The 57671-nt window shown below is 36.3% G+C and carries 59 protein-coding genes (2 of these 59 running past the window's edge); 29 read left to right on the plus strand and 30 right to left on the minus strand.

Annotated features, from left to right (window positions below):
- From OO013_RS11555 to pgi, 6 genes are all read right to left on the minus strand, one after another.
- A protein-coding gene (locus OO013_RS11555; RefSeq protein ID WP_439651843.1) for an ABC transporter ATP-binding protein crosses the window boundary here: on the minus strand, window positions 1-332 show its start. Its footprint begins 1501 nt before the window's first position; only the first 332 of its 1833 coding nucleotides appear in the window; the start codon lies at window positions 330-332; its stop codon lies beyond the left edge, outside the window.
- 93 nt (window positions 333-425) lie between these two features.
- Complete coding sequence (locus OO013_RS11560; protein WP_266056964.1) at window positions 426-1145, minus strand: ribonuclease H-like domain-containing protein; 720 nt, start codon at window positions 1143-1145, stop codon at window positions 426-428.
- The gene (locus OO013_RS11565; protein ID WP_266056965.1) at window positions 1146-1541 is read right to left on the minus strand and encodes a hypothetical protein; all 396 of its coding nucleotides are present in this window, start codon (window positions 1539-1541) and stop codon (window positions 1146-1148) included.
- On the minus strand, window positions 1538-2272 hold the full coding sequence (gene lipB / locus OO013_RS11570) for a lipoyl(octanoyl) transferase LipB (RefSeq protein ID WP_266056966.1): 735 nt from the start codon (window positions 2270-2272) through the stop codon (window positions 1538-1540). Before lipB ends, OO013_RS11565 begins: the two co-directional genes overlap by 4 nt.
- Window positions 2273-2277: 5 nt before the next feature.
- The gene (locus OO013_RS11575) at window positions 2278-3261 is read right to left on the minus strand and encodes a type I phosphomannose isomerase catalytic subunit (protein WP_266056967.1); all 984 of its coding nucleotides are present in this window, start codon (window positions 3259-3261) and stop codon (window positions 2278-2280) included.
- A gap of 12 nt (window positions 3262-3273) precedes the next feature.
- Window positions 3274-4926, minus strand: coding sequence for a glucose-6-phosphate isomerase (pgi, locus tag OO013_RS11580; protein WP_266056968.1), 1653 nt, complete (start codon window positions 4924-4926; stop codon window positions 3274-3276).
- A gap of 73 nt (window positions 4927-4999) precedes the next feature.
- On the opposite strand from pgi, the gene OO013_RS11585 reads away from it, so the two are divergent.
- Window positions 5000-5359: a YraN family protein gene (locus OO013_RS11585; protein WP_266056969.1), complete on the plus strand. Its 360-nt coding sequence runs from the start codon at window positions 5000-5002 to the stop codon at window positions 5357-5359.
- Here the strand turns inward: OO013_RS11585 and OO013_RS11590 are convergent.
- The 3 genes from OO013_RS11590 to OO013_RS11600 form a co-directional block, all read right to left on the minus strand.
- A complete protein-coding gene (locus tag OO013_RS11590) occupies window positions 5338-6216 on the minus strand; it encodes a toxin-antitoxin system YwqK family antitoxin (protein ID WP_266056970.1) in 879 nt (292 codons plus the stop codon). The two genes, OO013_RS11585 and OO013_RS11590, sit on opposite strands and share 22 nt — an antisense overlap.
- A gap of 113 nt (window positions 6217-6329) precedes the next feature.
- Window positions 6330-8231: a molecular chaperone HtpG gene (htpG, locus tag OO013_RS11595; protein WP_266056971.1), complete on the minus strand. Its 1902-nt coding sequence runs from the start codon at window positions 8229-8231 to the stop codon at window positions 6330-6332.
- Between the two features lie 179 nt (window positions 8232-8410).
- The gene (locus OO013_RS11600) at window positions 8411-8914 is read right to left on the minus strand and encodes a DUF4293 domain-containing protein (RefSeq protein WP_266056972.1); all 504 of its coding nucleotides are present in this window, start codon (window positions 8912-8914) and stop codon (window positions 8411-8413) included.
- A gap of 101 nt (window positions 8915-9015) precedes the next feature.
- Here OO013_RS11600 and truA point away from each other — a divergent pair, with 101 nt between their 5' ends.
- Together truA and OO013_RS11610 are read left to right on the plus strand one after the other, a co-directional pair.
- Window positions 9016-9786: a tRNA pseudouridine(38-40) synthase TruA gene (gene truA, locus OO013_RS11605; RefSeq protein ID WP_266056973.1), complete on the plus strand. Its 771-nt coding sequence runs from the start codon at window positions 9016-9018 to the stop codon at window positions 9784-9786.
- Entirely contained in the window at window positions 9779-11539 is a 1761-nt protein-coding gene (locus OO013_RS11610; protein WP_266056974.1) for an ABC transporter ATP-binding protein, read from the plus strand. Before truA ends, OO013_RS11610 begins: the two co-directional genes overlap by 8 nt.
- Before the next feature lie 2 nt (window positions 11540-11541).
- On the opposite strand, the gene OO013_RS11615 is transcribed toward OO013_RS11610, so the two are convergent.
- Window positions 11542-12000, minus strand: a complete 459-nt coding sequence (locus OO013_RS11615) for a hypothetical protein (RefSeq protein WP_266056975.1) — start codon at window positions 11998-12000, stop codon at window positions 11542-11544.
- Window positions 12001-12186: 186 nt separating this feature from the next.
- Between OO013_RS11615 and OO013_RS11620 the strand changes: the two genes are divergently transcribed.
- The 10 genes from OO013_RS11620 to rodA all read left to right on the plus strand — a co-directional run bounded on the left by OO013_RS11620 (window position 12187) and on the right by rodA (window position 22292).
- Entirely contained in the window at window positions 12187-12855 is a 669-nt protein-coding gene (locus tag OO013_RS11620) for a hypothetical protein (protein ID WP_266056976.1), read from the plus strand.
- Window positions 12856-12859: 4 nt separating this feature from the next.
- A complete protein-coding gene (locus OO013_RS11625; RefSeq protein ID WP_266056977.1) occupies window positions 12860-13648 on the plus strand; it encodes a Rossmann-like and DUF2520 domain-containing protein in 789 nt (262 codons plus the stop codon).
- A 2-nt stretch (window positions 13649-13650) separates the two neighbouring features.
- On the plus strand, window positions 13651-14505 hold the full coding sequence (locus tag OO013_RS11630) for a geranylgeranylglycerol-phosphate geranylgeranyltransferase (RefSeq protein ID WP_266056978.1): 855 nt from the start codon (window positions 13651-13653) through the stop codon (window positions 14503-14505).
- A 35-nt stretch (window positions 14506-14540) separates the two neighbouring features.
- Window positions 14541-15125: a phosphoribosylglycinamide formyltransferase gene (purN, locus tag OO013_RS11635; RefSeq protein ID WP_266056979.1), complete on the plus strand. Its 585-nt coding sequence runs from the start codon at window positions 14541-14543 to the stop codon at window positions 15123-15125.
- A 31-nt stretch (window positions 15126-15156) separates the two neighbouring features.
- A complete protein-coding gene (purH, locus tag OO013_RS11640; protein WP_266056980.1) occupies window positions 15157-16686 on the plus strand; it encodes a bifunctional phosphoribosylaminoimidazolecarboxamide formyltransferase/IMP cyclohydrolase in 1530 nt (509 codons plus the stop codon).
- A 95-nt stretch (window positions 16687-16781) separates the two neighbouring features.
- Window positions 16782-17810 (plus strand): rod shape-determining protein, encoded by a 1029-nt coding sequence (locus OO013_RS11645; protein WP_266056981.1) that lies wholly within the window; start codon window positions 16782-16784, stop codon window positions 17808-17810.
- A gap of 28 nt (window positions 17811-17838) precedes the next feature.
- Entirely contained in the window at window positions 17839-18672 is an 834-nt protein-coding gene (gene mreC, locus OO013_RS11650) for a rod shape-determining protein MreC (protein WP_266056982.1), read from the plus strand.
- A 19-nt stretch (window positions 18673-18691) separates the two neighbouring features.
- Complete coding sequence (locus tag OO013_RS11655; RefSeq protein WP_266056983.1) at window positions 18692-19186, plus strand: Rod shape-determining protein MreD; 495 nt, start codon at window positions 18692-18694, stop codon at window positions 19184-19186.
- Window positions 19186-21003, plus strand: coding sequence for a penicillin-binding protein 2 (gene mrdA / locus OO013_RS11660; protein WP_266056984.1), 1818 nt, complete (start codon window positions 19186-19188; stop codon window positions 21001-21003). Before OO013_RS11655 ends, mrdA begins: the two co-directional genes overlap by 1 nt.
- 2 nt (window positions 21004-21005) lie before the next feature.
- Window positions 21006-22292, plus strand: a complete 1287-nt coding sequence (gene rodA / locus OO013_RS11665) for a rod shape-determining protein RodA (RefSeq protein ID WP_266056985.1) — start codon at window positions 21006-21008, stop codon at window positions 22290-22292.
- A gap of 43 nt (window positions 22293-22335) precedes the next feature.
- Here rodA and OO013_RS11670 read toward each other — a convergent pair whose 3' ends face one another.
- Window positions 22336-23424, minus strand: a complete 1089-nt coding sequence (locus OO013_RS11670; protein WP_266056986.1) for a DUF8457 domain-containing protein — start codon at window positions 23422-23424, stop codon at window positions 22336-22338.
- Between the two features lie 125 nt (window positions 23425-23549).
- Between OO013_RS11670 and OO013_RS11675 the strand changes: the two genes are divergently transcribed.
- From OO013_RS11675 to recO, 4 genes are read left to right on the plus strand one after another with little or no spacing between them, the layout of a single operon-like run.
- On the plus strand, window positions 23550-23882 hold the full coding sequence (locus OO013_RS11675) for a 2Fe-2S iron-sulfur cluster-binding protein (RefSeq protein WP_266056987.1): 333 nt from the start codon (window positions 23550-23552) through the stop codon (window positions 23880-23882).
- Window positions 23883-23897: 15 nt separating this feature from the next.
- A complete protein-coding gene (locus OO013_RS11680) occupies window positions 23898-24494 on the plus strand; it encodes a thymidine kinase (RefSeq protein WP_266056988.1) in 597 nt (198 codons plus the stop codon).
- Complete coding sequence (gene porZ, locus OO013_RS11685) at window positions 24442-26631, plus strand: type IX secretion system anionic LPS delivery protein PorZ (RefSeq protein ID WP_266056989.1); 2190 nt, start codon at window positions 24442-24444, stop codon at window positions 26629-26631. The genes OO013_RS11680 and porZ overlap by 53 nt, the downstream gene beginning before the upstream one ends.
- Before the next feature lies 1 nt (window position 26632).
- On the plus strand, window positions 26633-27316 hold the full coding sequence (recO, locus tag OO013_RS11690; protein ID WP_266056990.1) for a DNA repair protein RecO: 684 nt from the start codon (window positions 26633-26635) through the stop codon (window positions 27314-27316).
- Between the two features lie 49 nt (window positions 27317-27365).
- On the opposite strand, the gene OO013_RS11695 is transcribed toward recO, so the two are convergent.
- Complete coding sequence (locus OO013_RS11695; protein ID WP_369414889.1) at window positions 27366-28181, minus strand: phosphopeptide-binding protein; 816 nt, start codon at window positions 28179-28181, stop codon at window positions 27366-27368.
- Between the two features lie 91 nt (window positions 28182-28272).
- Between OO013_RS11695 and OO013_RS11700 the strand changes: the two genes are divergently transcribed.
- The gene (locus tag OO013_RS11700; RefSeq protein WP_266056991.1) at window positions 28273-29244 is read left to right on the plus strand and encodes an isopenicillin N synthase family dioxygenase; all 972 of its coding nucleotides are present in this window, start codon (window positions 28273-28275) and stop codon (window positions 29242-29244) included.
- Between the two features lie 15 nt (window positions 29245-29259).
- A complete protein-coding gene (gene chrA / locus OO013_RS11705; RefSeq protein ID WP_266056992.1) occupies window positions 29260-30420 on the plus strand; it encodes a chromate efflux transporter in 1161 nt (386 codons plus the stop codon).
- Here chrA and OO013_RS11710 read toward each other — a convergent pair.
- The 12 genes from OO013_RS11710 to OO013_RS11765 form a co-directional block, all read right to left on the minus strand.
- Window positions 30410-31318 (minus strand): S66 peptidase family protein, encoded by a 909-nt coding sequence (locus tag OO013_RS11710; protein ID WP_266056993.1) that lies wholly within the window; start codon window positions 31316-31318, stop codon window positions 30410-30412. The genes chrA and OO013_RS11710 overlap by 11 nt on opposite strands.
- 72 nt (window positions 31319-31390) lie before the next feature.
- The gene (locus OO013_RS11715) at window positions 31391-31933 is read right to left on the minus strand and encodes an OmpH/Skp family outer membrane protein (RefSeq protein ID WP_266056994.1); all 543 of its coding nucleotides are present in this window, start codon (window positions 31931-31933) and stop codon (window positions 31391-31393) included.
- Window positions 31934-31958: 25 nt separating this feature from the next.
- Window positions 31959-32492, minus strand: coding sequence for an OmpH/Skp family outer membrane protein (locus OO013_RS11720; protein WP_266056995.1), 534 nt, complete (start codon window positions 32490-32492; stop codon window positions 31959-31961).
- Complete coding sequence (locus tag OO013_RS11725) at window positions 32492-35179, minus strand: BamA/OMP85 family outer membrane protein (RefSeq protein WP_266056996.1); 2688 nt, start codon at window positions 35177-35179, stop codon at window positions 32492-32494. Before OO013_RS11725 ends, OO013_RS11720 begins: the two co-directional genes overlap by 1 nt.
- Window positions 35176-35916 (minus strand): undecaprenyl pyrophosphate synthase, encoded by a 741-nt coding sequence (gene uppS / locus OO013_RS11730; RefSeq protein WP_266056997.1) that lies wholly within the window; start codon window positions 35914-35916, stop codon window positions 35176-35178. The genes OO013_RS11725 and uppS overlap by 4 nt, the downstream gene beginning before the upstream one ends.
- 104 nt (window positions 35917-36020) lie before the next feature.
- Entirely contained in the window at window positions 36021-36776 is a 756-nt protein-coding gene (gene porG, locus OO013_RS11735; RefSeq protein WP_266056998.1) for a type IX secretion system protein PorG, read from the minus strand.
- Between the two features lies 1 nt (window position 36777).
- Window positions 36778-37839 (minus strand): hypothetical protein, encoded by a 1062-nt coding sequence (locus OO013_RS11740; protein WP_266056999.1) that lies wholly within the window; start codon window positions 37837-37839, stop codon window positions 36778-36780.
- A gap of 40 nt (window positions 37840-37879) precedes the next feature.
- The gene (locus tag OO013_RS11745) at window positions 37880-38758 is read right to left on the minus strand and encodes an NAD kinase (protein ID WP_266057000.1); all 879 of its coding nucleotides are present in this window, start codon (window positions 38756-38758) and stop codon (window positions 37880-37882) included.
- Window positions 38759-38761: 3 nt separating this feature from the next.
- A complete protein-coding gene (locus OO013_RS11750) occupies window positions 38762-39427 on the minus strand; it encodes a CBS domain-containing protein (RefSeq protein WP_266057001.1) in 666 nt (221 codons plus the stop codon).
- Window positions 39424-40191, minus strand: coding sequence for an alpha/beta fold hydrolase (locus OO013_RS11755; protein ID WP_266057002.1), 768 nt, complete (start codon window positions 40189-40191; stop codon window positions 39424-39426). Before OO013_RS11755 ends, OO013_RS11750 begins: the two co-directional genes overlap by 4 nt.
- 53 nt (window positions 40192-40244) lie before the next feature.
- On the minus strand, window positions 40245-40778 hold the full coding sequence (locus OO013_RS11760; RefSeq protein WP_266057003.1) for a CvpA family protein: 534 nt from the start codon (window positions 40776-40778) through the stop codon (window positions 40245-40247).
- Window positions 40779-40788: 10 nt separating this feature from the next.
- A complete protein-coding gene (locus OO013_RS11765) occupies window positions 40789-41241 on the minus strand; it encodes a GatB/YqeY domain-containing protein (protein WP_266057004.1) in 453 nt (150 codons plus the stop codon).
- Between the two features lie 57 nt (window positions 41242-41298).
- On the opposite strand from OO013_RS11765, the gene OO013_RS11770 reads away from it, so the two are divergent.
- The 4 genes from OO013_RS11770 (at window position 41299) to metK (ending at window position 44809) form a co-directional block, all read left to right on the plus strand.
- Window positions 41299-42012 carry a pyridoxine 5'-phosphate synthase gene (locus tag OO013_RS11770; protein WP_266057005.1) on the plus strand — a complete coding sequence of 238 codons (714 nt, stop codon included), beginning with the start codon at window positions 41299-41301 and terminating at the stop codon, window positions 42010-42012.
- A complete protein-coding gene (locus OO013_RS11775) occupies window positions 42009-42782 on the plus strand; it encodes an alpha/beta fold hydrolase (RefSeq protein WP_266057006.1) in 774 nt (257 codons plus the stop codon). Before OO013_RS11770 ends, OO013_RS11775 begins: the two co-directional genes overlap by 4 nt.
- Complete coding sequence (locus OO013_RS11780) at window positions 42772-43488, plus strand: SAM-dependent methyltransferase (protein WP_266057007.1); 717 nt, start codon at window positions 42772-42774, stop codon at window positions 43486-43488. The genes OO013_RS11775 and OO013_RS11780 overlap by 11 nt, the downstream gene beginning before the upstream one ends.
- Window positions 43489-43555: 67 nt before the next feature.
- On the plus strand, window positions 43556-44809 hold the full coding sequence (gene metK / locus OO013_RS11785; protein WP_266057008.1) for a methionine adenosyltransferase: 1254 nt from the start codon (window positions 43556-43558) through the stop codon (window positions 44807-44809).
- 53 nt (window positions 44810-44862) lie between these two features.
- Here the strand turns inward: metK and hpf are convergent, their stop codons facing one another.
- The 4 genes from hpf to OO013_RS11805 all read right to left on the minus strand — a co-directional run bounded on the left by hpf (window position 44863) and on the right by OO013_RS11805 (window position 47565).
- Window positions 44863-45162, minus strand: a complete 300-nt coding sequence (hpf, locus tag OO013_RS11790; RefSeq protein ID WP_137088990.1) for a ribosome hibernation-promoting factor, HPF/YfiA family — start codon at window positions 45160-45162, stop codon at window positions 44863-44865.
- A gap of 25 nt (window positions 45163-45187) precedes the next feature.
- Entirely contained in the window at window positions 45188-46084 is an 897-nt protein-coding gene (locus tag OO013_RS11795; protein WP_266057009.1) for a tyrosine-type recombinase/integrase, read from the minus strand.
- 78 nt (window positions 46085-46162) lie between these two features.
- Window positions 46163-46360: a 30S ribosomal protein S21 gene (rpsU, locus tag OO013_RS11800; RefSeq protein ID WP_137088992.1), complete on the minus strand. Its 198-nt coding sequence runs from the start codon at window positions 46358-46360 to the stop codon at window positions 46163-46165.
- A gap of 65 nt (window positions 46361-46425) precedes the next feature.
- Window positions 46426-47565: an acyl-CoA dehydrogenase family protein gene (locus tag OO013_RS11805; RefSeq protein ID WP_266057010.1), complete on the minus strand. Its 1140-nt coding sequence runs from the start codon at window positions 47563-47565 to the stop codon at window positions 46426-46428.
- A gap of 199 nt (window positions 47566-47764) precedes the next feature.
- Between OO013_RS11805 and OO013_RS11810 the strand changes: the two genes are divergently transcribed.
- The 3 genes from OO013_RS11810 to galE are packed head-to-tail and all read left to right on the plus strand — an operon-like array spanning window position 47765 to window position 51105.
- Window positions 47765-49078, plus strand: coding sequence for a UDP-glucose dehydrogenase family protein (locus OO013_RS11810; RefSeq protein ID WP_266057011.1), 1314 nt, complete (start codon window positions 47765-47767; stop codon window positions 49076-49078).
- On the plus strand, window positions 49075-50067 hold the full coding sequence (locus OO013_RS11815) for a UDP-glucuronic acid decarboxylase family protein (protein ID WP_266057012.1): 993 nt from the start codon (window positions 49075-49077) through the stop codon (window positions 50065-50067). Before OO013_RS11810 ends, OO013_RS11815 begins: the two co-directional genes overlap by 4 nt.
- 6 nt (window positions 50068-50073) lie before the next feature.
- Window positions 50074-51105 carry a UDP-glucose 4-epimerase GalE gene (gene galE, locus OO013_RS11820; RefSeq protein WP_266057013.1) on the plus strand — a complete coding sequence of 344 codons (1032 nt, stop codon included), beginning with the start codon at window positions 50074-50076 and terminating at the stop codon, window positions 51103-51105.
- Between the two features lie 41 nt (window positions 51106-51146).
- Here galE and OO013_RS11825 read toward each other — a convergent pair whose 3' ends face one another.
- Complete coding sequence (locus tag OO013_RS11825) at window positions 51147-52154, minus strand: M28 family peptidase (RefSeq protein WP_266057014.1); 1008 nt, start codon at window positions 52152-52154, stop codon at window positions 51147-51149.
- Window positions 52144-53628, minus strand: coding sequence for a cysteine--tRNA ligase (cysS, locus tag OO013_RS11830; protein ID WP_266057015.1), 1485 nt, complete (start codon window positions 53626-53628; stop codon window positions 52144-52146). Before cysS ends, OO013_RS11825 begins: the two co-directional genes overlap by 11 nt.
- Window positions 53629-53724: 96 nt before the next feature.
- Here cysS and rimP point away from each other — a divergent pair, with 96 nt between their 5' ends.
- From rimP to infB, 3 genes are all read left to right on the plus strand, one after another.
- On the plus strand, window positions 53725-54300 hold the full coding sequence (gene rimP, locus OO013_RS11835; RefSeq protein ID WP_266057016.1) for a ribosome maturation factor RimP: 576 nt from the start codon (window positions 53725-53727) through the stop codon (window positions 54298-54300).
- An 8-nt stretch (window positions 54301-54308) separates the two neighbouring features.
- Complete coding sequence (nusA, locus tag OO013_RS11840) at window positions 54309-55550, plus strand: transcription termination factor NusA (RefSeq protein ID WP_266057017.1); 1242 nt, start codon at window positions 54309-54311, stop codon at window positions 55548-55550.
- A 97-nt stretch (window positions 55551-55647) separates the two neighbouring features.
- Window positions 55648-57671, plus strand: partial view of a translation initiation factor IF-2 gene (infB, locus tag OO013_RS11845; RefSeq protein ID WP_266057018.1) — the 5' portion only. 964 nt of this gene lie beyond the right edge of the window; 2024 of the gene's 2988 nt are visible here — the first part of the coding sequence; its start codon is at window positions 55648-55650; the stop codon falls past the right edge of the window.

A 57671-nucleotide genomic window follows, 5' to 3' on the forward strand; every position in this document is an offset into this window, starting at 1 on the left:
CTCATTGGTTCCTGAAAGATCATAGCAATATCTTCACCCCTGATCTTTCTCATTGTTTTTTCATCGACTTTGGTTACGTCAACTGGCCCAAGGCCTGGACTATTTAATATAATATCACCACCTTCTATCGATGCTTGTGGTTTAGGCAACAGCCCCATCATAGTAAGGGCAGTTACTGACTTTCCAGACCCACTTTCTCCAACTATCCCTATTGTTTCACCCTTATGAATCGTAAAACTGATATCATCCACTGCTTTCACTACTCCTCTTTTGCTAGTGAAATGGGTTTTAAGATTTTTTACATCAAGAATTACATTTTCCTTCATCGCCATCGCTCAAATATTAAAAAGTGGTTGGAATATATTAGCTCCACCTATTTTATACAGGAGCCTAAAATACTAAATCCGCATGAGTTATAAAACGGATCAAACGTATTGTGTTGTACTGATGTCAGTCTTACCGATTAATTTCAGATAAATATGCATCATAACCTCCACATCTTGCATGCAATAGGTAGATATAGCATCAAGATTATTATCAGTGTAATAAGCAGAATGAATCTTACTCCCGTCTAAATTGCTCTTACTGGTTGGGATATCAAATATTGCAGCTAATGCCTCTAGCGAAGTAAAATTTTTTCGATCGCCAAACTTCCAGTAATCCATTGTATCAAGATGTTGCACCTCCCAGGGCTTTTTTCCCGCAAGGTTTAATACATACGGAATCTCCACTTGATTAATTACCATTCGTCTACACAAATAGGGGAAATCAAACTCCTTTCCATTGTGGGCACACAAATAAAGTTTGTCCTGATTAAACTTTTCTCTTACAAGGTTGGAAAACTGGTGTAATAGTTCCTTTTCATCATCATTGTTCAAATGGGTAATTCGCATTTGCCATTCATCATCAATCTTTCTGATCACTCCTAACCCGATGCAAATGACTTTCCCGAACTCAGCATAAATGGCTGCTTTCCTACTCCATAATTCTTCAGGAGTATAAGCTTCAGAATCACGCAAAGTTTCAGCCTTCCTGATCCATATTTTTTGCATTCGCTCCGAAAGCAAATTAAAATCAGGTTCTATTGCTGCTGTTTCTATGTCTAAAAATAAAATATGGTTAAGAGGTGGTTGAAATATTTCCATTTATAATTTACTGATGACCACTTCTTCTCCGATCTCTTCTATATATTCAGTATCATCTTTGTTAATAGAGCCGGATTTAAATGTGATTACACCGTCATAAAGTTGATTTTCTTTAAAATAAGTTATTTTAAATTCATTATCCAACTTAAAAACCTCTTCAACCATCGATTCGAAAGCAACAGCTTTACCAGGACCAACACTATCAATAATGTGTCTTAAAACTGAGGTTTTAACTTCTTTACCTTCAATCTCTCCCATACCACAGGAATTAATCAACACATTTTTTAAACAGGCATCATGAAAGTTGATAAAATAAGCTTGCCATTCGCCAGTCCTTTGTTTTGATAATGCTACTCCTATCTTTTCAGCCTTTCGTTCTAAAATATCTTTTTTCATGCCTCCTCGATAGGTTTTTTCAATTCCATTTCAAATATTTCTATTAAATGCTTTTGTACCTTCTCTTTTATTTCCGTCATATCTACTTCTCGTCCTAACTCCTTGTCTAATGAAGTTACAGCTTTATCGTCAATCCCGCACGGAATAATATGACCAAAATATCCAAGATTTGCATTTACATTGAAAGCAAACCCATGCATAGTGACCCATCGGCTAGACTTAACTCCCATAGCACAAATTTTCCTGGGATTTTTTTGCTCTTTGTGATCCAGCCACACTCCGGTAAGGCCATCTATCCTCCCGGCTTCAATCCCGTACTCTTCCAATGTCTTAATTATAGCTTCTTCCAGAAATCGCATGTATTTATGAATGTCTGTAAAGAAATTTTCCAGATCTATGATCGGATATCCAACAAGTTGGCCCGGACCATGGTAAGTAATGTCCCCTCCACGGTTAATTTTATAGTAGGTTGCCTCATTTTGTTTTAAACCTGTTTCATCCAGTAACAAATTCTCTGGCTTTCCACTTTTTCCAAGGGTATAAACGTGGGGATGTTCACAAAATATGAGGTAATTATTGGTTTTTGTTTGCTCCTCAACAGGCAATTTCCTATTAGCAATCTTCTGATCTACAGACCGCTTAAACATTACTTCCTGTTGATCCCAGGCCTGCTGATAATCAATCAGACCCCAATCAATTATTTGTACTTCTTTATTTATTATTTCATTCATTTCTTTTACAAAATGCAGGACTTTAACGCTTTGGCTACATCATTATTGGGCTCAAGAATAACTTCTTCACATCCTGCGGGTAACAATATGGATTCACCTTTTTTAAGTTCGTATTTTTTGTCCTGATAGGTAATTATGAATTCTCCTTCAATCCCCATCAATACAACAAACGAATCAATCGATTTAGGGTTTATGCTATAATGGTTATCCACCTCTAACAAAGTAGTTGTGAAATACTCGTTTGACACCAATGTAACTTCTGAATCCTTTTGAGCTACAGGATGAATTCTGTACTGTTCTTTTAATTCGTAATCTAATGCTTCATATGAATCTTCCAGATGGAGCTCTCTTTTGTTACCTTCCTTGTCAACCCGGTTGAAATCATAAATCCGATATGTTATATCAGAGCTTTGTTGTATTTCAGCAAGTAAAATTCCTTGCCCTATGGTATGAACTCTCCCTGCAGGTATATCAAAAACATCTCCTGGTTTGACTGTATGTTTCAACAATACTTCTTCTACCTTACCCTCTTTTACCTTTTCTTTCAATTTATCTCTGCTCATTTCCTCAATAAAACCGGAAACAAGGGTGGAGCCCTTCTCTGCATCAATGATGTACCACATTTCATTTTTACCAAAAGGTAATCCATGCTTTTTTTGAGCTAATTCATCATTGGGATGCACCTGAACAGAAAGATCTTTATTAGCATCGAGGAATTTAAAAAGCAAAGGAAATTCTTTGCCATATTTCTTATAAACCTTCTTACCCAGAAACCCAGCAGGATCCTTGTCAATAAGACTGGTTATTTTCATGCCATCAAAATCACCACCACTAACAACACTTTCATCACCCGGACATCCAGAGATTTCCCAGCTTTCCCCAATAGTATCTGATTCCTCAATTGGTTTATTAAGTACTGTTTTTAGTTTATTCCCTCCCCATATTTTTTCCTTTAAAATGGGATGAAATTTTAATGGCTCAAATTTCATATACTAAAAAAATTATTTCCTGAAATCTTTATATGCGTTAATTAATCCATTTGTTGAAGGATCATGAGTAGTGATTTTATTTTCGTTTTCTAATTCAGGAAGAATATTTTTAGCTAGTTGCTTACCTAATTCTACCCCCCACTGATCGAAACTAAAAATATTCCATATCACGCCTTGTACAAACACTTTATGCTCATACATCGCTATTAAAGATCCGAGTGTCTGTGGATCAAGTTCTTTAAATAATATTGAGTTGGTTGGACGATTTCCTTCAAATATTTTAAAAGGAAGTAAAAACTCTATTTCATCTTCAGTTTTACCAGCTGATTTCAACTCACCTCTTACTTCTTCTTCTGTTTTGCCTTTCATCAAAGCTTCAGTTTGAGCAAAATAATTAGAAAGGAGCTTTTGATGATGGTCTCCAATATGATTGTGAGTTTTAGCCGGAGCAAGAAAATCACATGGTATCAATTTGGTTCCCTGGTGTATAAGTTGGTAAAAAGCATGCTGTCCGTTAGTGCCTGGTTCACCCCAGATAACTGGCCCTGTTTGATAATTAACATTTTTTCCTGCCCGATCTACGTATTTACCATTACTTTCCATATCTCCCTGCTGGAAATAAGCAGCAAAACGGTGCATGTATTGATCATAAGGCAGAATGGCAAGCGATTCTGCTCCAAAAAAGTTATTGTACCAAATGCCCAGTAAAGCCAGGATTACTGGTAAATTTTTATCAACCGGAGATGTTCTGAAATGCTCATCCATTTCATGAGCCCCTTTTAATAAGGCTTCAAAATGATCAAACCCGATGGTACAGGCAATTGATAAACCAATAGCCGACCACAAAGAGTATCGACCACCAACCCAATCCCAAAACTCAAACATATTCTCCGGATCTATTCCGAATTCCTGAACAGCCTCAGTATTGGTACTCAAAGCCACAAAGTGTTTTTTCACTGCTTCTTTGTTATCTGCAGCCCGTAGAAACCATGCCTTTGCTGTCTCAGCGTTGGTCATTGTTTCCTGGGTTGTAAAAGTTTTAGAAGCAATTATAAATAAGGTGTTTTCAGGGTTTACAGACTTTAAAACCTCTGCAATATGTGATCCATCAACATTTGACACATAATGTGTTTTAATATGTGGAACTGCATATGGCTTAAGTGCTTCAGTCACCATATAAGGACCAAGATCACTACCTCCGATCCCTATATTAACGATATGTTCTATTCTTTTTCCAGTAAACCCTTTCCATTCGCCACTTATTACTTTTCCGCTAAAAGCCTTCATCTTGTCAAGAACTCTGTTTACCTCTGGCATCACATCTTCTCCATCAACTTTTACCGGGTTTCCAGAGCGATTTCTTAATGCGGTATGTAATACTGCCCTTCCTTCGGTTTCGTTTATATGATCGCCAGAAAACATTGACTTTATGGCATCGCCTAGCTGGCATTCCTCTGCAAGCTCATTTAGCAGGGACATTGTTTCTCCTGTAATTCTATTTTTAGAATAATCAAGCAAGATATTATTAAAGCGAACAGAAAATTTCTCAAAGCGTTCCGGATCTTCAGTGAACATATCCTTCATATGCTCATTACTGATCTGTTTAAAATGAGATTCAAGCTTTTTCCAGCTTTTAGTTTCTATAGGATTGATTTTCGGTAGCATGTTCCTTGCTTTTTATTCTTATAATTAATGTCTATTGTGCTATATTAGTCGATTATCAACTATTAATGTAAAATTGGAAAGAATTTTTAATAGAAACAGGCAAATTGGTAATAAAGGTGAGGATAAAGCATCATTATTTTTAATTAGCCTGGGTTATGATATCCTTGATACAAATTACCGGCATCGAAGATCTGAGATTGACATTATTGCTATCAAAGATGGCACGATCCATTTTGTAGAAGTAAAAACAAGATCTGATAACAGATATGGTAATCCTGAAGAAGCAGTAACTAACAAAAAAATTGAATCAATTATGTCAGTAGCAGACCACTATGTTCATGAGAACAATTGGGAAGGAAACATTCAGTTTGATGCAATATCAGTATTGATGGGAAAAGAAATCAGAATTGATCATTTTGAAGACATTAGCTGAATATATTTTTCCGGAACTTCTGCATTGTAAACCGGATTATATTCAAATGTTAGCTTTCCTCTGACATCCCATTCTCTTAAAATATACGGGATGAAATCATTATCATATGGATTCTCTCTGTATTGGATTTGCCTTTTTCGCCGGCGCCGTTCATAATATTCTGTCCATACTCCAACTTTTTGGCCATTTTCATATTCGCCCATAACAGCTACCAAACCATTTTCATGAAAATAATAGTAGTAACCTTCTTTTTCTCCAAATTCGATTGGAATCACTTCTTTTAACTTCTTACGATCTGCATCGTAATAACTTGCATAAGAGTTTTTAGGCCATCCACGATAGTACTTTTCTTTATCCTTAAGGACATAATAGTCATACATTTTACCAAATGTTTCCCAACGACCATGTTTTGTACCCTTATAAAATATCCCCTCCATCAACGTATGTTCACTATTAAATTGACGGAAAGGCCCATGCAGTAGAGGACCCAGTTCGTAGGTATATTTATCAGGTGTGGTAACCTTTATACGCCTTTCATCATGACTGTAATAATGTATGTCCCTGACGTATTTATTGGGTGTTTCTTTCTCCTTTAGTATATAAAATTTCTCATAAACCACTTTCTGACCAACACCCCTTTTGGTGAACATTTTTCTGGTTTTAATGCCATAAAAAACCTTCTTCTTTTTCTTTTTCTTAAGTTTTACCTCTTCTTCCTCCTCTTCTTCTTTTCCAATATCAAGATTTACTGATTCAGGGACATCAGAACTGATCACAGAATATTCATCATCCTGCGCTTTAATTGTAGCAGAAAATAAAAAGATTAGTATAGCTGATATATAAAGTGCTCGATTCATCTAATAATTATAAACGTATCAGATAGAAAAAGATTTCATCTGTCAGAACTGAAGGTAAAAAAAAGAGGTCTTGCTTGAATTAGCAAGACCTTCTTTATTTTATTTATTATTAATTATTTAGCAAGGTAGTCAACACTACGCTGAATAAACTTAGTCAATGATTCGCCTTCCAGCATGTTTTGCGAAAGCAAGGCAAGATCAAAAACCTGTTTGGCTAATCCAACTTGCTTATTTTCATCACCTGCATTTAAGATCTTTTCTGCCATAGCATGATTTGCATTGACGGAAACTTCAAACTGATCTGGCATCGCTCCATAAAAGTTCATACCTCCGCCTGTTTTAGCCATATCTTTCATTCTTCTCATGAACTCTGGCAAGGTTACTACCAACGGCATTTCAGATTCATCCATTGGTTCAACTTTTACATTATAGTTTTCGTTACCAATAGCTTTTTCGACTACAGACTTTAATGATTCCTTTTGTTCATCAGATAGCTTAGATTCTTTTTCAGTCCCTTTATCAATCAGTTTATCAACTGTATCTGAATCCACTCGTTTCAAGGTAACATTTTCAAGTTTCTGCTCCAGCATATTGATAAAATGACTATCGATCACTCCATCGAGCTTTAAAACATCATAACCCTTGCTTTTCGCTGTTTCTATATAGGTGTTTTGCTTAGCTGCATCGGTAGAATACAAGAACACGATCTTTTTATCCTTATCAGTTTGCTCAGGCTCAACTGCTGTCTTATATTCTTCGAAGGTGAATTTTTTGTCGTCTACATTAGTCAGTAATGCAAAGTCTTTTGCCCTGTCATAAAATTTATCTTCACTGAGCATTCCATACTTCACAAAGACGCTTATATCATTCCATTTCTTCTCAAATTCTGAACGCTCATTCTTAAAGATCTCTGAAAGTTTTTCAGCTACTTTTTTAGTAATGTAATTATTGATCTTTTTAACGTTGCTGTCAGACTGTAAATAACTTCTGGAAACGTTCAGAGGAATATCCGGCGAATCAATAACACCATGTAACAGCATTAAAAATTCAGGCACAATGTCTTTTACTTCATCTGTAATGAATACCTGGCGGCTGTAAAGCTGGATTTTATTTCTGTTAACATCGATATCGTTTTTGATCTTAGGGAAATATAAAACTCCGGTAAGATTAAACGGATAATCCACGTTAAGATGAATCCAGAATAATGGCTCTTCTGAAAAAGGATACAGCTTTCTGTAGAAGTTTTTGTAATCTTCATCCTTCAGCTCTGAAGGAGGCACAGTCCAGATAGGGTTGGTATCATTGATAATGTTATCAACCTTTACCTCTTTATATTTAGGGTTTCCTTCCTCATCTTTACCATCTTCCATTCGTTCATCTTTCTGACCAAACCTGATTGGAACAGGAAGGAAGCGGCAATATTTCTCAAGGATATTATTTATTCTGGCTTCTTCGAGAAATTCTTCACTTTCACTATTGATGTGGAGAATTATTTTTGTTCCTCTTTCTTTCTTATCAACTGAAGTGATCTCAAACTCAGTACTTCCATCATTTATCCACTTTGCAGGTGCTGCGCCTTCCTGATAAGAAAGAGTTTCGATTTCTACTTTCTCTGCAACCATAAATGATGAATAGAAACCTAAACCGAACTTACCGATGATCTCATTTGCATCCTTAGCATCCTTGAACTTTTCAACGAATTCTGTAGCACCGGAAAATGCAATCTGGTTAATGTATTTCTTAATTTCCTCCGCAGTCATACCTATACCGCGGTCTTCAATGGTTAATGTTTTGGCTTCTTTATTTATACTGATATCAATAGTAAGATCTCCAAGCTCCTCTGTCACTTCACCCAACGAGCTTAATCTTTTTAGCTTCATTGTAGCGTCTACTGCATTTGAAACTAATTCTCTGAGAAAAATCTCATGATCAGAATACAAGAATTTCTTAATAATCGGAAAAATATTTTCCGTGTGGATTGATATCGTTCCTTTTTCTTCTTTCACCGTACTCATATCAAATTTTATTTTAATAATTTATTCAGGTTTTATCAAAAGATATACCGAACACTAAAATGTGACAATAAACTGACAACATGACACTTTTATGGCTGGTCAGTTACCAATCCATTGACAAATGGGCATAAAAAAAGAGCCATCTGATATCAAATGGCTCTTTTTTATGATGTTAAATTTTATCTTAAGCGGTCTACAGAACGTACTAATTTTTCATCTTTCCTGATAAAAATGTTTGCTAAAATATTGCAAATCACTGCACCAGCAGGCAAGAGCAAACTGATGATATAATATGTTCCAGGTACTTCGGGATTGAATAAATTCTTTGCATCAGTCACCAGGAGTAATGGAACTATCAATGAAGCAAGCATCAATAGTGAATTAAAAGCATTCAGTTTCAACTGTGTTAAGCGCTTTTTAAAACTAAATAATGAAAATAAAGCAACTACTGCTGATAAAACAGCTATGCCTGCTACGTACATGATGTTAGTTCGTTCCTTAACCTCTGTAAAAACTATCCCTTGTGAATCAGGCTCAATATTACCGTATTTAATTTCGAATGTACTCATTACTACAGCCTGGTTATTTTCTCTGTCAATCTTTTCCCAGATTGGCATAACAGCATAGGTTCCCATAAAAACTGCTACCAGCAGAAGAAAAATTGTCTGAATTCGTTGAATCATAACTCGATAAATTATTGTTAGACCCTGCAAAAGTAGTTAATTATTTATTTTGGGCTAATATTTTAAACAATTTAGGCAGTTACAACTTAATTTTGCGGCTCATGGAGGCAACAAGGTATCTATTTTGCACTGCTTTTAAAGGCACTGAATATACTGGCTGGCAAACTCAGCCAGACAAACGATCTGTACAGGATGCAATAGAAAAAGTTTTTCATCAGCTTTACGGAGACACTAAGTTATCATTGATGGGAAGTGGACGGACCGACACCGGTGTACATGCCACTAATCAATATTTTCATATAGATCTGCCGGAAAAGTTTGATATAGAAACCTTGATTTTTAAAATGAACCTGATGCTTCCGGGAGATATCCTGATCAAAAGTTGCCAAATTGTAGATGAAAGTTTTCATGCTCGTTTCTCTGCAAAATCCAGAAGCTACATTTATTATATCAGTAAACAAAAAAACCCTTTCAGGCAAAATGAAGTTTATGTCTTTAGCAAAGATCTTGATCTAAACAGAATCAATAAAGCCTGTGATTACTTGATCGGCGAACAAGACTTTAAAAGTTTTTGCAAGAGCCGGACTAATAATCACCACTTTAGGTGTAACGTTACTGAAGCTTTTTGGGTAGAAGGGAACCAAGGATATGAATTTCACGTTAGTGCGAACAGGTTTCTAAAAGGTATGGTAAGAGCATTGACAGGAACGTTGATAAACGTCGGGCTGGGAGACATAGAACCTGAAGATATCATAGAAATAATAAAAAAAAGAGACCGAAAGGCAGCTGGAAGATCAGCTCCCGCAGACGGACTTTATCTTACAGCGGTTGAATACCCTGATTTTAATATAAAAAAGGACAATCTTGAATAAGGAACAAGGAAATAGAAAAATATACGACTACGCAGTTTTAAAAAGACTTCTGTCATTTGCCAAACCATATAAAGGGAAATTTTTCTTGTTGATATTCCTCACGTTAATGGTTTCTATCCTGGGTCCTATCAGACCAGCTATAATAGGATGGACCATTGATAATCCAATTGCTGAGGGCAATTATGAGTTACTGGTTCAGATGATCCTTATCTTGCTTGGACTACTTATTCTACAGTTTATCGCTCAATATTTCCACACCTATCTTTCAGGATGGTTAGGTCAGCATGTGATCAAAGATATCAGAATTCAGCTTTATCGCCATCTGCTGAAACTTAAATTAAAATTTTTCGACCGTACTCCTATAGGCAGGCTGGTAACCAGAAACGTTTCTGATATCGAAACTCTTGCAGACGTATTCAGCCAGGGGTTTGCTGCGATTATCAGTGACCTTTTACAAATAATCATCATCCTTGGAATGATGTTCTGGACAGACTGGAAACTTACCCTGGTTACTCTTTCCACATTTCCTTTGCTAATTATTGCTACATATATATTTAAAGAAAAGGTTAAGTCCTCTTTCAATTCAGTAAGAAATGCTGTTTCAAATCTTAACAGCTTTGTTCAGGAGCATATAACAGGAATGAACATTGTTCAGATCTTTAGTGCTGAAAAGAAAGAGTTCGGTAAATTCAAGGATATTAACAACGAGCATTTACAAGCCAATTTACGATCTGTGCTTTATTACAGCATTTATTTTCCTGTTGCAGAATTTATTCAGGCTACAGGTATTGCCCTTATTATTTGGTATGGCGGTCGTGGTGTGATCTTTGAGCAATTTCAGCCAGGAGTACTAATTTCTTTTATTCTTTACGTAGGAATGTTCTTCCGCCCTGTGCGACTTATTGCAGACCGATTTAATACTCTCCAAATGGGAGTAGTTTCAACTGAGCGAATTATGAAGCTTTTAGACAATAATGATTTCATTACAGATGAAGGAGATTATGTCCCTGAAAAGATCGATGGCAATGTTGAATTTAAAAATGTTTGGTTTGCCTATAATGAGGGTGAAGACGTATTGAAAGACATCAATTTTAAAGTTGCCCACGGGGAAACCTGCGCTCTTGTTGGAGCAACCGGAGCTGGTAAATCATCCATTATCAATCTCCTCAACAGATTTTACGATATTAACGAAGGAAAAATTCTTGTTGATGGAAAAAGTGTCAAAGATTATGACCTGGCTTCACTGAGGGAAAATATTGGTGTTGTAATGCAAGATGTTTTCTTATTTTCGGGCTCCATTAAAGAAAACATCCGATTAGGTAATACGGATATTACTGACAGTCAAATCGAAGAAGCAGCCAAACTGGTTGGCGCAGACAAATTCATAGAAAAATTACCTGGTGGTTTTGATTATGATGTAATGGAAAGAGGAGCCACGCTTTCTGTTGGGCAGCGACAGTTGATCTCATTCGTCAGGGTTATGGTTTATAATCCAAAAATCATTGTATTGGATGAGGCAACCAGTAGTGTGGATACTGAAACAGAAGAGCTCATCCAAAGTGCTATTGAAAAAATGATGAAGGGCAGAACAAGTATCGTAATTGCCCATAGATTATCAACAATCAAGCATGCTGATAAAATCATCGTTCTTGATAAGGGTGAAATAAAAGAAGTAGGAAATCACGACGAACTCTTAAGTAAAGACGGCTTTTATACGCAGCTTCATAAAATGCAGTATAAGGAGGTTGTTTAAGCCTATTTTTTTATAACCAGGTCAGCTTTGTTAATTTTTAAGGTTGGGTTTTCAGAGGAAATTAATACCCCTTCGAAAGTATAACTGCCATCTTCATCAATCCTAAGAGATGTGTTTTTGCCAAAAAAACTCCATTCAGTCCCTTTGTTAATAGTTTTCCTGACCTCTCCAAGAGTAGTATTCTTATCAAAAGGATCTATTTCTAATTGGCGATACTCTTCATCATTTTTATAGATCTTTACACCAAACCTGAGCTGAACAACTCCTTCAAACTCCAAATCCATATCAGACCAGACCTCTATTTCATCACCTTTTTTCAAACGAACACTTGCTTTCCAAACTCTAAGATCATTTTCATTACTTACTTTATCAATTTTTAACCGGGCGATTTCATTACCTGTGAGCGCATTACAGGCAGTGATTAAAACTGAAATTAATACCATTGTTAAAAATCTTCTCATTGGTTCTGGTTCTGATATAATTTTCTATTAAGTGAAAGCGAAAATATGAATTGTTAATCAAAAAATGAATTCACATAATCTTTAGAAGATAAGTCTGGTTTAAAGATTATTCCACGTCAATCCTTACATATACCTTTTGAAGAGCTGCCAAACTGTTATATTTACTTTACCAAACCAGCTATTTTTATGAAAGGAAAGATATTTTTAGTTCTTAGCCTTATTTTTTTCATGTCTTCGTTACAAAAAGCCTACGGGCAAAAAATGAGACATAATAAAAGGCAACAGGATGTATTATTGTGTCCGATCAAATACAAAAGGAAATTATTTACCCATTCCCTGGGAGCAAGGATTGGAGAACCCTGGGGTCTAAGTTATAAATTATCATTCAAGCAGAAAATTGCTGCAGAAATCGTAGCAGGTGTTGGGTTTTCAGGATTGTTTGATCCTTATCTGGAAAACCAGTTTTATCAACAAGACTTTGTAAAAGAATTAAACTCACCAAAGTATCTTGACCATTCCGGAAATATATATGCCTTGCTTACACGAATCATGTACCAGGGAAGAATCAGTAAGGATTATACAGCTGACTGGTATGCAGGCATTGGTTTTTCGTTCAGAAGATTTGAGACCAAATACCTTTATGACTACCAGACTCCGGAAGGTCAAACATCTGAGCCTTCATCCCGAAATACAGAAGTGACATTCAGAAGTCCGGATATATTTGCCGGTTTTGAATACAGCCATCCCAAAACTCCAGTATCAGCATTTGCAGAAGTGGGCTTGTTTGTTAATTTTGGAGGAGCTGATGCTGCACCTGACTTTCAGGGAGGCATGGGAATCAGATATACGCTCTAATTAAATGTTCGGAACAAAGCATTTTAACATTTGTCTTGTAGGAACAGGTAATGTTTCACAAGCCCTTTCTACTGTTTTAGAAGAAAAGGGACATACAGTTTCAGCTGTGTACAGCAGGCAGTATGAACGTGCAGCAAACATAACGAGATCTCTGTATGAGGCCGAACCTGTTACTGAACCAGATTTCAGGTCATATAACCCCGATTTAGTTATAATCGCTGTAAAAGACGATGCGATTGAAGAAGTTGCTCAGTCTATCGTTATTCCTGATGATACAATAATTGTTCATACAAGTGGGGTGAAATCTTTTGAAGAATTGAGACCTCATTCAAATATCGGTGTTTTTTATCCTTTACAGACTTTTCTTAAAGAAAATCCTCCTCATTGGAATAGCACTCCTTTTCTGGTTGAATCTGATGATCCTCAAATTGTAAAAGCTTTACTTTCTTTAGGTAAAAACATTGGCGGATCAGCCGAAGAAATGAGTTCTGAAAAAAGAGCAAAGCTACATGTGGCAGCTGTATTTGCATCTAATTTCACCAATCACATGGTAAGATTAAGTAAAGAACTGGCATTAAAAGGAAAGTTAAATTTTAATCTTTTAAAGCCTTTGATAAACCAAACTATAGAAAATAGCCTTTCACTGGGCCCTGAAAAAGCTCAAACAGGCCCGGCCAAAAGAGGAGATCTGCAAACTCTGGACAAACATCTTGAATCACTTGATTTTGATGAGGAGATAGCTGAAATATACAAAGTCATCAGTCAACACATTCTTGACACCTATTCTTCCTGAAAATGTCCGTAGCTACAAAATTTTTAGCCTTTATTAAAGTTACCCGGTGGCCAAATTTGCTGATAATTGTGCTTGGTCAATATCTCACGGCAATATTCCTGATCGAATACAGCGATTGGCAAAGCATTCTTTTTAGTCCAAGGATGGCAGCACTTTCAATCTCCACAGTTATCCTTGCTGCATCAGGTTACCTGATAAACGATTACTATGATATTAAAATTGACTACGTAAATAAACCTCAGGAAGTAGTAATCGGAAAGTATATAAAGAGAAGGCACGCCATGCTAGCCCACACCACATTAAACTTTCTTGGCATCTCCATCGGACTCCTGATCAATTATAAAGTAGGTTTAATAAATGTTCTCGCAGCATATTTACTGTGGCTTTATAGTAACCGCTTAAAAAGACTTCCTTTCTGGGGAAATTTCTCAGTAGCTATGCTGACGGCATTAAGCATCTTTAGTGTCTATCTTGTATTTCCTCAAAATATAGAAAAGGTTCTTCTTTATAGTTATTTTGCCTTTACACTTACCTTGATCCGTGAAGTAATTAAAGACATGGAAGATATCAAGGGTGATGAAGAATATGGATGCAGGACTATTCCGATAGTATTGGGATTAAGAAAAACAAAAAGGATTCTCTATGGAATCATTATTTTTTTCACTTTCAGCTGCGTTTATGTCTGTTTGATTTATAATTTGAAATCACTTGGAATATTTTTCACTATATTGAGTTTACCGTGGATATTTTTTATTTATCAAATTTATCGTGCGGACACTAAACGATCATATAAAAAATTAAGCACAACCGCTAAGCTGATCATGCTTCTCGGATTAGTCAGTATGACAATGCTTTAATATATTTGCAAAAGAATTTTCAAATAAATTCAGTATTGAAAACCAGGAAAAAAAAAATAGCAATATTTGCATCGGGATCCGGAACAAATGCCAAAGCAATAATTGATCATTTTAAAGATTCCAAAGAAATCGAAGTTGCACTTGTCCTCACCAATAAGCCTGATGCAGGAGTAATAGATTACGCTGTAGAAAATAATATTTCTCACCTGGTATTTAACAGAGAATCTTTATATGAAAGCAATGAGCTAATAATTTTAATGCAAAGTGAAGGCATTGATCTGATTGTCCTTGCAGGATTTCTCTGGCTAATTCCGGAATCAATGGTAAAAGATTTCCCTGGAAAGATCATCAATATACACCCTGCTTTGCTACCAAAATACGGAGGCAAAGGAATGTATGGCAAAAAAGTTCATGAAGCTGTAATTGAAGCAGGTGAAAAAGAAAGTGGCCTTACTATTCATTATGTGAATAATAAATATGATGAAGGGAACATAATTTTTCAGGCGAAAGTAAAAGTAGATCCCAAAGACACCCCTGAAACACTGGCTCAGAAAGTTCTTCAACAGGAACATAAACATTATAAAAAGGTAATAGAAAAAATATTAACTGATAAAGCATAACCACTAAAACGCTAAAAACAACAATCACATCATGTCTGACATTAAAATCTCTTCAGCATTAATTTCAGTTTTTTACAAAGACGGGTTAGCCCCAATAGTAAAAAAGCTTCATGAAGAAGGAGTAACTATCTATTCTACCGGTGGAACTCAAAAATTTATCGAAGATCTCGATATCCCTGTAGTTCCGGTGGAAGACCTCACTTCTTACCCTTCAATTTTCGGCGGAAGGGTAAAGACGCTTCATCCAAAAGTGTTTGGCGGAATTCTTCAACGACGTGATGATGATAATGACAAAAAGCAAGCTGAGGAATATAATATTCCATCTATAGACCTTGTGATCGTGGACCTTTATCCGTTTGAAGAAACTGTAGCAAGTGGAGCTGGCGAACAGGATATTATAGAGAAAATTGATATTGGAGGCATTTCGCTCATAAGAGCTGCTGCAAAAAACTTTAAAGATGTATGGATAGTATCATCTCGAAATCAATATGAAGATGTATTATCCGTTCTTGAAAATGGTAAGGGTAGTACTGACATCAGTACGAGGAAAAAATATGCTGCAGAAGCATTCCATATTAGCTCGCATTATGATAGCGCGATCTTTAATTATTTCAATGAAGAAAACAATGTCGAAGCTTTCAAAGCTAGCTACAGTGAAGGGAAAACATTGAGATATGGAGAAAATCCACACCAGGAAGCTGCTTTTTACGGTCCTTTAACAGATCTTTTAAACCAACTACATGGTAAGGAACTCAGCTACAACAACCTGGTAGATATAGATGCTGCTATTAATTTGATCGAAGAATTTGATGATAGCGATACTGCTTTTGCAATTCTTAAACATACTAATGCATGCGGGTGTGCCACAGGAGCTACTGTGAAGGATGCTTATTTAAGAGCTTTCGAAGCTGACACTATTTCTGCTTTTGGTGGTATACTCATTACTAATAAGCCGGTGGATAAAGATGCTGCTGAAGAAATTACAAAATTATTTTGCGAAGTATTGATAGCACCTTCTTTTGACGAAGATGCTTTGGAGATTCTAAAGACAAAGAAAAACAGAATTTTACTCGAAAAGAAAGCGAACCTTACAGATAAAAAACAGTTCAAATCACTTCTTAACGGTGTTATTGTACAAGACAGAGACCTTAAGACAGATCAAAAAACTGATTTCGAAACGGTAACAAAAAAATCTGCCACTGAAGCAGAAATTTCTGACCTTGTTTTTGCTTCTAAAGTTTGTAAGCATACTAAATCAAATACAATTATTCTTGCTCGTGGAAATCAACTTTTAGCTAGTGGAGTAGGCCAAACATCACGTGTAGATGCTCTTAAACAGGCAATTGAAAAAGCTAAGCAGTTCGGCTTTGAGCTCGGAGGAGCGGTAATGGCATCCGATGCATTCTTTCCTTTCCCGGATTGTGTTGAAATAGCTGATCAGGCAGGAATTACAGCGGTCGTACAGCCAGGTGGATCAATTAAAGATAAAGATTCTATCGATTACTGTGATAGTCATAACATGGCAATGGTCTTTACCGGCACCAGACACTTTAAACATTAATCTTACAATGTTTCCTTTGAAAAATAAGATATTTGTATATTGCAACTTTCTAAAGGAAAGAAAGACTTATTTAAAAGCCTAATTTAATTCACAGCATGGGATTGTTTGACATTTTTTCAAGCGACATAGCAATTGACCTCGGAACAGCTAACACCCTTATTATTCAAAGGGACAAAATAGCTGTTGATGAGCCAAGCATTATCGCTATTGATAAAGCAACTAATAAAGTACTTGCAATTGGCCGCCAAGCCATGCAAATGCATGAAAAAACTCACGAGAGTATAAAAACCATTCGTCCACTTAAAGATGGTGTAATTGCAGACTTCCATGCTGCTGAGCACATGATCAGAGGCATGATCAAAATGATCGATGGTAGCAAACGAAGCTTTCTCCCTCAATCACACAGGATGGTGATCTGTATTCCATCAGGAATTACTGAGGTTGAAAAGCGTGCTGTTCGTGACTCAGCTGAGCATGCTGGTGCTAAAGAAGTATATATGATTCATGAGCCTATCGCGGCGGCAATTGGTATTGGTATCGATATCGAACAGCCAGTCGGTTCAATGATTGTAGATATTGGAGGTGGTACCACAGAAATCGCAGTTATTGCACTCTCAGGCATCGTTTGTGATCAATCAATACGTGTTGCTGGTGATTCATTTAACAAAGACATTCTCGATTACATGAGAAGGCAGCATAACTTACTTATCGGTGAACGTTCTGCAGAAAAAGTTAAGATAGAAGTAGGTGCGGCGATGACTGAGCTTGATGATCCTCCTGAAGAATATGAGATCAGAGGACGTGATTTAATGACGGGTATCCCTAAAGTTATAAAAGTATCTTACAGTGAAATTGCGTTTGCACTTGACAAGTCTGTTTCTAAAATAGAAGAAGCTGTTCTTAAAGCATTGGAGATATCTCCACCAGAACTTTCTGCAGATATCTATGACAGGGGTATTCACTTAACTGGTGGTGGTGCATTACTTAGAGGTCTTGATAAGAGGCTTGCTCTTAAGACCAAGCTTCCTGTACATATTGCGGATGACCCGTTAAGAGCGGTCGTAAGAGGAACAGGACTGGCCCTTAAGAATCTCAATACATTCAAAAACGTTTTATTGACCTGATTTTTTAATTTAAGACTGACCGGAAGGTATGCAGCAGTTGTTTTTATTTCTAATCCGGTTTAGAGCTTTCTTTGTTTTTGCAGCATTGGAAATTCTATGCTTCTTTTTGATAGTGAATAATAACAGCTATCAGTCAGCAGTATTTTTTAATTCCTCATCTGCACTGGCAGGAAGGGTGGCCGAATACACCCAAAATGTTAATGACTATTTTACTTTGAAAAAGGTCAATGAAGAGCTCGCCAGAGAAAATGCTTTATTAAAAAGACAACTGATTAAGTATTCAGATAAGATCCATAGTGACAGTGTTGAAAATCTATTGGTTTTTGATAGAAAATTTGAAACTATGGCTGCTGAAGTAGTTGATAATTCAGTCAATAGGTTCACCAATTACATTACTCTGGACAAAGGTTCAGATCACGGTATAACTCCTGAAATGGCAGTAATTGGTACGGATGGTGTTGTTGGAAAAGTTATGCACGTTTCCGATCAATATAGCGTTGTTAAATCTGTTCTGCATACCGGAACCAATATCTCTTCTACAATAAGCAGGTTTGGAAATTTTTGTACCCTTACATGGGATGGCAAATCACCGAAATACGGAAAAATATTATATGTGCCCAGACACTATGATATTCAGCAGGGAGATTCAGTTTTCACAAGTGGATACAATTCTATTTTTCCTAATGACATCCTGATAGGAACAATCTCTGAATACTCCATTGATGAAGGAGATATTTTCTATGACATAACTGTAGAGTTAAGCACTGACTTCCAGGCGCTTTCATATGTTTTTGTTGTAAAAAGCTTTAAAAAGCAAGAATTAGACAGTCTTCAACAAGTAACTATACCAAATGAGGAGTGATAGTAACCTAAAATATATTTTGGGATCATTACTAATTATTTTGATCCAGATAACCATATTGAAGAATATTGTTCTCTTTGATGTTGCTTTTTGCTTTTTATATGTAGCGATATTATTAAATATTCCTTTTACTGTAGGAAGAGTCTGGCAACTGGTGATTGGGTTTTTAGTAGGACTGCTTATTGATGTTTTCTACAATAGCATCGGCATCCATGCTTCGGCGTGTTTGTTATTAACCTTTGTAAGACCTATATATCTCCAATATAATTTCCCCAGGACTCCAGATCCAATTAATATCCCAAATGTGAAAAACACAGGATTCAGTTGGTACCTCGGTTATTCTTTCTTTCTTGTTTTCTTACACCAGTGCGTAATCTTCTTTGTAGAGGCTTCCAACAAATCACTTTTCTTCTTAACTTTATATAAAGTTTTCGCCAGTACTATTTTTACGGTACTTGTTATTCTAATTGTACAATATTTAACCGTTAGTGGAAGAAAAGAGAGGCTACTGTAATGTTTAAAGAGAGAAAGGTAATCATTCAGTCAGTGGTGATTTTTGTAGGAATTATTCTTCTGACGAGACTCTTTCATTTACAAATCATTGACGAAACATCCAGGCTTGCTGCTGATAATAACAGTAGAAGAAAGTTTGTTGAATACCCCTATCGAGGTCTTATCTATGATCGGAATGGGGAAATAATCGTTTACAACAAACCTGTTTACGATATAATGGTGGTGCCCAGTGAAGTCGATATGGAAGACACCACTAAATTTTGTTCACTTCTTGATATAGATAAGCAAAATTTTATTGAAAGAATGTCTGAAGCAAAGCATTACAGCTATGTAAAGCCTTCGGTATTCTATTCCCAAATGTCTAATGAAGAATTTGCAAGAATTCAGGATAGATTTTCAGAATATAGCGGGTTTTATGTAACCCCTAAAACTAACAGGTATTATCCATATAGTGGAATGGCGAATGCTCTTGGCTATATAGGTGAAGTGACTCCCGGAATTCTAAAAAGAGACACTACCAGTTATTACAAAAGTGGAGACTTAATCGGTATCAGTGGACTTGAATCTAAATATGAAGATGCCCTGAGAGGAAAAAGAGGTGTTTCATATAAAATGATCAATGTACACGGTGTGGTAAAAGGTAAATACAAAGAAGGCAAATCAGATACTATCCCTGAACCGGGTTTAAACATTACCACAACTATTGATAGTGAATTGCAGAAATATGGAGAAAAGTTGATGGATGGAAAGATTGGTAGTGTGGTTGCAATTGAACCCGCAACCGGTGAAATTCTATCGATTGTTTCGGCTCCTTCATATAATCCTAACCTGCTTACTGGTAGAGAATTCAGTAAGAACTATTCTTTAATCAATTCTGATACTACAAAACCTTTATATAACCGTCCTATTCAAGCTGACCAGTATCCTCCTGGATCAATTTTTAAAATGATCCAGGCTTTAATAGCACTGGAAGAGGGAGTAATCTCTCCTCAAACTAGAGTAGTTTGTAACAGAAGCATTATTAACTGCCACGGACCTCACAGCTATGAAGACTTAAGAGGCGCAATTAAGCATTCATGTAACCCTTACTTTTATGAAACTTTTAAAAGAATTATTCAACAAGGGGAGGTGAATTCTTTCAATGCAGACGCAGCAGTTGGACTGGAAGGGTGGATCGAACATCTTAAGACTTTTGGATTAGGACAAAGACTTGGTATCGATTTGCCAAACGAACGAACTGGAGTTGTTCCCACTGTTAGTCTTTATAACAGAATATACGGGGAAGGGTCCTGGAACTTTTTTACAGTTTACTCTCTTTCTATTGGACAGGGTGAGTTAGGAGTTTCTCCTTTACAAATGGCAAATTTGTCGGCAATCATCGCAAACAGAGGCTTTTATATTACTCCTCACCTGGTTAAAGAAATAGGTGGATCCAGAGAATTAGTACCAGAAAAATATAAAAAGAAAAATTATACTTCTGTTTCTCCAGATAAATATGGCGTTGTAGTAGATGCCATGGATGCCGTTGTTAATAGTGGTTGGTCGGGTACTGGCGCAAGAGCTCATATTGACGACATTGTAGTATGCGGAAAGACCGGTACAGCTCAAAATCCACATGGTGAAGACCACTCTGTATTTATCGCTTTTGCTCCAAAGGATAATCCAAAGATCGCTGTTTCGGTTTATGTAGAAAATGCCGGTCAGGGAGCACGAGCAGCAGCTTCGATCGCAGGATTAATGATAGAAAAATACCTTAAAGGTGAAATAGAAAGAAAGCATATTGAAGATTACGCTCTTGAAGGCGACTTTATTTATTAAGAATGAGAGAAAGAACAGATATATTTGCCAACGTAGACTGGATCACCATAATCCTTTACTTTGCCCTTGTCCTGTTCGGGTGGTTTAATATTTATGCGGCGGTTTACGATGCTTCTGCTAATCAAAGTATTTTTGATCTAAACCTGAACTCAGGAAAGCAGTTAATATGGATTGGTGCCTCTGTTATTACTATTATAATTATCTTTTTTGCTGATTTCAGATTGATAGATTCCCTGGCTTATATAGCTTTTGGTGTTGTTTTATTATTACTAATTGCAGTTTTATTTTTCGGAAGGGAAGTGGCCGGCTCTACTTCCTGGTTTGAAATCGGTAGTTTCAGATTTCAGCCTTCAGAATTCGCAAAATTTGTTACAGCATTAGCTTTGGCTAAATATTTGGGAGACCCACAGGCAAAACTAGACCGAATACCAGATCTTTTAGGTGTTTGTGCTATTCTCTTTTTACCAGTTGCTTTGATCCTTCTTCAAGGCGATGCGGGAACAGCAATGGTGTTTAGTATCTTTATTCTGGTACTATTTAGAGAAGGATTATCTCCAATTCCACTTATCCTTGGTGTACTTGGGGCAATTGTGTTCTTGTTAGCAATTTACCTTACTCAAATAGTAGAATTAAGTCCAACATGGATTTATACTACTATTATAATCATTGGGATAATAGCCACAATAATAAATCGAAAAAAAAGATCAAAACTCATAACTTCTATCCTTATCACCTTAGCCATCTGTGGTGTTGTACGCAGTGTCGATTTTGTTTTCGAAGATGTTTTAAAACCCCACCAACAGACGCGTATACTAGTACTTTTTAATCCAGATCTTGATCCTCAAGGAGCAGGGTATAATGTTAATCAGTCCAAAATTGCGATTGGTTCTGGAGGTTTTGATGGAAAAGGATTTTTAGAAGGTACACAAACAAAATATGACTATGTTCCTGAACAAAGCACAGACTTCATTTTCTGTACTATCGGTGAAGAACATGGGTATATTGGTTCATTTATCGTAATAGTTTTATTTAGTGCTCTTATCCTTAGAGTCATTCAATTAGCTGAAAGACAAAAAATGAGGTTTAGCCGGGTATATGGTTACTGTGTTGCAATGATCCTCTTCTTCCACTTTTCGATCAACTTGAGTATGACGATTGGTCTTTTCCCTGTGATTGGTATACCACTCCCATTTTTTAGCTACGGAGGTTCATCTCTTATTGCCTTTACTGTATTACTATTTACAATGGTAAAACTGGACTCACATAGAATGCAAGTCCTTTCTCACTGATAGTATTAAGATTAATCTGGATTATTAAATCAAGACAGGACTATTAATCAGGGAATCTGCGATTGACCATATGCATGAATTCACTTACTTCATATGAATCCATGTTCCAATGGTTATTTGGAGCAAATTCCTTTTCTATCAGACTGATAACCTCATTGTATTCAGAGCAACTATCTAACTTTTCTATTGCCTGATCGAACATTTGGGGATCTCCGCCAAATAACTCTCTGGTAAACATATATCTTTGATTGAGTGAGAGTCCTTTTTTAATAGAGTTCAAATTTTGATCAGCCAGAGTCTTTACTTTTCCTCTTTCAGAAGCCACTTTATCATTTAAAGTTTCATAATCAGACTGGAATTTGTCTACTATAGGTTTTGGTTTTTCTGATTCCCCCTCTTCAACATTTTCACTAATTGTTTCATCAGTAGTCTTCAAACTAATTTCACTATCAACTACTTTTTCTTCATGAATTGGATCAGCATTATAATCCCCTCGGCTTTCTGAATAAAGCTTGTCTTCTTCTATAGGTTGATATTCTCCGAGGTCTTCGATTATATGGTCTATTGAATCAGGCTCATGACCACTTTCTTCGCATACCCTATTAAACTCAGATTCAAGATAATCAGCAGTAAATTCCTCTTCTGTGGAATTTTTTAAACTTTCTATTAATGAATCCCATAGCTTTTTATTAATGGTCAGATATTTCCCCTTTTCTTCAAGGGTTTTCAAATTTAAAGGAGCTGACTGCTTAAATTCAGTTATGAAATAATCATACGGAGAATACATTAGCATCAAAGTATCTTTTACAGATGCTTTAACCAATGGCTCAAGGTCATCCTCAGCAATTAAAATATGATTTGAGACTTTATTCTTAAAAGCTATCAATGCTTCTTTAACCTCCGGGTGATCATAATTAAAATAAGGACTGGCAGTGATTTTCTTCATTTCCTTTTTCCAATTCTGGAAAAGATATTTAATCACGAAATAATTAACCTGCCTGACAGAAGTAAGCTTTTTAATTTCAGAACCAGAGACTTTCTCTATTTCTGAAAAAGTAGCTGCACAAATCTGACGTGCTACATTGCTTGCAAAATTATTCAGGTAATATTCGTTTAAAGCAGGTGAAGACATAATCCTTAGTTTTATTCCAAAAATCAATACCAAAAAAGTATCCTTAAGCAATGTTAAAATTTATTTCTATTTTAACGAACAATTTGTAAGGTTATTGATTAATCTGTTAGATCAATTTACGGATAATGAAAAATGTAATTGTAATTACAAGCCTAAAAGATAGATCTATCATTTTTTCAGATAACAACGATTCATTCCTCGACATTTTTAAAAAGGAAAATATTCAATGGATGAACATCTGCGGAGGAAAAGGTAAATGTACAACCTGTAGAATGTTGGTGATAAATGGTAGTGAGAACATTTCAAAACCTACGGAGGTAGAGAAGAGATTTCTTTTTTTAAATAGATTAAAGCCGGGAGAAAGGCTTGCATGTCAGGCTAAACCAATAAAAGGGAATATAGAAATAAAAACACCTCAAGATTATAAACTTCCACATATTAATTATTCCGATGATTAGCTTTATCTTTGAAGCATGTTTATTGAACCATCTTTAGAGCAATATGGAGACGGAGAGAAATACTCCGGTTGGATAGAGGTGATTTGCGGATCAATGTTTTCAGGAAAGACTGAAGAATTAATCAGAAGACTGAATCGCGCAGTCTTGGCAAATCAGAAAGTAGAGATTTTTAAACCTGTTATTGATAACAGATATTCTGAAACAGAAATAGTTTCACACAATAAAAATGCTATTCGTTCGACTACGGTCAATTTTGCAGATGATATTTTATTAAAAGCCGGCGATTGCTCGGTAGTTGGTATAGATGAGGCTCAATTTTTTGATAAAAGAATCGTTGATGTCTGCAATGAGCTGGCAAATGAGGGTAAGAGGGTAGTTGTCGCCGGTTTGGACATGGACTATATGGGAAGGCCTTTTGGGCCAATGCCTTATTTAATGGCTGTTGCAGAATTTGTTACTAAGGTTCATGCGATCTGTATGAAAAACGGATCCCTTGCAAATTATTCTTTCAGAAAAGTAATCAATGATGATAAAGTCCTGGTTGGAGAAACCGAAAGCTATGAAGCCAGATGTCGAAAATGCTTTTTTACTGGCCTTAAAAATTCTAAATAATTTCTTAAGGTTTATTTTACCTTCTTTGTTCTTTCTGAATATTTCAGCCCAAAGTAATATTCCGACTGGCACCTGGGAAGTGCATTTTTCTTATAACACCACAGAATTTATTGTTCCCTACAATAACGAAATTATAGGAATCAGTAATCCTGGTATTTTCTCTTATAATCCTGGTGAAGGATGGATCTCGAAAGTTGATACAGATGAATTACCTGCTGAAAACATATCCTCAGTTTTCAGTTCTGGCAATTATCTTGTTTATGGATTTTCAAATGGTTCTCTTTATAAAATTCAGGATCAGAATATCCTTGTAAATGATGAGCTGGTTTCTCCTTCCTCCAATTTTTTTATCAATTCTATCAAAGAATTTAACCAACAATTGTATCTGGCCACAGACGAAGGATTAGTATTAGCTAATTTATCTGATCTTTCTATCAGAGATGCATTTTTGCAAATTGGAGATAGTGCTAATTCAATTAAAGTATTTGATATCGCTCTTCTAAATGACAGTATTTTTATTTCGTCTGATGAGGGAATAAAAGCAGCTTCCTTAAATTCTAACCTAGCTGATTTTAACCAATGGAAGGTCAGATCAGAAATTGTTATAGAAGAATTTTTCAATTTAGACGGTGAAATTTCAGCAATCACAAAAGCTGGAGGGCTTTTAAAAAGGTCATTTGAAGGAGTTTGGTCAACAGTAGAAAATCAACCCGCGGATGGATGGATTGGCGGTTTTACTAATAATTCAAAATTATACCTGCTCAATAACAATAATGTGTATGAATGGCAAAATGATATATTTGAGAATGTAGCCAACTTGCCATCAAATATAGACCCGCTGGATATTGCGGTAAATGAAACTGTGGTATTTTTAGGAACCCGAAATTCTGGCATGATCAAAGTTGAAAATAATAGTATTACAACTTTGAAACCTGATGGTCCAGAAAACAATTTCCCTTCTGGAATTCGATTTACCGGAAACAACCTTTTCACTCTTAATTCTAATGAAGCTGAATTAATATCATATTTAGAAAATTCAGAATGGAAGGAAACTTCTTTATTTGATGCTATAATTACGGATGTCGAATTCTTCAATCAGAAATATTATTTCACATCCATTTCAAGAGGATTGATATCTGGTATTGAAAACCCTGTTTTATTAACAGGCGAAACTTTAGAAATAGATGTCATAGCGGGTAATGGACCCAGTGATTATGAGTTCACAGCAATTACTTCACTTCCAGATAAACTTGTATTTGCTCAAACTAATAGTACAGCTTATTTATATTCAGAAGATTTAGAAACTACTACTCCTTTTCCAAAACCAAATAGCAGACTAAACTATATAAGAGAACTCAAAATAATTGACGGAAATATTATTGGATTAACAGGTCAGTCCCCTCAAGGTAATATTGTGATTATAAACCCTGAAGACCAGGAATACCGTTTATTGAATTCAAGCGAGAACAATGGTGGCCTACCTGGAACAATATATAATTTAAGCTCAGATAGCGATGGAAGAATATGGATTGCTTCCAACAATGGCGTCTGGTTTCTGGATGTACCATTTAGAGTTTTTGATTTTGTGGCAATGAATGCTTCCAGACCTATAATTGATGGCCGGTATTTATTAGAAGGAAGAAAAGTAAATGATGTCTTTGTTGATACCGGCGACAGACTTTGGACCGCTACTGCTTTAGGAATACGCTTATTTGATTCTGATTTAGATGAAGAATTGGCTTTTTTTAACAGCGATAATTCACCTTTACCTTCAGACAATGTTTTACAATTAGAGTATGATCCTTCTTCAGGAAAAGTTTATGTTTTAACTGACAGAGGAATAGTTGCCTATCAAAGTGATGCAACGTCTCCCTCAGGAGATTATAGTTCTGTAAATATCTATCCAAATCCATTTTCACTCCAAAGAAATAATGTTATAACTATTAGTAACATCAAGGGAAATAGTAATATTAAAATTACTACAGCATCGGGGTCTTTTGTTGATGAGATAGAAAGTAATGGTGGTTCTGCTTCCTGGAACCCTCCCTCAAATATACAACCAGGAGTATATCTCTTCTTCATGGCAGATCAATTATATGAAGAAGGATACATTGGTAAGGCTGTAATCATTCCGTAAAATGCTTACTACGACACAAGGCATCGTTTTCAATTACATTAAATATGGTGAATCTTCAATTATTTGCAGGATTTTCACACGGGAGAAAGGGTTAAAATCTTTTATTATTAATAGTGCGAGAACGTCAAAGGGAAAAGGAAAAATTGCTCTTTATCAACCTTTGAACCTTCTGGAAATGGTGATCTATGACAGGAATGATGATAAAATAACCAGGATAAATGAAGCCCGAATTGATTTTCATTATAAAACTATTCCTTTCGATCCTGTAAAAAGAGGAATTGGTTTATTTTTATCTGAGATTCTATTCAAGATTGTAAAACAGGATGAAGATCCTCAACCTATTCATGATTTTATTAGAGAATCAATTTGCACTTTTGATCAAATAGACCATGACATAAATAATTTTCATTTAAAATTCCTGATAAAACTTAGTCCTTACCTTGGACTAAATATGGAAAGTGGCCATGTCCTGGCTGATGAAATGGAATCTTTTTACAACCTGAAGATCAACCAACCAATATTAGAGGGTTTTGAGAAATTGAGTTCTTCTGATTACGGAGAGAAATCTGAAATAAGTAACACGGTAAGAAGAGAACTACTCCATGTATTGATCGATTTTTACAGATATCACCTGGATATTGGTGAATTAAAATCTCTTCCTGTCTTAATTGAATTGTATTTATAAAAAAACCCGGTGTTAAACCGGGTTTGCTCAATTATGTGTGTTAGTTTTTCTATTCTGTCAATGTAATCGTTCTTTCAACTGTATTAAACGGTCCAGAAATCACATTTCCATCGCTATCAATAAGCTCCAGTTTAATAGTGTTCTCTCCCATTGGCATTCCCTCAATAAAATATGGCTGCCATTTATCAATAAGGAATGTCTCATCGTTAATCGTAGCTCTAACCTTATTTCCTTCAGCTGAAAGGTCAGTATTTAAAAGGTAAAAATCTAATAGAACCTTTTTTGTATTTGCTCCGCTATACTCGCCCTTAGGACGGCTATAAAACATGTGAGGCTGAGTTAAATCAGCAGGCTCAGCATCTACATCTCCAACTGTGAACTGACGAATAACGTACGCATCCGGATTTTTAAGACTCTCATGATATGATCTTGAAAGAAAAGCAAGAGCTACATAATGACCTTCTTCCATTTCCTTTTCAAACTGAGCTTCATAATGTGCAGTATATGGCTCATTATTTAAGATCAGGTGAATATGCTGACCCTTGTCTGAATTAGCACAATTTTTTATATCAGCATCAGGTGTCTGACTTGCCAGGGTATAATTTTTTACATTAAAATCGAAATTAACAGTACCCGGCTTTAATTCAGCTGATTCAGAAGGTGAATTCATTTCCAGCATCGAATCATTAAATTCAGGGGAGTTGGTTACAGGCGAAATGCTTATCGAAGCTACATCAGTCATGGTTTCTTCAGCCATGGCAGTTGAATCTTCCGCAGAATCCTCATCTGATCCTTCCTTAGTATTACAAGAAGTAACAGCTAAAATAGCTAACAAACAGATAGTTGTTATTTTAATTTTCATCATATCTTGTTGATTTTGTCGATATTGTGTGTATTTCGGTTTATTAATATTAAGAAAAAATAAGTAGTTTGCAATGCAATAAATACATTATAAAATGTCTGACATACTATATAACGATATTCCATCACTGGATTTGAATGATTTCAGGAGCAATGACCCTGAAAGGAAAGCCGAATTTGTGAAGGCTTTAGGAGATGCTTATCAGAACATTGGTTTTGTAGCAGTAAAAAACCATGGGCTGAGTGACGAACTCCAGGAGAAATTATATAATAATGTGAAAGAATTTTTCAGCCTGGATGACGACGTGAAAAAGAAATATGAGAGACCGGATATCGCTGGCCAAAGAGGGTATAACGGTAAGATGAAAGAGCATGCTAAAGGAAGAAACGTAGGAGATCTGAAAGAATTCTATCATGTGGGACAACCTAACGATTCTGCTCATCCGATTACAGATAAATACCCTGATAACGTATGGCCGAAAGAAGTCCCGGAATTTAAAGATTCTTGCCTTCAGGCATTCAAAACACTAGAGCAAGCTGGATTAGATATGTTAAGTGCAATCGCAATTCACCTTGGTCTGCCACAAAATTACTTCCAGGATAAGGCTTCGTATGGTAACAGCATACTGAGAGCCATTCATTATTATCCGATCACTAATCCTGATGAAGTACCAGATGATGCTGTAAGAGCAGCTGAACATGGAGATATTAATTTAATCACCCTGTTAATGGGAGCAAGTGCTGATGGACTTCAGGTGTTGAGAAAAGATGGCAAATGGATTCCGATTACGGCCCTACCAGATCAAATCATTGTCAATGTTGGTGATATGCTTGCAAGACTTACTAATGATAAGTTAAAGTCAACTATCCACAGGGTAGTTAATCCTCCGAAAGAAAAAATGAATACTTCCAGATATTCAATTCCGTTTTTCATGCACCCAAGATCAGAAATGGATCTGACATGCCTGGAAAGCTGTATTGATGAAGACAATCCGAAGCAATATGAGGATATGACAGCGGGAGAATTTCTGGATCAGCGATTAGCTGAAATCGGATTAAAAAAATAGACCCGATTTTCCTGTATGCGGAAAATTCGATCTTTTATTTATCTCAAAGAAGTTTTAAAGTTAGGTGTGTCTGCCTTTGGAGGGCCCCAGGCACACCTGGCTTTATTTTTTGATATTTTTGTTGACAAAAGAGCATACCTGACCAATAAAGAATTAATTGAACTTCATGCTCTTTGTCAGATCTTACCAGGGCCTACTTCCACTCAAACTATTACTGCAATTGGTTACAGAATAGGTGGCCCAAAATTAGCCTATTTAACGTTATTAGTTTGGTGTTTACCAGCAGTAACAGTTATGACGGGTGTCGGATTGGCACTTTCTTATTTAAATGATCCTTTATCCGTTACAGAGTTTATTCAACCAATGGTGGTAGGCATAGTTGCTGTTGCTGCGATCAGAGTAAGTAATAAAGTGGTGGTTTCAAACCATGGAATGATTGTCCTGATTCTAACTGCAGTAGCTGCATTTTTTTACAGAAGTCCTTTCGCCTATCCCGCTTTGATTATATTTGGAGGCCTTTCTACTTCTATCAATTTCAGATTACATCCCAAGGTTCAGGATAAAGCCTTAAAAATTAATTGGAGTAATTTTTTATTATGGGCTGGTGTCCTTGTTTTCGCAGCTATACTCGGTGCCATTACCAATAAAAGAGAAATTCTTTTATTCGAGAACTTTTATCGAAACGGATCTCTGATCTTCGGGGGTGGACAAGTTCTAATTCCCTTACTTTATACTGAATTTGTAGAGTTTAAGCAATATCTCACCTCTAATGAGTTCTTATCGGGATATGGTTTTAATCAGGCTGTCCCGGGCCCAACTTTTAGCTTTGCTGCATTTGTCGGTACTTTATCAATGAGAGAATTCGGACCATTAGCGCAGGTGATTGGTGCATTTCTAAGTGCTGCTGGTATTTTTCTCCCGGGCACATTTTTAATTTTCTTTATAATCAGATTTTGGGATGATTTAAAAAAATACAGAATAATCAAGGCATCTCTTGAAGGTGTAAATGCTGCAGGATCAGGTCTCGTTGTAGCTGCTGCGTTTTTATTATTTGAGCCAATCGATAAAAATCCAATGAGTTTTGGGATAATTTTAATAACTGTTGGCCTGATGCTCATTAGGGTTAGAACACCTTATATTATTATTGCAGGAATAATTGCAGGCTTTATTTTTTGACGATTAACTGAATCTCTTCCCCATCGGTCCTTATTTTACTTTGAAGACCACAAGGAATCAAAAAATTATCATCTATATGGCCAAATGGGACATCAAAATAAACAGGGAAATCATATTCACTTACGTGGCTAAGGACTATTTCACTAGCTTCCAGCCCAAATGGTTCCTCATCGTAAGGTACATCTGTCACTCCTCCTACTAATAAACCACTAATTTCACTTAAGACCCCCGCTCTTTTTAATTGAACTATTGATCGGTCAATACGATATAAATCCTCGCCAACTTCTTCAAGGAAAAGAATTTTATTTTCGAAAGTTAGTGGGAAAGATTTTGTACCAATATTATTGGCTATCATTGAAAGATTTCCTCCTATAAGACTTCCATGGCAATCATTCACTTTGTCGATGGATGTTTTCTTCCACTCCAGTTTATAATCCTCAGGTTCCATTAAAAATTGTCGGATAGAATCAATGGCTTCTTCACTAGTCTTATTTTTAAAAAGCGCTGGCATGGAAGAATGAGAAGAAGCTATCCCCAAACGCTCCAATTGTAATAACAAAGTTGTTATATCAGAAAACCCGAGTATCCATTTAGGATACTTATAAAGAGGCTTAAAATCTATTTTATCAACAATTCTCGTTGTCCCATACCCTCCCCGGACACAAAAAACAGCCTTTATATCAGGTGAAGAAATAGCTTTCTGGAAATCCTCTACTCTGGCTTTATCATCACCTGCAAACCTAAATTCTTTGTTTAGTAGATTTTTGCCTTTAAGAACCTTTAATCCCCAATTTTCCATAATTCCTACAGCATGCTCCACAGCAGTAGAGTCTACGGCCCTCGCGGTAGCTACAATGATTACTTTATCTCCATGAGAAAGAAATTCCGGAATGATCATATTTGAAAAATATCGATTCTAAATAAAAAAAGCCTCAATTTGAGGCTTTTTTTATACTGTTATATTGTTTTATTATTCAGTTGGAGGCGTTACACCCAATTTAGCAAAGATCTTATCTGTCACATCAGACTCATCATTTGCATAAAGAAGGATATCTGTACCCGGTGTTCCACTGTTAAAAATATGAGTGTAACCATCTTCCTGAGCAACTTGCTTAATTGCAGTCTCTATCTTTTTGTATAGAGGCTGTAAAAGCTCTGTGTATTTCGCCTGCATACTTTTTTGAGCATCCTGAGCAAATTTTTGAAGGTTTTGATCCATTTGCTGTAGTTCTCTCTCCTTATCTGCTCTTACTACATCAGACCATTGATTTGCCTGAACGTTTTGCTCATACTCAGTAACTTTGCTTCTTAGCGTTTGTTGCTTTGCCTGAATCTGATTTTGTAATTGCTTCTGATATGTTTCAAATTCGCTTTGTACATTCTTCATTTCAGGCAGATTAGAAAGTACATAGTCAACATTTGTATAACCTATTTTCAGCTGCTGGCTTTGAGCCGAGATGCTGAATCCGGCGATAATAATTCCAAAAACAATAAGAAAAAATTTACTTTTCATCATTCTCCAATTTAAATTATAAGTTTTACTCAATTGTGTCATTTTTATCTCCCAAACCAAGTTCTTCCAACACATAGTCTGTATAGTCATGAACAGGGTTTGTATAAATCATAACCAGATCACCTGACTTATCAAAAACGATCTGTAGTCTTTTATCTTTTGCGACCTTACTAACCGCCTCAAAAACCTGATCCATTACAGGTTTTATTATTTCTTCTTTCTTTAGATAAAAAAGTCCTTCAAAACCAAATACCTTTTGCTGGTAATCTTGAATTTCTTTTTCCTTTTCTTTTATCTCTTCTTTTCTTTCTTTAATCATTTCTTCAGTAAGAAGAACTTTTTCTGCTTCGAGAGCTTCATACATAGATTCTTTCTCAGCAATCATTCCTTTTATTTCCTCTTGCCAACTTCGTGCCAATTCTTGAATTTTTGATTGAGCCTCTTTGTATTCAGGCATTTGATTCAAGACATAATCTGTATCAACATAGCCAAATTTCTGGCTGAAGCCAGAAAATGAAAGGCCTAGGAAAAGAAGATGTAAAAGAAATATTTTTCGCATTATCTTAACTGGTTTCCAATTGTAAAGTGGAACTGAGGCCCACTAATATCAATCTGTCCTGGCAATTGATCAAATCCATATGCCCAGTCAATTCCAATCAAACCAAATGCCGGCATAAATATTCTCGCACCTACACCAGCTGATCGATATAAATTAAACGGATTAAAGTCCTGATAATTATTCCAGTTATTACCAGCTTCAGTAAAACCGAGTATATATATAGTTGCTCCCGGATTTGTTGAAATCGGATATCTCAATTCCATTGTATATTTCGAGAATACAACACCACCATAAATCTCATCACCAGCTGGTGAAGCACTTCCGCTATAATTTGGAGGAGTTACAGCATTATCCTCGTATCCCCTAAGTGCAATGATTTCCTGCCCTATTTGGAAATTTGTTCCGGCAAGGCCACTACCACCCATAACATATCTTTCAAAAGGAGATATTCCTTTATCTATATTATATGTTCCAAGGAATCCAAAGTTAGCCTTTGCGTGAAATACAAGGTCTCCAACTATCGCTGAAAAATAACTTATATCAAGATCCCATTTATGATATTCTATCCATTCATTTACACTTTCCCCCTCTTCTATATCTTCAGCATCTTCTGAGAAATCAAAAGATGAATATGGAGGTGTTAAGGCAACAGACAAGCTTATTGAAGATCCAGATCTTGTGTAAATCGGATTATCAATGTTACTTCTTGATATTGTTGTATTCAGTGTAAAACTATGGAACTTCCCGTTGTCAACTGAAAGACCTAGATAAGGATAATTATCAAGATCGTAAATAGAATAGGCAATTGAATTTGAAACCTGGAAGAAATCATCTGGCCATCTCACTCTTCTACCTAATCCCACAGAAAGAGAAGTAAGTTTTAAGCTACCTGTAAAACTAGTCGGATCAAAGAAGCTGGCTCCTGACCTTACTACTGTATGACTTAAGTTTACAGAAAAAGCATTTGGCTTTCTTCCACCCAACCACGGCTCCTGGAAAGAGAAAGAGTAAGACTGGTATTGTCTACCACTAGCCTGAAGCCTTATGCTAAGTCTTTGGCCATCACCACGTGGAACCGGTCTCCATTTACTTAAATCAAATAAGTTATTAGCTGAGAAATTATTCAGGGATAGACCTAATGTACCAACAAATCCATAAATACCTCCCCAACCTCCAGATAGCTCTATCTGGTCATTTGATTGTTCAGCAAGGACCCAGTGAATATCCACAGTACTTTCTTCAGGATCCGGGAAATATTGTGGTTCTATTTGCTCAGGATCAAAAAATCCCAATTGTGCAAGTCTTTGATTAGTTTTAATCAGGTTACTTCGGCTAAACTTTTCTCCAGGTCTTGTAGATAACTCTCTTAGAATAACATGATCGTGAGTCTGGTTATTTCCTTTTACCAACACCTGGTCTATAGTAGCTATACTACCCTCCATTATCCTCATCTCAATATCGATGGAGTCTCCCTCAACCAATACTTCTACAGGTTGGATATTGAAAAACAAATATCCATTATCAGTATAAAGAGAGTTAATATCGCGGTTACCTGTAGGATCAAAATTTAATCTCTTACTTAACTTCTCCTTGTCATAAACATCTCCTTTTTCAATTCCGAGAACTGTTGATAAGGTTTCATCAGTGTAGAGATAATTTCCTGTCCAGATAATTTCTCTGAAATAATATCTGTCTCCCTCATCTACTGTGATATTCACATTGATATTTCGATTATCATTATAGTAAACAGTATCACTAACGATTTCTGCATCGCGATACCCTTTGCTATTATAAAAATCAACAACCAGATTCAGGTCATTTTGATATTCTTTTGGAATGAATTTGGATGAATTAAAAAAGTTTAACTTAACATGCTCATTCACATATTCTGTCACTTTATCTTTCGTGATAGAACCTTCAGGAGTTAAAACATTAGAAACCTTTTGAGGTTTGAAATTAAATAATCGAGAAAAGATATCTTTGAATATGCTCACCCTGGCGTATTCATTTGTTTTCTTCATTTTATTTCTCAGGCGCACATCCGTATAATGCTCATTGCCTTCAAAACTTATTTCATTTATTCTTACTTTAACTCCCTTATCAATATTAATTCGAAGTTTGGCATAATTACTTAAGGCAGTATCGGCTAATTGAATAATTTCAACATCCGCTCTTGGGAATCCTTTCTCAACAAAATACTTCTTTATGGTAAGCTGAGTGTTTTTCTTAAGTACATCTGTAACAACACTACCTCTTATGAGTCCCATCTCATCTTGCAGATTTTCCTGGGTGGTTTTATTCACACCATTAATCTCATAGGTAGAAAGCCTGGGTTGTTCCTTTAATGCCAGCTCAAGATAAACCTTATTTCCCTGAACTTTCGTGATGTTAACTTCTACATCACCAAGAATTTTTTGTTTCCATAGATTCTTTACAGCATTTGAAATTGCTTCGCCAGGAATTTTAATCTTGTCTCCTACTTTTAATCCAGAAAGGGATATTAAAGCATTATTATCTAGATACTCTACTCCAGAAACTGTTATTTCAGCTATTTCGTATTCTTTTGGATCTGAATAATTCAGTTCAAATTTTTTATTTTCTTTTTTCTGAAATCTGTCCAACCCTATTTGTCCAAAAGCGGTTGATACCAAACCTGCTAAAAAAACAAAAACTATTAATTTTCTCATGCGTCGCTTTTCAATTGTTCACTGATTTTCCCAAACCGTCTCTCTCTTTGTTGGTAAGAAAGAATTGCTTTTGCCAACTCTTCCTTATTAAAATCAGGCCATAATGTCTCAGTAAAGTATAATTCAGTATATGCTGACTGCCATAACAGATAATTACTTATCCTCATCTCGCCACTGGTCCTGATCATCAGCTCAGGATCAGGGAATTCGGCAGTCATCAAGTTGTTTTTAATTGTATTTTCATTAATATCTTCGGGCTTTAAGTTTCCTTTTTCAACTTCTGAAGATATTTTTTTCATAGCCTGGGTTAATTCCCATCTGCCACTATAACTTAAAGCCAATATTAAATTTAAACCGGAGTTCTCGCGGGTCCTTTCTATCGCTTCCAACAACTCCCTTTTGCATTTTTTAGGTAGTGAATCAGTATCTCCAATTGTATGGAGCCTAACATTATTCTTTGTTAGTGTCTTTAACTCTTTACGAATAGTGCTAACTAACAGTTCCATTAAACCAGACACTTCATCCTTAGGCCTGCTCCAGTTTTCAGTGGAAAATGCATATAATGTAAGGTACTCAACACCGATTTCAGCACACCCTTCGGTCACATCTCTGACTGCATTAACAGCATTTCTATGACCGAATAAACGGACAGCGCCCTTTTTCTTGGCCCATCTGCCATTTCCGTCCATGATCACAGCTATGTGAGAAGGAATATTAGACTTATCGATATGCTCCATTAATTGTTCCACAACCCGCAAAAATATAGCGCAATCTACAAAAAAGCTATGGTTAAGCTAAATAAGATGAAGTTAATCTTTGTTAAGTTAAAATTTAACGATTTTTAGTTCGGGTCGACAGGACAAGGAATTTTAATTATGACATAATTGAGCGTGAAATGGAGGTTATAATACCAGTCATTATCATATTTATTGCCATATTGATAACTATATCCGGCGGCACCTTTGTTGAGCCCGGCATTTGTATCCGGAACTTCAGAAACACCATCTATATAATCAAAGAAAGTCTTCCTGAAACCCAACTCAACACCCAAATGCCAATGACGATTTAGTTTCCATTTCATTCCGGCGCCAAAAGGGATCACAGGTTGAATATTGCTATAAGAATAAGGACCGGGATCATCACCAAATAGCCAAAAGCCTCCAACACCAGCAAAAATATACGGACTGGTTTTATAGGGTGATTTTATTTGTCTGTAATCGAGAAAATGAAACTCTCCTACAGCCATCAATTCTAATATTGAAACATTGAATGAAGTGCTCCTTATATCACTAAAGTTATCTGCAGGCCTTGAGTCGTCACCAGCCAAATTATTATAGGTTAGCTGTGCTCTCCAACCCATAAACTCATTCATATTTTGTCGATAAAACACTCCTAGGGAAGGCCTTAAATAAAGAGGGTTTACAGTTTTAACAACCTCTCCGATATAAGCAGCCCCACCAGCAGCCACACCAACTTCCTTATAAGTAGGTAATTCCTGGGACTTAAGGTTAACTTCAGTAAAAAAAATCACCAAAAAAAATGGGAGTATTTTTCCCAGCTTACTCCCTAATATCTCTGTTAATTTATTTCTATTCACTTTATCTGAATTTTGATCTTTTAATCCTACCAGACCCTAAAATATACGACAACTTAACTCTGGTTACAATAAATAAATCATTATCATTCTGATTCCCTCTCATATTAGCAAAATCTCCTTCACCTCCGCGGCTACCAAATCCTGAATAAACCTCATATCCTCCAACAGTCTCCTTATTTGAATCTGTCATTAGAGAATTAAATGGCCTGACATCCCCTTGAGAAGAAAATTCTTCTCCAGATCTGTAGGACATAGCTCTTGCTAAATTAGAGTTTAGTTCATTCAGATCTACATAATAACCACTTACATCATCAATATAATCGGTAAACAATAGGTTGTATTCAAACTCAACTGCTAAATTCAACGAATTATTTAGCTTGAAGGTAGTACCTATACCGAAAGGAACCGAAATAATAGTTTTACTGTAGGGATCAACGTTATAGGCATCGCTATATTGTCCTTCTGTACCTAAAGGTTCAAGATCCACCCATTCTCCTGCTTCCGGAAGTGTATTTCCCCAGGAATCTTGCTGACCTACTTTGCCCTGAGGGTTATGGAAAACAGCTGATACCCCGGCGAATATGTATGGATTCCAGTCATTTCTGGTAATATAGGTGCCATTATTACTATATAAAAACAGTTCAGCACGCGCACCAACCTGATAGATCCTATTTCTGAAGCTTAGGTTTCTAACATAACGATACTGCGCATCAACATCATTTGGATCTGCAGATTCGAAATCATCTCCACGTAAGGTGCCATAAGTAAAAAAACCAGACGCCTGAAATCTTTGCCCCAGTCTTCTGGTTACTGCTAATGTAAAGGCAGGCCTGGTAAATTTAAGATCAGTACTAAAAGAACTTGATGTTGGAGTGATATCTCCAAAATAGTTCATAGCACCAATACCTATATCAATCGTAGTATATTGAAATCTACGATCAAATTTCTTTTTAAATCCCCTGAAGTTTGATACTGTTTGGCGACCGCGACGGCCCTGAGCATATGAATCTGCGACAGATAGAGATAAAAACAGAACTATCAATGAAAATATTAACGATCGCATATATTATTTGATATCTTATCAGAAAGTTAATTGATTTATGTTAATTTCTTAAATCGAGTCCCCAATTTAATTTTTGCCTCAATGTATTTAAAAAATTAATTCCTTCCAATTTTATTAGGTTACAATGAAAACTTTCTCGACGAACTGCCATTTCAATACTATCATCTACTGTAAATGATCTTGAATCGAGAGACACCAGAAAGTTTTTTGCCCGCCCTTCTATTTCAAAAGAAATAACGCTGTTATCACTGACTACCAATGGTCTTACATTCAAATTATGTGGACTAATTGGTGTTATTATGAAGTTTTTAGACTCAGGCATTACAACCGGGCCACCACAGCTTAATGAATAGCCGGTGGAACCTGTCGGAGTTGCAACGATAAGTCCATCAGACCAATAGGAATTTAAATATTCTCCATCAATATAGGTATGCACTACAATCATTGAAGAAGTATCCTTTTTGGTTATAGCAATCTCATTTAAAGCAAATCGCTGATCACCAAAAATTTCACTTTCAGACTCCATATGAAGCAAACTCCTGTTCTCTATACTGTATTGACTGCTAAGAAGCATATCAATTGCATCCTCAATGTTTTCCTTGGGAATTGATGCAAGAAAACCCAGCCTGCCTGTATTAATTCCAAGTATTGGAGTCATCAGACTACCAATATGAGTCACTGTTTCAAGGAGAGTCCCATCTCCCCCCATGCTTATCATGAACTTTGTACTCCTTAGATCATCGCGGCCTTCATAAACTTTAGTTCCCTCCAATGCATTATCAGAGATATCAGTTAAATAACTTCCAAAGTTTTTGGAAACCAAAATATGTATGCCATGTTTTTTTAGGAGAGAGGTAACTTGTGTGAAATATTTAAGGATTTCGGAATCGCCCGTACGTCCATTTATAGCTATTTGCATAAATCAAATATCAAGATACTTGAAGAGAATATCCAGTCTTTCCTGGTTTACGTCATTCCCCAGACTCTCCTCAAATGTTGCTATTATTTTATAATTAAACCGTTCCAAAGTTGCGGCAGTTCTGGTAACGTCAATCGTATTAAGTTTTAAAGTTAACTTGATTTTTTCAGGATCGAGAAGATCACTTTGTATACTACTTGACAATATTTTAACATCATCTGCTTCAATCAGCCTTGCTAATTCAGCCATTGAATAATCGATCTTTTTCATCGATAACACTAAAATACCGCCCTGACTTTGTACAGCAGCAGATTGAGCAAATGCAATCAAGGCATCCTGAATAGTGATCACTCCAATATATTTGTCTCCTTTATCAAGTACAGCTACAACCTGGGAATCATTATCGGTGGAGACCTTCATAACATCGTAAAGATGCTTGTCTTCATATACAAAACAACTTTGTCCTGAAAGCAAAAAATCGCCAACTTTTGAAGAAAGCTCGTTTGAAGTAAAAATTATATCTTCAGATATTAATCCTTTGAAACTATCCTCATGGATAACTGGAAGCTCTTTGACCCGCAATTCCTCCATCCAGGTGATCGCTTTGGCAGAATCATCTGTCAATTTTAAAGGAGGAATCATGTGATTGATCAATTCGTGAGCGATCATACAGTTACGTTTTCCAAAAATTCTTCAAGTATTTCATTAAATGTATCAGGGTGTTCCATCATTGGAGCATGACAACATTTATCGATAAATCTCAGTGTGCTATTTGGTATAAGCCTATTAAATTCATGTGCCACCATTGGTGGAGTAATAGTATCATTCAGTCCCCAAATTAACAATGTGGGTGCTTTAATGTTTACTATATCTTTGGCCATATTATTTCTTTGCGCACTTTTGGCGATAGCTACGATTCTCATACACTTAGGGATAGAATTCGTAGTCTCAAACACCTCATCGATATATTCATCAGTAATTACTTCAGGATCATAAAAGGTGTATTCTACCCTTTCTTTTATATATTCATAATTTCCCCTTTTCGGAAATGATCCTCCCATACTATTTTCAAAAAGCCCTGAAGACCCTGTAAGAATAAGTCTGTTAACCTTGTCAGGATGTTTTAATGTATAGATCAAGGCAATATGACCCCCAAGAGAATTCCCCATTACAGTCATATCAGTTATCCCCATTTCATCTACAAATCCTTCCACATAGGCATTCAACCCTTCCAATCCAGCCTGTCTTAATGGCATTTCATAGATAGGTAACAGAGGAATTAAAATTCTGTAGCGATCAGAAAAGTGATTTACAACGCTATCCCAGTTGCTTAGTGCACCAAAAAGTCCATGCAAAAGAATTAAAGTTTCTCCTTGCCCTTCATCGATATAGCTGTAATCCTTAATTGTTTTTATATCTACAGTTTTACTCATCTGTGTTTCTTTCTAAATAAATATAATTAAAAAACCTTTAAAATGTAGTTTTGTTACGCCTCTTCTTCGCCGAACATGTCCTTTATATCATAGAACATTTCATTAATAGACGGAATTATTTTACTAAGTAGAATTCCTATCTGAGGGGCAATCGGCTCAACCATCGGCATCATTAGCGAACCCTCAATAAAACTCAATGGTAATTCTACATCAAGTATTGAAATAATCCATAAGATTATGCTTATTCCAAGAGCCCACTTAAATGCACCAAAAATTGCACCGGCTAATTGATCAACGTTACCCAAAATTGTCTTGTCAAGTATGGATTTAAATAACCTGACAAGGCCATTGACCAAAAATATCACCCCAACAAAAATGACTATGAAAGCAAGCAGGGGAATTAAAGGACCCAAACTTTCAAAATAAGTTGAAAGTAATCCAATGCTAACATGCAGTAGCTTAAAACCTAAAATTATTGCCAGAATAAATGCTACCAGACCGGCAAACTCCAATAAAAATCCTTTTTTATATCCACTGTAAGCACCAATACCCAGCAGAATAATAATAACAATATCAATTATTGCCACTCTGTAATTATTATTTGTTTAAAAGTTGTTTCACTTTATCAGCAATTACTTTACCATCAGCCTTGCCTGCCAGTTTTTTAGTTGCAGCTCCCATAACCTTACCCATATCCTGAGGGCCTGAAGCACCAACTTCTTTAATAATATTTTCGAGTTCAACCTCGATTTCCTCCTCACTCATTTGCTTAGGCAGGAACTGTTCTATTACTTCCAATTCCCTCTTCTCTTTATCAGCAAGATCCTGTCGGTTTTGTTGCTCAAAAAGCTCTATCGATTCTTTTCTTTGTTTTGCTGCTTTAGTTAAAAGTTTGATCTCTTCGCTCTCTCCAACTGCACCTTTTCCTCCTTTTTCAGTCTCCGCCAGTAGAATTAATGACTTGATAGCTCTCAAAGCTCTCAATTCATCCTGGTTTTTGGCTTTCATCGCAGCTTTTATTCCTTCTTCTACCTGTTGTTTAAGACTCATATCTGTATCTTTGAAATAAAGTTAGTTTGTCGCAAGATATACATTTTGAAATAAATTATGACAAAGCTTAGTGTAAATGTCAACAAGTTCGCCACAATCAGGAATGCTCGTGGCGGCAATAATCCCAACTTAGTTCAGGTAGTAAAAGATTGTGAGCGCTTTGGTGCACAGGGCATTACTATACACCCACGTCCAGATGAAAGGCATATTACAACAAAGGATGTTTACGATATAAAACCTTTGGTCACTACTGAATTTAATATAGAGGGATATCCCGATGAAAGATATCTGAAACTTGTAAGGGAAAACAGACCGGCGCAGGCCACCTTAGTTCCTGATGCTCCGGATGTACTGACAAGTAATAAAGGATGGGATACTATCAAAAACGAATCAATGCTTTCAGAAATTATTTCTGAGATAAAATCATACGGAGTAAGAACTTCTATATTTGTTGACCCTGACCCGGAAATGGCTGAAGGAGCAGCAAAAGTAGGAACAGACAGAGTAGAATTATATACCGAAGATTATGCTGTCAGATATAAGCAAAATAAAAACAAAGCAATTGAACCTTATCTAAAAACAGCTGAAATCGCAAAAAACGCAGGGTTAGGAATAAATGCAGGTCATGACCTGGATTTAACGAATTTAAAGTTTCTGGTTGAACAAATTCCTTTTATCGATGAAGTATCTATTGGTCATGCCCTTGTATGTGATGCGCTCTACTATGGATTGGAAAATACTATTCAGCTTTACCTAAAACAGCTATCATGAATTTATTTTACAGAGAATATGGAAGTGGAGACAATACACTTGTAATTCTTCATGGATTATTTGGTTCATCAGACAATTGGATGTCAATAGCAAAAACTCTTGAAGATGAATTTCATATTTACGTGGTAGACCAACGTAATCACGGACAATCACCCCATAGTGATGAATGGAATTACGAAGTAATGGCACAAGATATTTCGGATTTCATTGATGAATATATCGGCCATTCTACTGCGGTGCTGGGACACTCTATGGGCGGGAAGGTTGCTATGACACTTGCAATGCAACATTCTGAAAAAGTAAAAAAGCTATTAGTAGCTGATATTGCCCCAAGGCACTACCCGGTACATCATCGCCAAATTCTGGATGGATTAATCAAAGTTGATGAAGCTAACCCAAAAAGCAGGAAAGAAGCAGATGATGTCCTGTCAGACTATATTTCTGAAAAATCAATCAGAATGTTTTTGTTGAAGAACCTTGGCAGAGGAGAGAATAACAACCTAAAGTGGAAAATCAATCTTGAAGTGATCAATGATAAGATCGAAGAAGTAGGCAAATCACAAAAAGAACTTGAACCAACAGATGTTCCCACCCTTTTTGTAGGTGGAGAAAAAAGCGACTATATAAGAGACGAGGATAAGGACCTTATCAAAGAATTATTTCCTGAATCAAATGTGATCCAATTAAAAAAAGCCGGTCACTGGCTGCATGCTGAACAGCCGGAATCCTTTACTACTGTGATAAAAGATTTTATGAATTATGAAGGATAAAGGAACGCTTTATTTACTTCCATTACCTGTCAGTACAGGTGAGATAGACAAAAGCATCACTCCTTATGAAAGAAGCCTGATCAAAAATCTGAAATTTTTTGCAGCAGAAAACATTCGTACTGCGCGACGGTTTATCAGTAGTCTCGATGAAGGGATTGTTATTGAGGAATTAAAATTTTTTCAGGCTGACAAAAAAACAGATCAACATAAAGTTCTTGAAATAATAAAATTAATGGAAAAAGGAACTAATGTGGGGATGATGTCGGAAGCAGGTTGCCCTGGCATAGCAGATCCTGGAGCATTATTAGTTGACTTGGCGCATAAACATAATATCCGGGTAATTCCGGTTTCCGGTCCTTCATCTATGTTTTTAGCTTTAATGAGTTCAGGATTCAACGGCCAACAGTTTGAATTTTGCGGGTATGTTCCAGTAAAAAATCCTGATAGAAAAGTTAAAATTAATAAAATGGAAAAAAAGGCTTTGAGTGAGAACGTAACACAGATTTTTATGGATACGCCATATAGAAACAATGCTCTTTTTAATGACATCCTGGCAAATTGTCATCCAAATACTTTTTTATCAATCTCCTGCGATATAACAGGAGAAAATGAATTTATTAAAACCATGACCATCAAAAACTGGAAAAATCAAAAAATTGATTTACATAAAAAGCCTGCATTATTTTTATTCGGGCAATGTCTTTAATTGATAACATTAATATTTTACCTTAAAAAAATTATCTTTGCATCTTTAATTAGAAATCAAACTTCATATGTCATATTTCTTTACATCCGAATCAGTATCTGAGGGACACCCTGATAAAATAGCCGATCAGATATCTGACGCTTTGTTAGACAATTTTTTGGCTTTTGACAAAAACTCAAAAGTTGCACTTGAAACCTTAGTTACAACCGGACTGACAGTATTGAGCGGCGAAGTAAAATCTGACGCCTATGTTGACGTTCAGCAGATCGCCCGAAATGTCATCAATAATATTGGTTATACGAAAGGAGAATATATGTTTGACGGTAATTCCTGTGGAGTTATCAGTGCGATACATGAACAATCACCTGATATAAGTATGGGAGTTGACAGAGGAGCTCCGGAACTACAGGGTGCCGGTGATCAGGGCATGATGTTTGGATATGCAACAGATGAAACTGAAGCATTCATTCCATTACCTCTTTATCTTTCTCATATGATCTTACAGGAACTTGCTGCTGTAAGAAGAGAAAATGCAGAGATCACATACTTGAGACCAGATGCTAAATCTCAGGTTACAATTGAATATTCAAACACTCATAAGCCTCAAAGAATTTCTTCGATCGTGGTATCTACTCAGCATGATGAGTTTGACAAGGAAGAAGAAATGCTGGAAAAGATCTATAAAGACATAAAAGATATCGTAATCCCAAGAGTGAAAAACAAACTTTCACCTGAATTGCAGTCATTATTTAACGATAAGATCAAATACCATATAAATCCAACGGGTAAATTTGTGATCGGCGGACCTCATGGCGATACCGGACTGACCGGCCGCAAAATAATTGTCGACACATACGGAGGTCGCGGGGCTCACGGAGGGGGAGCTTTCAGTGGTAAAGATCCTTCTAAGGTAGACCGTTCCGCTGCCTATGCAACCAGGCATATTGCTAAAAATATGGTGGCTGCAGGGGTTGCAAAAGAAATACTTGTTCAAGTTAGTTATGCTATTGGTGTAGTTGAACCGACAAGTATTTATGTAAATACCTATGGAACTTCAAAAGTGAATCTTACAGACAGCGAGATTGCACACAGAGTAAGTGAAATTTTTGATATGCGGCCTTTTGCTATTGAAAACAGATTGAAATTGAGAAACCCGATCTACTCAGAAACAGCTGCGTATGGTCACATGGGAAGAACTCCGGAAACTAAGAATGTTACTTTCACTGATAGTTCAGGAAATAAAAGAGACTTTGAAGTGGAGACCTTTACCTGGGAAAAGCTCGATTATGTTGACGACATAAAAAAAGCTTTTGAGCTATAAAATAAAAAAGGGGCGATTTTGATCGCCCCTTTATTTTTTTTAGTTAAACAATTTTATCTTCCAAGTTGCTTTTCTTTATATTTTTTAATCTGTCTTCTTAATGCTTCTACAGCCTTATCAGCAGCTGCTTCAAAAGATTTTGATTGCTCACTAGCAAACAATTGATTTCCGGGAATATTAAGCATTATCTCAACGATTTTATTCTCCTTCTGGTCATTTTTCTCAATTCGGAAAAACACCTCTCCATCAGTAATTCGATCATAAAATGTTTCCAGTTTTTCAGTCCTTTTTTGTACAAAGTCCAACAGCTTTTGATCAGCGTCGAAGTGGATGGAGTGCATTTGTAATTTCATAATCGTTAAAATTTAATAGTTAAACTTATGCTTTAGGGTGAGCTTGTTCAAAAACTCTCTTAAGCTCCTTAATGGAACGGTGTGTATAGACTTGCGTAGCTGCAAGTCCAGCATGACCCAATAATTCTTTAACTGAGTTAATATCCGCACCATTAGACAGTAAATGTGTTGCATAGCTGTGTCGGAGCACATGCGGACTACGCTTGTTAACTTTTGTTTTCTGTGCATTCAAAAGCTTTTTGATTGTAGTTTGAACAAGCATCGGATATGATTGATCTCCACTATTATTAACGATCAAATAACTACTATCGTTGTTATTAAAGTGGAGTTTTTTCAATTCGATATAAATTTTAATATCCTGAAGAATAAACTTAGGAACAGGAATAATACGCTGCTTATTTCTCTTACCAGTGACCTTAATTCGTGCATTAAAAAAATTAATGTCATTTTCTTTAAGATCAATTAACTCGGCTCTTCGCATACCTGTAGTATAAAGAAGAGAAAAGATAATATATTGCCTCCAGGCCTTAAAATCTGCTTCATTTTCTCCGGCAGGTTTGATATCATCAAGTAGTTCAATAATATCTTCTTCCAGAATAAACTGAGGCAACCTGGATGGTTTTTTTAATGAACGAACCATTAACGCGGGGTTTGATTCGATCACTTCGTGTTTCAATAAATATTTATAGTAAGCTTTAACCGAAGCAAGTTTTCGGTTTATTGTGGTAGGTTGAGCATCGGCCTCAATCATAGAAACTATCCAGCTCCGTATATGATTATAATCGGCTTCAGCCTCATCTTTTATTTCAAAGGATTCTTCAAGAAAGGAAAGATATTGACTTAAATCTCTATGATACGCCTCTACCGTGTTCCCACTATACCTTTTCTGATGTGATATATAATTTAAGAAAGATTCAAGCATAAAAAATTAGTACTACATAATCATTCAGATTGTGTAGTACTAATCTATTAAAAAAGAGTCAAAAAGAATAACTAATTCTTAGTTATTGTTATCCTGATCTCTCATTTTTTGACGGTAAGCCGCCTTAATCAATTCGTTTCTTCTACTTACAGAAGGCTTTTCAAAATATGAACGGCTTCTAAGCTCTCTTAAAACTCCAGTGCGCTCAAATTTTTTCTTAAATCTTTTAAGTGCCTTCTCTATTGACTCGTTTTCTTTTACGTTAACTATAATCATGTTATTTCTTGTTTCGCTTCCAAACAGGGGTGCAAATTTAGGTAAATTACCAACAAATCAAAATGTTATTTAAGAATTTCTCTAGAAATCACAAGTTTTTGTATTTCAGAGGTTCCTTCACCAATTGTACATAGCTTTGAATCACGATAAAACTTCTCTACAGGATAATCTTTAGTATAACCATAACCGCCAAAAATTTGCACAGCTTCTGTCGATGCTTTTACAGCAACTTCAGAAGCAAAGTATTTAGCCATTGCACCCGCCTTGGTTACTTTTTCTCCTGCATTTTTTAGCTTTGACGCATTTTCAATCAACAATCTTGAGGCTTCTATTTCTGTAGCCATGTCTGCCAATTTGAAAGAAATACCCTGAAATGAAGAAATTGGTTTATTGAACTGCTTCCTTTCTTTTGAATATTGCAAAGCAGCTTCATATGCACCCATAGCAATACCAAGACTTAAAGCAGCAATGGATATTCTTCCTCCATCTAATATCTTAAGAGCCTGCTTAAATCCGTCTCCTAGTTCACCAAGGATATTATCTTTAGGTACGCGACAATCAGTAAAGATCATTTCGGCAGTTTCGCTAACCCTCATACCTAGTTTATTTTCTTTTCTGCCTCCTTCAAATCCTGTTGTTCCTCGCTCAACTACCACAGCAGTCGAATTCTGACTTTCGCCGGGGTTACCCGTACGGGTCATTACCACAGCTATATCGCCACTTATACCATGAGTGATCCAGTTTTTCGCACCTTCAATCACTACTTCATCTCCTTCGATCTTTGCAGTTGTTTGCATATTTCCTGCATCAGAACCAGTGTTTGGTTCAGTTAGCCCCCAGGCTCCAAGCCATTCGCCTGAAGCCAGTTTGGGAAGCCACTTTTTCTTTTGCTCCTCTGTACCAAACTGTAAAATATGTCCAGTACAAAGAGAATTATGCGCGGCAACGCTGAGTCCGATTCCAGGATCAACCTTACTGATCTCTACTATAATATCTACATACTCATGATAGCCTAGACCGGCTCCTCCGTATTCCTGAGGCACTAAAACACCCATCAGGCCAAGTTCTCCAAGTTGTCTGAAAAGATCCCTTGGAAATTCTTGTGTTTCATCCCACTCCATGACATGAGGACGGATATTTCGCTCGGAAAAATCTCTTACCATGTCAATGATCATCTTTCTGTTTTCAGCTACTGCCGTTGCCATAATCTTTAAAGGTTTAGTTGTTTATTAATAGGGCGCATCAAATATAAGAAAATATAATGAACTAACTAACGGTTGTTAGTATAAACTTTCTTCTAATAAATATAATTATTTTTGTTTTTTGTTTCATATTGATGTTATCCCTTGTATTTTAGCCACTTCATATTTTTATGCTATCTAAAACCACCGAAATTATACTTTTATGAAAATAGCAGTCGTAGGAACAGGTTATGTTGGGCTTGTCACAGGAACTTGCTTCTCGGAAACCGGAAACAACGTTACATGTATTGATATAGATGAATCTAAAGTCGAAAAACTCAAACAAGGAATCGTACCTATATATGAGCCCGGACTGGATGTTTTATTTGAAAGAAATGTTAAGCAAGACAGGCTTCACTTTACAACTAACCTTAAAGAAGGAATAGAAGGAGCAGAAATTATATTCCTTGCTCTGCCTACACCTCCTGGGGAAGATGGATCTGCAGATCTTCAGTATGTATTGAAAGTTGCCAATGATCTGGGACCGTTGTTAAAGCAGTATACTATAATTATAGATAAAAGTACTGTACCCGTTGGAACTGCCGAAAAAGTTCAAGCAGCCATTGCTAAAAATGCCAAAGTTGATTTTGATGTCGTTTCAAATCCTGAGTTTTTAAGGGAGGGTGTTGCTGTAGAAGATTTTATGAAACCAGACCGCGTAGTAGTTGGAACAGAATCAGAAAAAGCAAGGAAAATGATGGAAAGGCTTTACGCACCTTTAGTCAGACAAGGGAATCCAATAATTTTCATGGATGAAAGATCTGCTGAATTAACTAAATACGCAGCTAATTCATTCCTTGCTACCAAGATCACTTTCATGAATGAAATAGCAAACCTGTGTGAATTGCTTGGGGCAGATGTTGACGCTGTGAGAAGAGGTGTCGGCACGGATAGCAGAATTGGTAAAAGATTTTTATTCGCCGGAATAGGTTATGGAGGAAGTTGTTTCCCTAAAGATGTACAAGCCTTAGCTAAATCAGCGAAAGATGTTGACTATGATTTCAGAATTCTTAACGGAGTCATGGACATTAATCACAAGCAAAAAACTAAGCTGATTCCTACTATTAAAGATTATTTTAACGGAAGCCTGAAAGGCAAAAAAATAGCGATTTGGGGATTGGCATTTAAACCTTATACTGATGATATTCGTGAAGCGCCGGCATTGTACAACATTGAAGAATTACTCAAAGAAGGTGCCGAAGTAAGTGTTTTTGATCCTGAAGCTATGGATAATGTCAAAGGTATAATGGGCGATAAGATTTCATATGCTGAGGATCAATATTCCATATTAGAAGATGCGGACGCATTGATGATTGTTACCGAATGGCCAGTATTCAGAACTCCTGATTTTAACAGAATGGACTCTCTTCTTAAGAACAAAGTAATATTTGACGGAAGAAACTTATATGAGCTTTCTTCTATGGAAGAATTGGGTTATGAATATTTCAGCATAGGTAGAAAATCAATAAAAAAATGAGTAAAGGAAGAGTTTTAATTACCGGTGCAGCAGGATTTCTTGGCTCTCACCTTTGTGATAGATTTATTAACGAGGGTTTTGAAGTTATTGGGATGGACAATCTCATAACCGGGAATCTTGAAAATATTGAACATTTATTCAAACTGAAAGAGTTTGAGTTTTACAATCACGATGTTAGCAAATTTGTTCATGTTAGTGGAGAATTGGATTATATAGTTCATTTTGCTTCACCCGCCAGTCCGATAGACTATTTAAAGATCCCAATACAAACTTTAAAGGTAGGTTCTCTCGGTACCCATAATTGCCTGGGACTTGCCAAAGCGAAAAATGCACGAATAATTGTTGCTTCAACTTCTGAAGTTTATGGTGATCCTCTGGTACATCCCCAAACTGAAGATTATTACGGAAATGTAAATCCTATAGGCCCTCGTGGTGTGTATGATGAAGCTAAAAGGTTCCAGGAGGCTATGACCATGGCTTACCATACTTATCATAAACTGGAAACCAGGATAGTAAGGATATTTAATACGTACGGGCCAAGGATGAGACTGAATGATGGCCGGGTACTTCCTGCATTTATAGGCCAGGCTTTAAGAGGTGAGGATTTAACTGTATTCGGTGATGGTTCTCAAACTCGTTCCTTTTGTTATGTTGATGATCTTGTTGAAGGTATTTACAGATTATTAATGAGTGATTACCCATATCCTGTAAACATTGGTAATCCAGATGAAATAACTATCAAAGAGTTTGCAGATGAGATCATTAAACTAACAGGCACGGAACAAAAGGTCATTTACAAACCTTTACCAAAAGATGATCCAATGCAAAGGCAGCCAAATATCGATCGTGCAAAGGAAATTCTTGGATGGGAACCTAAGATTTCCAGGGCTGAAGGATTAAAAATAACATACGATTATTTCAGATCACTTCCTGACGAAAAGCTCTATAAAAAAGAGCACAATGACTTCAAAGACTTTATAAAGAAATAGCATTACATGCCCGATAAAATTTTAGTTACCGGTGGAGCAGGATACATTGGCTCTCATACTGTTGTAGAACTAATAAATGGCGGATATGAGCCTGTAATTATTGATGACTTTTCAAATTCAGACCCGGCTGTAATCAGTCAGTTGGAAAAAATTACCGGCAAATCTGTTACGTTCTATGCATTAGATTGCAATAATCCCGATAACCTGAGCAAAATTTTCAGGGAACATCCGGAAGTTACTGGTGTTATTCATTTTGCAGCCTTTAAAGCTGTGGGAGAATCAGTTTCTGAGCCACTAAAGTATTATAAAAATAATATCGGTTCACTTGTTACATTATTGGAATCAATGGTGAAATACAATATTTCAAACCTTGTATTCTCATCTTCTTGCACGGTATATGGTCAACCTGATGAATTACCGGTAAAAGAAGAAAGCGCTAAAAAACAGGCTGAATCTCCTTATGGTAACACCAAGGCTGTATGTGAAGAAATACTCCAAGACTCATTCAATGCTAATATTCCGATAAGATCGATGGCTTTAAGGTATTTCAATCCTATTGGGGCGCACCCTAGCTCGTTGATCGGTGAATTGCCAAAGGGAGTTCCTAATAATCTTGTACCCTTTGTTACTCAGACTGCAGCCGGATGGAGAAAGCAGTTGACAATTTTTGGTGATGATTACGACACAAAAGATGGAACTTGTGTTCGTGATTATATCCATGTTGTTGATCTTGCCAATGCTCATGTTAAAGCATTAAATTATTTAGAAGGTATTCAAAATGATAAAACACATTTCGAAGCAGTAAATATCGGTACGGGCAATGGAAATAGTGTAAAAGAAGTGGTTGATACTTTCGAAAAGGTAAATAACACATCTCTGAACTACAAATACGGAGATAGAAGGCCTGGCGACGTGGAAAAAGTTTATGCAGATGCATCAACTGCAGAAAAAGTACTGGGCTGGAAAGCTGAAAAATCACTTGAAGAAGCACTAAAAGATGCCTGGAATTGGCAAAAAACACTAAAAAAGCCCGAATAACTTCGGGCTTTTTCTTTATCTCCAAAATAATAATATAATTCTTATTCTCTGTAAATAACTGTTAGCACAGTTTGCCCAACGGCTTCCAGAGTTTGTTTTGAGATTACCTCCATATTATCTTCATGGGTATGGTGATATTTTCCAAAAGTATTTTCCGGATCAAAATCAATAATATCAATCATAGGAATTCTTCTGTTTTCAATAATCGGAACATGATCATCTTCTATTGGAGCACCATCCTGATCAATAAAATATTGAGAATAACCTAATTCTTTCCCGGTATTCCATACCTGTCGAAGTATTCTCGGTGCATACTCCTTACTATATAATTCATAGTGAAATCTTGCATTCTTTGCTCCTACCATATCCAGTAGAATACCATAATAAGCTGAATAGTTTGGTTTATGAGGATTATTGGACCAATAACGTGAACCAAGGCACCAATTTTTAAAAAGTTTACCCGTTTCTAAAAGTTCTACATTTTTTGAAGCTGCCCCATTGTCTTCTGCATCAAAAAATATTATGTCAACTCCAACATTTCCTAAACTATCAGCATTAATCTGCCTGGCTATTTCAAGAAGTATTCCAACTCCACTACCTCCATCGTTGGCACCATCTATTGCTTCTGATTGCCTGGCATTGTCCTTATCGGCAAAAATTCTGGTATCCCAATGAGCCGCAAGTAAAATTCTTTTCTGAGCTGTAGGATTAAACTCTCCTATAATATTAGTAAAGTTGAATCGCTCTCCGGAATTATTTTCTGCAAAAAAATCTTGTTGTGTTACTTTAGCACCAAATTCTTCAAGCTTGCTACTCAGATATTCTGCAGTTTGATCATGTGCTTCACTTCCGGGTACTCTGGGACCGAATGAAACTTGCTTTTCTATAAAATGATAAGCTGAATCTTCATTAAAGTCGGGAACATATATATTCCTTATCTCTTCGCGAACCTCTTTATTGCTTGTTTCGGTGTCACAACTAACTATAAAAATAAAGATGCTTAATACCGACAGTGAAAGTACTTTATTAAAAAAAATCTTATTGTTCATCGTAGGCCCAATCAATTTTGTGTTTCATATCTTTTACTACGACACCAGCTGATTTTAACATTGCCCTGATTTCATCAACTTTATCGTATTCTTTTTCTTCTTTCGCTTTTTTATAAATTTCCAGAAGACCATCAATTAACTCATCGGCATTATTTACTTTTTCTTCCTGAAACCCTAAAACATCAGTTACCATCTCACGATAAACCTTCAACATTTCATTAAAGAGGTCTTCTCCCAAAGAACCGGTGCTTAACTGGCCAGTATAAATTGAATTTATCTTCTTCAATAAGTTAAAAAGCTGACCGATCGCAAGGGCAGTATTGAAATCATCATTCATAGCACGATAAATATTTTGAATGATCTTTTCAACTGTGTTCTTTACTTTATCATCCTCTTCCCCTGCCTCAAAGGTTAAATCGTTGGCAACTTTCAAACCATTGATCATTTTTTTATAACCCTTATGAGCAGCAAGTAATGCTTCATTACTAAAATCAAGAGTTGAAGCATAATGAGACTGCAACATAAAAAATCTTACAGTCATCGGGCTGTATCCGCGATCCAGTAATTTGTGATCACCAGAAAATAATTCTCTTGGCAAGAAACTATTACCTAAACTTTTACTCATTTTCTGACCATTAACAGTCAGCATATTAGTATGAAGCCAGTATTTAGCAGGTGATTCTTCATTTGCACCAACGCATTGTGCGATTTCGCATTCGTGATGAGGGAATTTCAAGTCCATTCCACCACCATGTATATCAAATTTATTACCAAGATATTTAGTACTCATTACAGAGCACTCCATGTGCCACCCTGGAAATCCAAGGCCCCAGGGAGATTCCCATCGCATTATGTGTTCGGGCGATGCTTTTTTCCATAAGGCAAAATCGATCTTATTTCTTTTTTCATCCTGTCCATCTAAAGATCTGCCACTATCCATGAGGTCTTCTATTTTTCTTTTAGACAGTATACCGTAGTGATGTTCCTTATTATATTTTTCTACATCAAAATAAACGGAACCATTCACTTCGTATGCAAGACCTTTTTCCACTAATTTTCTGGTCATATCAATCTGTTCGACAATATGCCCTGTAGCTGTAGGTTCTATGCTAGGCGGGAGAATATTAAAACTTCTCAATACATCGTGGAAACCATTAGTATATCTTTGAACGATCTCCATAGGCTCAAGATTTTCAAGCTTTGCCTTTTTGGCAACCTTATCTTCTCCTTCGTCAGCATCATTCTCAAGATGGCCGACATCAGTAATATTTCGGACGTACCTTACTTTGTATCCAAGGTGGATCAAATAGCGATACATCACATCAAAGCTCAAAAAAGTTCTGACATTGCCTAAATGAACATCATTATAAACTGTAGGCCCACAAACATACATTCCGACATATGGTGCGTTGTAAGGTTCAAATACCTCTTTTTCGTGAGTTAGCGTATTATAAACTTTCAATTTGTCTTGCATGCCGCAAAGATAGTTAAAAAGGTTTTGTAATATATAAACTTTTTAAACCATAACGTAGACATAAAAGATTGGTTTAATGGAATCAAAGTATTGAGTTTGACAAAAATAATATCTATATTTGCAGAGATTTTAGACCAATGTAATGAGGGGACAATCAAGTCCCCTCTTTTATTATGGTTTTTTGAAAAGATGATGAAAGATAAAATAACCACATTTGTTGAAAAGTATTTACCTGATGAAAGTCACTATATTGTAGACATTATTATTAAAGGTAATGAACAACAACAAAAAGTTATCGTATTGATAGACAGTGACGAAGGGTTAAACATTGATACTTGTGCCTCAGTCAGCCGTCAGCTTGGAGCAGATGAAGATTTCGATAATTTATTCGATGGCCCCTACAGGCTTGAAGTCTCATCTCCGGGTGTGGAATTTCCGATAAAGCTTGAAAGACAGTATAAAAAAAACATCGGAAGATCAGTTAAAGTAACTTTGAATGAAGACGATAAAATTATTGAAGGTTCTTTAAGTAAGGTGGAAAATGATGGTATTATTATTTCACCTGAACCAAAAATAATTAAGGGAAGGAAAGTTAAACCTGATCTAAAAGAGGATACTAAGATCAATTTTTCAGATATTAAGGAAACTAAAATATTAATAACATTTAAGTAGTAACGATAATGAACTCATCAGTTTTAATTGAATCGTTTGCCGAATTTGCGAAGCAGAAGAACATAGACAGACCTACTATGATCAGAATTCTGGAGGATGTTTTCAGAACAATGATCAGAAAGAAGTATGGTCTTGATGAAAACTTTGATATTATCATTAACGTGGATAAGGGTGACCTTGAAATTTGGCGTACGCGAATTATCGTTGACGATGATTCTGAGGATATCTGGGATCCGGATAAAATTCCTTTATCAGAGGCAAGAAAGATCGAGGCTGACTTTGAAATAGGAGAAGAAACAGCTGAAGAAATAAAACTTGAGGATTTTGGTCGCAGAGCGGTCATGACAGCTCGTCAGACTCTTATACAAAAAGTAAAAGATCTGGAGAAAGACCTTATCTTTAATAAATATAAAGAACTTTTAAATGAAATGATCACTGGTGAAGTTTACCAGATTCTTAACAGGGAAGTTCTTTTAATAGATGGAGAAGGAAATGAGCTGTCTATTCCAAAAAACGAGCAGATTCCGAAAGATAGATTCCGAAAAGGAGAAACTGTCAGAGCGGTTGTAGACCGTGTTGAAATGATCAATAGTAATCCTAAGATCATTTTAAGCAGAACATCACCGGTATTTTTGGAAAGATTGTTTGAAAATGAGGTTCCGGAAGTATATGATGGACTGATAACAATCAAAAATGTAGTTCGTGAACCAGGTGAAAGAGCGAAAGTAGCTGTTGAATCTTATGATGACAGAATTGATCCGGTAGGTGCCTGTGTCGGTATGAAAGGGTCAAGAATTCATAGTATCGTTCGAGAATTACAGAATGAAAATATAGATGTGATTAATTTCACTGACAATAAGGAACTTTATATAGCCAGAGCATTGAGTCCTGCTAAGATCTCTTCCATGGAGATCGATGAGGAAAACTCTCGAGTATCTGTTTATTTAAAGCCTGACCAGGTTTCATTAGCAATTGGTAAAGGCGGTCAAAATATTAAATTGGCATCCAAACTAGTTGGTCTTGAGATCGATGTATTCCGTGAAATGGTTGGTGAAGATGAAGAAGATGTGAAGCTTGAAGAATTTTCTGATGAAATAGAAGGGTGGATCATTGACATTTTGAGAAAAGTTGGCTTAGATACAGCTAAGAGTGTATTAGCAGTACCAAAAAGTGAACTTTTAAGTAGAACAGACCTCGAAGAAGAAACTGTTGATAATATTTACAGTATTCTAAAACAAGAATTCGAATAAATAAAAATGGCTTATCGCCGATCTTTCGCTATTTTTGTATTTTAGTTTATTAGGGGTCATAAAAACAACGACTTAGAGAAAAGGGAAAAATTAATATATGGCAGAAGAAAAAACCATGCGTTTAAACCAGGTAGCCAGAAAGCTCAATGTAGGAATATCTACAGTTGTGGAGTTTTTGGGTACTAAGGGATATGAAGTCGAAAGTAAACCTACCAGCAAGATTACTCAGGAACAGTTTAATTTGCTGGCAAAGGAATTTGAGGCTTCAGCACAAGAAAAAGAAGAAGCGTCAGGTTTGAAAATTGGCGCAAAAAGAAAAGACGAAGCCAAGAACGAAACGATTACTTACAAAGACGAGACTACCACGCCGGAAACTTCTGATGATGAAGAAGAAGAAATCTTCATCAAAAATGTTCCCTTGGAGAAGAAATCGGCCCCTCAAGCTAGTGATGATGAAGAATCTGCAGATGAAAAGAAAAAAGAAGACAAGCCTGAGAAAGAAGAGTCTTCTGAAAAGGTTTCATCTGAATCTCATAAACTAAAAGGCATAAAGGTTGTAGATAAGATTGATCTTGAATCCGTAAACAAACCAAAAGCCTCGAAAAAAGAAGAGGAAAAAGAACAGCCTAAGAAGGAAGAACCTAAAGCTGAAGCTAAAAAAGAGGAGCCTAAAGCTAAGAAAGAAGAAAAAGCTCCTGAAAAAGAAAAGCCTAAAGCTGAAGAGAAAAAAGAAGAAAAGAAAGTAGAGGCTAAAAAAGAGGAGCCTCAAGCTAAGAAAGAAGAGAAAGCTCCTCAGGATAAAAAAGAATCAAGAGACAAAAGGAAAGACAAGCCGAGAAAGCCAAAGGCTGAAGATAAAAGGCCTGATGATTCAAAAGGCAAAAAGGAAGCTGACAAAGATAAAAAAGAAGATAAGGAGAGTAAGATTCATGGTAAAGCTGATCAGCTTAAGGGTCTTACAGTTGTTGGTAAAATTGATCTTCCTGAGAAAAAGAAAAAATCTAAAGGTAAACCTGTTGCTTCTTCTGACGACAAGAAAGAAAGAAGAAAGAAAAAACGTAAACGTATTTCTAAAGATGCTCCTCAGGGACAAGGAGGAAATCAGGAAAGAAGAGGCAGATACCAAAATAAACGCGGAGACAAAGGCCGTAAAAAACCTGTCAAAAAAGAGGAGCCTACTGAAGCAGAAATTCAGGAGCAAATCAAACAAACCCTTGCTAAGCTTAGCGGTGGTAAGGCAGGCGATAAAGGTAAAGGTTCAAAATACAGAAGAGAAAAAAGGTCTGCTAAAGCTGAAGCTGCTGAAAGACAGCAACAGCAAGAGCAGGATGAAGCAAAAGTATTGCAGGTTACCGAATTTATTTCGGCTAACGACCTTGCTTCACTAATGGAAGTTAGTGTAAATGATATTATCAGTGCATGTATGTCTCTTGGTATGTTCGTTTCGATCAACCAGCGACTGGATGCTGAAACAATTACTATTATTGCAGACGAATTCGGATACGAAGTTAAATTCTCTTCTGATGAGGAAGAAACTGATGTAGTTGAAGAAGAAGATAGCGAAGAAGATCTTGAATCAAGAGCTCCGATTGTTACAATAATGGGTCACGTAGACCACGGTAAAACATCACTACTTGACTTCATCAGAAGTTCGAAAGTTACTGAAAGCGAAGCTGGTGGTATTACTCAGCACATCGGTGCTTATGATGTAATGACAGAAAGTGGTAAGCGGGTTGCTTTCCTTGATACACCAGGTCACGAAGCCTTTACTGCAATGCGTGCCAGAGGTGCAAAAATCACGGATGTTGCGATAATCGTGGTTGCTGCTGATGATAATGTGATGCCACAGACTAAAGAGGCATTGAATCACGCTCAGGTTGCAGGGGTACCAATCGTAATAGCAATAAATAAAATTGATAAACCAAACGCCAATCCAGATAAAATTCGTGAAGAGTTAGCCAATAACAATATATTGGTTGAAGATTGGGGTGGTAAATACCAGTGTCAGGAAATATCTGCCAAAACTGGTCAGGGTATCGAAGACTTGTTAGAAAAAGTACTCCTTGAAGCAGAACTTCTGGAGCTTGAAGCTAACCCTGACAAACCGGCTGTTGGTACAGT

The organism is Mangrovivirga halotolerans, from assembly GCF_026241165.1.
GTDB lineage: Bacteria > Bacteroidota > Bacteroidia > Cytophagales > Cyclobacteriaceae > Mangrovivirga > Mangrovivirga halotolerans.

What these genes read in the sequence shown, in the direction of transcription:
- OO013_RS11560 (WP_266056964.1), bottom strand. Translation starts at nt 1,145, where the DNA reads ATGGAAATATTTCAACCACCTCTTAACCATATTTTATTTTTAGACATA.
- OO013_RS11565 (WP_266056965.1), bottom strand. Translation starts at nt 1,541, where the DNA reads ATGAAAAAAGATATTTTAGAACGAAAGGCTGAAAAGATAGGAGTAGCA.
- lipB (WP_266056966.1), bottom strand. Translation starts at nt 2,272, where the DNA reads ATGAATGAAATAATAAATAAAGAAGTACAAATAATTGATTGGGGTCTG.
- OO013_RS11575 (WP_266056967.1), bottom strand. Translation starts at nt 3,261, where the DNA reads ATGAAATTTGAGCCATTAAAATTTCATCCCATTTTAAAGGAAAAAATA.
- pgi (WP_266056968.1), bottom strand. Translation starts at nt 4,926, where the DNA reads ATGCTACCGAAAATCAATCCTATAGAAACTAAAAGCTGGAAAAAGCTT.
- OO013_RS11590 (WP_266056970.1), bottom strand. Translation starts at nt 6,216, where the DNA reads ATGAATCGAGCACTTTATATATCAGCTATACTAATCTTTTTATTTTCT.
- htpG (WP_266056971.1), bottom strand. Translation starts at nt 8,231, where the DNA reads ATGAGTACGGTGAAAGAAGAAAAAGGAACGATATCAATCCACACGGAA.
- OO013_RS11600 (WP_266056972.1), bottom strand. Translation starts at nt 8,914, where the DNA reads ATGATTCAACGAATTCAGACAATTTTTCTTCTGCTGGTAGCAGTTTTT.
- truA (WP_266056973.1), top strand. Translation starts at nt 9,016, where the DNA reads ATGGAGGCAACAAGGTATCTATTTTGCACTGCTTTTAAAGGCACTGAA.
- OO013_RS11615 (WP_266056975.1), bottom strand. Translation starts at nt 12,000, where the DNA reads ATGAGAAGATTTTTAACAATGGTATTAATTTCAGTTTTAATCACTGCC.
- OO013_RS11620 (WP_266056976.1), top strand. Translation starts at nt 12,187, where the DNA reads ATGAAAGGAAAGATATTTTTAGTTCTTAGCCTTATTTTTTTCATGTCT.
- OO013_RS11625 (WP_266056977.1), top strand. Translation starts at nt 12,860, where the DNA reads ATGTTCGGAACAAAGCATTTTAACATTTGTCTTGTAGGAACAGGTAAT.
- OO013_RS11630 (WP_266056978.1), top strand. Translation starts at nt 13,651, where the DNA reads ATGTCCGTAGCTACAAAATTTTTAGCCTTTATTAAAGTTACCCGGTGG.
- purH (WP_266056980.1), top strand. Translation starts at nt 15,157, where the DNA reads ATGTCTGACATTAAAATCTCTTCAGCATTAATTTCAGTTTTTTACAAA.
- OO013_RS11645 (WP_266056981.1), top strand. Translation starts at nt 16,782, where the DNA reads ATGGGATTGTTTGACATTTTTTCAAGCGACATAGCAATTGACCTCGGA.
- mreC (WP_266056982.1), top strand. Translation starts at nt 17,839, where the DNA reads ATGCAGCAGTTGTTTTTATTTCTAATCCGGTTTAGAGCTTTCTTTGTT.
- mrdA (WP_266056984.1), top strand. Translation starts at nt 19,186, where the DNA reads ATGTTTAAAGAGAGAAAGGTAATCATTCAGTCAGTGGTGATTTTTGTA.
- rodA (WP_266056985.1), top strand. Translation starts at nt 21,006, where the DNA reads ATGAGAGAAAGAACAGATATATTTGCCAACGTAGACTGGATCACCATA.
- OO013_RS11670 (WP_266056986.1), bottom strand. Translation starts at nt 23,424, where the DNA reads ATGTCTTCACCTGCTTTAAACGAATATTACCTGAATAATTTTGCAAGC.
- OO013_RS11675 (WP_266056987.1), top strand. Translation starts at nt 23,550, where the DNA reads ATGAAAAATGTAATTGTAATTACAAGCCTAAAAGATAGATCTATCATT.
- OO013_RS11680 (WP_266056988.1), top strand. Translation starts at nt 23,898, where the DNA reads ATGTTTATTGAACCATCTTTAGAGCAATATGGAGACGGAGAGAAATAC.
- porZ (WP_266056989.1), top strand. Translation starts at nt 24,442, where the DNA reads ATGAAGCCAGATGTCGAAAATGCTTTTTTACTGGCCTTAAAAATTCTA.
- recO (WP_266056990.1), top strand. Translation starts at nt 26,633, where the DNA reads ATGCTTACTACGACACAAGGCATCGTTTTCAATTACATTAAATATGGT.
- OO013_RS11695 (WP_369414889.1), bottom strand. Translation starts at nt 28,181, where the DNA reads ATGATGAAAATTAAAATAACAACTATCTGTTTGTTAGCTATTTTAGCT.
- OO013_RS11700 (WP_266056991.1), top strand. Translation starts at nt 28,273, where the DNA reads ATGTCTGACATACTATATAACGATATTCCATCACTGGATTTGAATGAT.
- chrA (WP_266056992.1), top strand. Translation starts at nt 29,260, where the DNA reads ATGCGGAAAATTCGATCTTTTATTTATCTCAAAGAAGTTTTAAAGTTA.
- OO013_RS11710 (WP_266056993.1), bottom strand. Translation starts at nt 31,318, where the DNA reads ATGATCATTCCGGAATTTCTTTCTCATGGAGATAAAGTAATCATTGTA.
- OO013_RS11715 (WP_266056994.1), bottom strand. Translation starts at nt 31,933, where the DNA reads ATGAAAAGTAAATTTTTTCTTATTGTTTTTGGAATTATTATCGCCGGA.
- OO013_RS11720 (WP_266056995.1), bottom strand. Translation starts at nt 32,492, where the DNA reads ATGCGAAAAATATTTCTTTTACATCTTCTTTTCCTAGGCCTTTCATTT.
- OO013_RS11725 (WP_266056996.1), bottom strand. Translation starts at nt 35,179, where the DNA reads ATGAGAAAATTAATAGTTTTTGTTTTTTTAGCAGGTTTGGTATCAACC.
- uppS (WP_266056997.1), bottom strand. Translation starts at nt 35,916, where the DNA reads ATGGAGCATATCGATAAGTCTAATATTCCTTCTCACATAGCTGTGATC.
- OO013_RS11740 (WP_266056999.1), bottom strand. Translation starts at nt 37,839, where the DNA reads ATGCGATCGTTAATATTTTCATTGATAGTTCTGTTTTTATCTCTATCT.
- OO013_RS11745 (WP_266057000.1), bottom strand. Translation starts at nt 38,758, where the DNA reads ATGCAAATAGCTATAAATGGACGTACGGGCGATTCCGAAATCCTTAAA.
- OO013_RS11750 (WP_266057001.1), bottom strand. Translation starts at nt 39,427, where the DNA reads ATGATCGCTCACGAATTGATCAATCACATGATTCCTCCTTTAAAATTG.
- OO013_RS11755 (WP_266057002.1), bottom strand. Translation starts at nt 40,191, where the DNA reads ATGAGTAAAACTGTAGATATAAAAACAATTAAGGATTACAGCTATATC.
- OO013_RS11765 (WP_266057004.1), bottom strand. Translation starts at nt 41,241, where the DNA reads ATGAGTCTTAAACAACAGGTAGAAGAAGGAATAAAAGCTGCGATGAAA.
- OO013_RS11770 (WP_266057005.1), top strand. Translation starts at nt 41,299, where the DNA reads ATGACAAAGCTTAGTGTAAATGTCAACAAGTTCGCCACAATCAGGAAT.
- OO013_RS11775 (WP_266057006.1), top strand. Translation starts at nt 42,009, where the DNA reads ATGAATTTATTTTACAGAGAATATGGAAGTGGAGACAATACACTTGTA.
- OO013_RS11780 (WP_266057007.1), top strand. Translation starts at nt 42,772, where the DNA reads ATGAAGGATAAAGGAACGCTTTATTTACTTCCATTACCTGTCAGTACA.
- metK (WP_266057008.1), top strand. Translation starts at nt 43,556, where the DNA reads ATGTCATATTTCTTTACATCCGAATCAGTATCTGAGGGACACCCTGAT.
- hpf (WP_137088990.1), bottom strand. Translation starts at nt 45,162, where the DNA reads ATGAAATTACAAATGCACTCCATCCACTTCGACGCTGATCAAAAGCTG.
- OO013_RS11795 (WP_266057009.1), bottom strand. Translation starts at nt 46,084, where the DNA reads ATGCTTGAATCTTTCTTAAATTATATATCACATCAGAAAAGGTATAGT.
- rpsU (WP_137088992.1), bottom strand. Translation starts at nt 46,360, where the DNA reads ATGATTATAGTTAACGTAAAAGAAAACGAGTCAATAGAGAAGGCACTT.
- OO013_RS11805 (WP_266057010.1), bottom strand. Translation starts at nt 47,565, where the DNA reads ATGGCAACGGCAGTAGCTGAAAACAGAAAGATGATCATTGACATGGTA.
- OO013_RS11810 (WP_266057011.1), top strand. Translation starts at nt 47,765, where the DNA reads ATGAAAATAGCAGTCGTAGGAACAGGTTATGTTGGGCTTGTCACAGGA.
- OO013_RS11815 (WP_266057012.1), top strand. Translation starts at nt 49,075, where the DNA reads ATGAGTAAAGGAAGAGTTTTAATTACCGGTGCAGCAGGATTTCTTGGC.
- galE (WP_266057013.1), top strand. Translation starts at nt 50,074, where the DNA reads ATGCCCGATAAAATTTTAGTTACCGGTGGAGCAGGATACATTGGCTCT.
- OO013_RS11825 (WP_266057014.1), bottom strand. Translation starts at nt 52,154, where the DNA reads ATGAACAATAAGATTTTTTTTAATAAAGTACTTTCACTGTCGGTATTA.
- cysS (WP_266057015.1), bottom strand. Translation starts at nt 53,628, where the DNA reads ATGCAAGACAAATTGAAAGTTTATAATACGCTAACTCACGAAAAAGAG.
- nusA (WP_266057017.1), top strand. Translation starts at nt 54,309, where the DNA reads ATGAACTCATCAGTTTTAATTGAATCGTTTGCCGAATTTGCGAAGCAG.